The 57044-nt window shown below is 70.8% G+C and carries 51 protein-coding genes and 1 pseudogene (2 of these 52 running past the window's edge); 21 read left to right on the top strand and 31 right to left on the bottom strand.

The genetic code is table 11. The annotated features are described in order from the left end of the window. On the top strand, positions 1 to 930 hold the 3' portion of the coding sequence (locus J8M50_RS09300; RefSeq protein WP_010350147.1) for a Cmx/CmrA family chloramphenicol efflux MFS transporter. It extends 273 nt beyond the left edge of the window; only the last 930 of its 1203 coding nucleotides appear in the window; its start codon lies off the left edge, out of view; the stop codon is at positions 928 to 930. A gap of 656 nt (positions 931 to 1586) precedes the next feature. Here J8M50_RS09300 and J8M50_RS09295 read toward each other — a convergent pair. Together J8M50_RS09295 and J8M50_RS50040 are read right to left on the bottom strand one after the other, a co-directional pair. Next, complete coding sequence (locus J8M50_RS09295) at positions 1587 to 2120, bottom strand: RBBP9/YdeN family alpha/beta hydrolase (protein ID WP_050987103.1); 534 nt, start codon at positions 2118 to 2120, stop codon at positions 1587 to 1589. 96 nt (positions 2121 to 2216) lie between these two features. Next, a pseudogene (locus tag J8M50_RS50040) lies at positions 2217 to 2393 on the bottom strand (alpha/beta hydrolase); the annotation flags it as partial. Positions 2394 to 2539: 146 nt separating this feature from the next. Here J8M50_RS50040 and J8M50_RS09290 point away from each other — a divergent pair. Further along, on the top strand, positions 2540 to 2932 hold the full coding sequence (locus J8M50_RS09290) for a DUF6281 family protein (protein WP_010350149.1): 393 nt from the start codon (positions 2540 to 2542) through the stop codon (positions 2930 to 2932). On the opposite strand, the gene J8M50_RS09285 is transcribed toward J8M50_RS09290, so the two are convergent. The 3 genes from J8M50_RS09285 to J8M50_RS09275 form a co-directional block, all read right to left on the bottom strand. After that, a complete protein-coding gene (locus J8M50_RS09285) occupies positions 2907 to 3554 on the bottom strand; it encodes a GNAT family N-acetyltransferase (RefSeq protein ID WP_010350150.1) in 648 nt (215 codons plus the stop codon). The genes J8M50_RS09290 and J8M50_RS09285 overlap by 26 nt on opposite strands. After that, complete coding sequence (aroA, locus tag J8M50_RS09280; RefSeq protein ID WP_010350151.1) at positions 3551 to 4822, bottom strand: 3-phosphoshikimate 1-carboxyvinyltransferase; 1272 nt, start codon at positions 4820 to 4822, stop codon at positions 3551 to 3553. Before aroA ends, J8M50_RS09285 begins: the two co-directional genes overlap by 4 nt. A 119-nt stretch (positions 4823 to 4941) precedes the next feature. Next, on the bottom strand, positions 4942 to 5952 hold the full coding sequence (locus tag J8M50_RS09275; RefSeq protein ID WP_010350152.1) for an EamA family transporter: 1011 nt from the start codon (positions 5950 to 5952) through the stop codon (positions 4942 to 4944). A 90-nt stretch (positions 5953 to 6042) separates the two neighbouring features. Here J8M50_RS09275 and J8M50_RS09270 point away from each other — a divergent pair, with 90 nt between their 5' ends. The 8 genes from J8M50_RS09270 (at position 6043) to J8M50_RS09240 (ending at position 14296) form a co-directional block, all read left to right on the top strand. Then, positions 6043 to 6951: a LysR family transcriptional regulator gene (locus J8M50_RS09270; RefSeq protein WP_010350153.1), complete on the top strand. Its 909-nt coding sequence runs from the start codon at positions 6043 to 6045 to the stop codon at positions 6949 to 6951. Between the two features lie 303 nt (positions 6952 to 7254). Next, positions 7255 to 8256, top strand: a complete 1002-nt coding sequence (locus J8M50_RS09265) for a LacI family DNA-binding transcriptional regulator (RefSeq protein ID WP_010350154.1) — start codon at positions 7255 to 7257, stop codon at positions 8254 to 8256. Positions 8257 to 8415: 159 nt separating this feature from the next. Continuing rightward, positions 8416 to 9834: a S28 family serine protease gene (locus tag J8M50_RS09260; protein WP_010350155.1), complete on the top strand. Its 1419-nt coding sequence runs from the start codon at positions 8416 to 8418 to the stop codon at positions 9832 to 9834. A gap of 100 nt (positions 9835 to 9934) precedes the next feature. Then, a complete protein-coding gene (locus tag J8M50_RS50035) occupies positions 9935 to 10012 on the top strand; it encodes a putative leader peptide (protein ID WP_368431508.1) in 78 nt (25 codons plus the stop codon). A 138-nt stretch (positions 10013 to 10150) separates the two neighbouring features. Then, on the top strand, positions 10151 to 11242 hold the full coding sequence (locus J8M50_RS09255; RefSeq protein ID WP_010350156.1) for an LLM class flavin-dependent oxidoreductase: 1092 nt from the start codon (positions 10151 to 10153) through the stop codon (positions 11240 to 11242). A 75-nt stretch (positions 11243 to 11317) separates the two neighbouring features. Next, complete coding sequence (locus J8M50_RS09250) at positions 11318 to 12619, top strand: ABC transporter substrate-binding protein (RefSeq protein WP_010350157.1); 1302 nt, start codon at positions 11318 to 11320, stop codon at positions 12617 to 12619. Further along, the gene (locus J8M50_RS09245; protein WP_050987102.1) at positions 12594 to 13487 is read left to right on the top strand and encodes a carbohydrate ABC transporter permease; all 894 of its coding nucleotides are present in this window, start codon (positions 12594 to 12596) and stop codon (positions 13485 to 13487) included. Before J8M50_RS09250 ends, J8M50_RS09245 begins: the two co-directional genes overlap by 26 nt. Then, positions 13484 to 14296: a carbohydrate ABC transporter permease gene (locus J8M50_RS09240; RefSeq protein WP_010350159.1), complete on the top strand. Its 813-nt coding sequence runs from the start codon at positions 13484 to 13486 to the stop codon at positions 14294 to 14296. The genes J8M50_RS09245 and J8M50_RS09240 overlap by 4 nt, the downstream gene beginning before the upstream one ends. A gap of 24 nt (positions 14297 to 14320) precedes the next feature. Here the strand turns inward: J8M50_RS09240 and J8M50_RS09235 are convergent, their stop codons facing one another. Continuing rightward, entirely contained in the window at positions 14321 to 15529 is a 1209-nt protein-coding gene (locus J8M50_RS09235) for a HEAT repeat domain-containing protein (protein WP_010350160.1), read from the bottom strand. Between the two features lie 115 nt (positions 15530 to 15644). Here J8M50_RS09235 and J8M50_RS09230 point away from each other — a divergent pair, with 115 nt between their 5' ends. Continuing rightward, complete coding sequence (locus J8M50_RS09230) at positions 15645 to 16067, top strand: hypothetical protein (protein ID WP_010350161.1); 423 nt, start codon at positions 15645 to 15647, stop codon at positions 16065 to 16067. A gap of 131 nt (positions 16068 to 16198) precedes the next feature. Here J8M50_RS09230 and J8M50_RS09225 read toward each other — a convergent pair whose 3' ends face one another. The 16 genes from J8M50_RS09225 to J8M50_RS09150 form a co-directional block, all read right to left on the bottom strand. After that, on the bottom strand, positions 16199 to 16993 hold the full coding sequence (locus tag J8M50_RS09225) for a helix-turn-helix domain-containing protein (protein ID WP_010350162.1): 795 nt from the start codon (positions 16991 to 16993) through the stop codon (positions 16199 to 16201). Then, positions 16990 to 17793 carry a helix-turn-helix domain-containing protein gene (locus J8M50_RS09220; RefSeq protein ID WP_010350164.1) on the bottom strand — a complete coding sequence of 268 codons (804 nt, stop codon included), beginning with the start codon at positions 17791 to 17793 and terminating at the stop codon, positions 16990 to 16992. The genes J8M50_RS09225 and J8M50_RS09220 overlap by 4 nt, the downstream gene beginning before the upstream one ends. A 286-nt stretch (positions 17794 to 18079) precedes the next feature. Further along, positions 18080 to 18511, bottom strand: coding sequence for a hypothetical protein (locus J8M50_RS09215; RefSeq protein WP_040835153.1), 432 nt, complete (start codon positions 18509 to 18511; stop codon positions 18080 to 18082). 77 nt (positions 18512 to 18588) lie between these two features. Then, the gene (locus J8M50_RS09210) at positions 18589 to 22296 is read right to left on the bottom strand and encodes an ABC transporter ATP-binding protein (RefSeq protein WP_010350166.1); all 3708 of its coding nucleotides are present in this window, start codon (positions 22294 to 22296) and stop codon (positions 18589 to 18591) included. A 63-nt stretch (positions 22297 to 22359) separates the two neighbouring features. Then, positions 22360 to 23628, bottom strand: coding sequence for an MFS transporter (locus J8M50_RS09205; RefSeq protein ID WP_010350167.1), 1269 nt, complete (start codon positions 23626 to 23628; stop codon positions 22360 to 22362). Continuing rightward, positions 23625 to 24959, bottom strand: a complete 1335-nt coding sequence (locus J8M50_RS09200; protein WP_010350168.1) for an amidohydrolase family protein — start codon at positions 24957 to 24959, stop codon at positions 23625 to 23627. Before J8M50_RS09200 ends, J8M50_RS09205 begins: the two co-directional genes overlap by 4 nt. After that, positions 24956 to 26233 carry an ATP-grasp domain-containing protein gene (locus J8M50_RS09195; protein ID WP_010350169.1) on the bottom strand — a complete coding sequence of 426 codons (1278 nt, stop codon included), beginning with the start codon at positions 26231 to 26233 and terminating at the stop codon, positions 24956 to 24958. The genes J8M50_RS09200 and J8M50_RS09195 overlap by 4 nt, the downstream gene beginning before the upstream one ends. Beyond that, the gene (locus J8M50_RS09190) at positions 26221 to 27192 is read right to left on the bottom strand and encodes a transketolase family protein (RefSeq protein ID WP_010350170.1); all 972 of its coding nucleotides are present in this window, start codon (positions 27190 to 27192) and stop codon (positions 26221 to 26223) included. Before J8M50_RS09190 ends, J8M50_RS09195 begins: the two co-directional genes overlap by 13 nt. Beyond that, a complete protein-coding gene (locus J8M50_RS09185; protein WP_010350171.1) occupies positions 27189 to 28022 on the bottom strand; it encodes a thiamine pyrophosphate-binding protein in 834 nt (277 codons plus the stop codon). The genes J8M50_RS09190 and J8M50_RS09185 overlap by 4 nt, the downstream gene beginning before the upstream one ends. Beyond that, the gene (locus J8M50_RS09180; protein ID WP_010350172.1) at positions 28019 to 29944 is read right to left on the bottom strand and encodes a M20/M25/M40 family metallo-hydrolase; all 1926 of its coding nucleotides are present in this window, start codon (positions 29942 to 29944) and stop codon (positions 28019 to 28021) included. The genes J8M50_RS09185 and J8M50_RS09180 overlap by 4 nt, the downstream gene beginning before the upstream one ends. Next, a complete protein-coding gene (gene argC / locus J8M50_RS09175) occupies positions 29941 to 30984 on the bottom strand; it encodes an N-acetyl-gamma-glutamyl-phosphate reductase (RefSeq protein ID WP_010350173.1) in 1044 nt (347 codons plus the stop codon). Before argC ends, J8M50_RS09180 begins: the two co-directional genes overlap by 4 nt. Then, entirely contained in the window at positions 30977 to 32296 is a 1320-nt protein-coding gene (locus J8M50_RS09170) for a DegT/DnrJ/EryC1/StrS family aminotransferase (protein ID WP_010350174.1), read from the bottom strand. Before J8M50_RS09170 ends, argC begins: the two co-directional genes overlap by 8 nt. Further along, positions 32293 to 32919, bottom strand: coding sequence for an aspartate aminotransferase family protein (locus J8M50_RS09165; protein WP_010350175.1), 627 nt, complete (start codon positions 32917 to 32919; stop codon positions 32293 to 32295). Before J8M50_RS09165 ends, J8M50_RS09170 begins: the two co-directional genes overlap by 4 nt. A 19-nt stretch (positions 32920 to 32938) precedes the next feature. Then, positions 32939 to 33814, bottom strand: coding sequence for a RimK family alpha-L-glutamate ligase (locus J8M50_RS09160; protein WP_010350176.1), 876 nt, complete (start codon positions 33812 to 33814; stop codon positions 32939 to 32941). Then, positions 33811 to 33999 carry a hypothetical protein gene (locus tag J8M50_RS09155; RefSeq protein WP_010350177.1) on the bottom strand — a complete coding sequence of 63 codons (189 nt, stop codon included), beginning with the start codon at positions 33997 to 33999 and terminating at the stop codon, positions 33811 to 33813. Before J8M50_RS09155 ends, J8M50_RS09160 begins: the two co-directional genes overlap by 4 nt. Before the next feature lie 141 nt (positions 34000 to 34140). Then, positions 34141 to 34293 carry a hypothetical protein gene (locus J8M50_RS09150; RefSeq protein WP_158002768.1) on the bottom strand — a complete coding sequence of 51 codons (153 nt, stop codon included), beginning with the start codon at positions 34291 to 34293 and terminating at the stop codon, positions 34141 to 34143. Between the two features lie 143 nt (positions 34294 to 34436). On the opposite strand from J8M50_RS09150, the gene J8M50_RS09145 reads away from it, so the two are divergent. Beyond that, positions 34437 to 35444 (top strand): helix-turn-helix transcriptional regulator, encoded by a 1008-nt coding sequence (locus J8M50_RS09145; protein WP_010350178.1) that lies wholly within the window; start codon positions 34437 to 34439, stop codon positions 35442 to 35444. Between the two features lie 74 nt (positions 35445 to 35518). On the opposite strand, the gene J8M50_RS09140 is transcribed toward J8M50_RS09145, so the two are convergent. Together J8M50_RS09140 and J8M50_RS09135 are read right to left on the bottom strand one after the other, a co-directional pair. Continuing rightward, entirely contained in the window at positions 35519 to 36544 is a 1026-nt protein-coding gene (locus J8M50_RS09140; protein ID WP_029183340.1) for an esterase-like activity of phytase family protein, read from the bottom strand. 95 nt (positions 36545 to 36639) lie between these two features. Further along, complete coding sequence (locus J8M50_RS09135) at positions 36640 to 37485, bottom strand: serine hydrolase (RefSeq protein WP_029183341.1); 846 nt, start codon at positions 37483 to 37485, stop codon at positions 36640 to 36642. A 157-nt stretch (positions 37486 to 37642) separates the two neighbouring features. Here J8M50_RS09135 and J8M50_RS09130 point away from each other — a divergent pair, with 157 nt between their 5' ends. The 4 genes from J8M50_RS09130 (at position 37643) to J8M50_RS09115 (ending at position 42348) form a co-directional block, all read left to right on the top strand. Beyond that, positions 37643 to 39946, top strand: coding sequence for an ArnT family glycosyltransferase (locus tag J8M50_RS09130; protein ID WP_010350182.1), 2304 nt, complete (start codon positions 37643 to 37645; stop codon positions 39944 to 39946). Between the two features lie 196 nt (positions 39947 to 40142). Continuing rightward, positions 40143 to 40949 (top strand): endonuclease I family protein, encoded by an 807-nt coding sequence (locus tag J8M50_RS09125; RefSeq protein WP_010350183.1) that lies wholly within the window; start codon positions 40143 to 40145, stop codon positions 40947 to 40949. A gap of 223 nt (positions 40950 to 41172) precedes the next feature. Beyond that, on the top strand, positions 41173 to 41787 hold the full coding sequence (locus tag J8M50_RS09120) for a DUF7691 family protein (RefSeq protein ID WP_010350184.1): 615 nt from the start codon (positions 41173 to 41175) through the stop codon (positions 41785 to 41787). Between the two features lie 174 nt (positions 41788 to 41961). Then, a complete protein-coding gene (locus tag J8M50_RS09115; RefSeq protein WP_010350186.1) occupies positions 41962 to 42348 on the top strand; it encodes a VOC family protein in 387 nt (128 codons plus the stop codon). Position 42349: 1 nt separating this feature from the next. Here the strand turns inward: J8M50_RS09115 and J8M50_RS09110 are convergent, their stop codons facing one another. From J8M50_RS09110 to J8M50_RS09095, 4 genes are all read right to left on the bottom strand, one after another. Beyond that, positions 42350 to 43408 (bottom strand): methyltransferase, encoded by a 1059-nt coding sequence (locus J8M50_RS09110; protein WP_010350187.1) that lies wholly within the window; start codon positions 43406 to 43408, stop codon positions 42350 to 42352. 114 nt (positions 43409 to 43522) lie between these two features. Further along, a complete protein-coding gene (locus J8M50_RS09105; RefSeq protein ID WP_010350188.1) occupies positions 43523 to 45205 on the bottom strand; it encodes a thiamine pyrophosphate-binding protein in 1683 nt (560 codons plus the stop codon). Then, complete coding sequence (gene speB / locus J8M50_RS09100; RefSeq protein ID WP_010350189.1) at positions 45202 to 46173, bottom strand: agmatinase; 972 nt, start codon at positions 46171 to 46173, stop codon at positions 45202 to 45204. Before speB ends, J8M50_RS09105 begins: the two co-directional genes overlap by 4 nt. Before the next feature lie 49 nt (positions 46174 to 46222). Beyond that, complete coding sequence (locus J8M50_RS09095) at positions 46223 to 47695, bottom strand: sodium:solute symporter family protein (protein ID WP_010350190.1); 1473 nt, start codon at positions 47693 to 47695, stop codon at positions 46223 to 46225. A gap of 138 nt (positions 47696 to 47833) precedes the next feature. Between J8M50_RS09095 and J8M50_RS09090 the strand changes: the two genes are divergently transcribed. Beyond that, the gene (locus tag J8M50_RS09090) at positions 47834 to 49453 is read left to right on the top strand and encodes a PucR family transcriptional regulator (protein ID WP_223786185.1); all 1620 of its coding nucleotides are present in this window, start codon (positions 47834 to 47836) and stop codon (positions 49451 to 49453) included. A gap of 73 nt (positions 49454 to 49526) precedes the next feature. Then, complete coding sequence (locus J8M50_RS09085) at positions 49527 to 50315, top strand: phosphatase (protein WP_010350191.1); 789 nt, start codon at positions 49527 to 49529, stop codon at positions 50313 to 50315. Between the two features lie 25 nt (positions 50316 to 50340). On the opposite strand, the gene J8M50_RS09080 is transcribed toward J8M50_RS09085, so the two are convergent. The 3 genes from J8M50_RS09080 to J8M50_RS09070 all read right to left on the bottom strand — a co-directional run bounded on the left by J8M50_RS09080 (position 50341) and on the right by J8M50_RS09070 (position 53159). Continuing rightward, positions 50341 to 51213 carry an acyl-CoA thioesterase gene (locus tag J8M50_RS09080; protein WP_010350192.1) on the bottom strand — a complete coding sequence of 291 codons (873 nt, stop codon included), beginning with the start codon at positions 51211 to 51213 and terminating at the stop codon, positions 50341 to 50343. A gap of 47 nt (positions 51214 to 51260) precedes the next feature. After that, on the bottom strand, positions 51261 to 52418 hold the full coding sequence (locus J8M50_RS09075) for an acyl-CoA dehydrogenase family protein (protein WP_010350193.1): 1158 nt from the start codon (positions 52416 to 52418) through the stop codon (positions 51261 to 51263). A 141-nt stretch (positions 52419 to 52559) separates the two neighbouring features. After that, the gene (locus J8M50_RS09070; protein ID WP_223786184.1) at positions 52560 to 53159 is read right to left on the bottom strand and encodes an SACE_7040 family transcriptional regulator; all 600 of its coding nucleotides are present in this window, start codon (positions 53157 to 53159) and stop codon (positions 52560 to 52562) included. An 85-nt stretch (positions 53160 to 53244) separates the two neighbouring features. Between J8M50_RS09070 and J8M50_RS09065 the strand changes: the two genes are divergently transcribed. The 3 genes from J8M50_RS09065 to J8M50_RS09055 all read left to right on the top strand — a co-directional run. Further along, the gene (locus tag J8M50_RS09065; protein WP_010350195.1) at positions 53245 to 54861 is read left to right on the top strand and encodes a carboxyl transferase domain-containing protein; all 1617 of its coding nucleotides are present in this window, start codon (positions 53245 to 53247) and stop codon (positions 54859 to 54861) included. Positions 54862 to 54967: 106 nt separating this feature from the next. After that, positions 54968 to 56917, top strand: coding sequence for an acetyl-CoA carboxylase biotin carboxylase subunit (locus J8M50_RS09060; RefSeq protein ID WP_010350196.1), 1950 nt, complete (start codon positions 54968 to 54970; stop codon positions 56915 to 56917). Continuing rightward, a protein-coding gene (locus tag J8M50_RS09055; RefSeq protein WP_010350197.1) for a hydroxymethylglutaryl-CoA lyase crosses the window boundary here: on the top strand, positions 56910 to 57044 show its 5' end (the start). Its footprint extends 816 nt past the window's final position; the window shows 135 of its 951 coding nt (coding positions 1–135); it begins with the start codon at positions 56910 to 56912; its stop codon lies off the right edge, out of view. The genes J8M50_RS09060 and J8M50_RS09055 overlap by 8 nt, the downstream gene beginning before the upstream one ends.

Here is a 57044-nt window from a genome sequence, read left to right as displayed (position 1 = left end):
TCGGTGCTGTTCGGGACTCGGGTGGTGGCGGCTGTCGTCAACGCGGGGTTTCTGGCTGTGGCGTTGTCGACGGCTTCTTCCCTGGTCGCGCCTGAGTTGGCTGGGCGGGCTACTTCCGTGCTGCTTGCGGGGGTGACCCTGTCGTGTGCGGTGGGGGTGCCTGCGGGGGCGTTGCTCGGGGAGTGGTTCGGGTGGCGGGCCGCGTTCTGGGGTGTGGCCGGGTTGTGTCTGCCCGCGCTGGGGTGGGTTGTTCGGGTGTCCGGGGGTGAATCCCCGGGCGGGGTTGGGGAGTTCGGTGTCCGTGGCGAACTTCGTTCGCTGCGGCGGGGGTCCCTCCGGCGTGCGCTGTTCATGGGGGCCGCCGTCAACGGGGCTACTTTCGCCGGGTTCTCGTACCTCGCCGTCATCGGTACGGAAGTTGCCGGGCTGCCCGATGTCTCCGTGCCGGTGTTGCTCGCCGTGTTCGGGGTGGGGGCGTTCTTCGGGGTGACTGCCGTCGGGCGCAAGGGAGATGCGTGGCTGAGGGTGGTGCTGGGGGTACTGCCGCTGGCTTGGGGTGGGTTGGCGTTGACCGGGGAGTGGGGTGGTGTGCTCTTCGGTGGGGCGCTGGTGTTGGGCGCGTTGTCGTTCGGGGGTGGATCGGCTCTGGTGGGGCGGGTGTTGTACGTCGGGGCTGGTGAAGCGCCGGTTCTGGCGGGGGCATTCGCTACTGTCGCGCTTAACTTGGGGGCGGTTGTGGGGCCGTTGGTGGCGGGGGGTGTTACTGAGGTGACTGGGGATTATCGGGATGCGTTGTGGGTGAGTGCGGGGCTTGCGGGGTTGGTGGTAGTGGGGGGTGGGGTTGGTGGGAATAGGGGGCGTTTCGGTTGGGGCGGTTGGTTCGGCGGGGGTGGGGAGCGGTGTGGGGAGCGACGGGAGGGGGCTGTGTGAGGGGGGCTTGGTGTGAGGCGGCTTGGTGTGAGGGGCTGGGCATGAGTGGGGTCGGTGTAGGGGGGCTCGACGGGGAGAGCTCGGCATACGGAGGCCGATATGAGAGAGCCCGGGGTGAGGGGGCCCGGTTCGGGGGGAAGCTCTGCGCGAGAGGGCCCGGCACGAGAGAGCCCTGGGTAAGGGGGCCCAGCGCGAGGAGGCTGGGCGTAAGGAGGCCCGGCACAAGAGAGCCCCGCGCAGGGGGCTCGGAGCGAGTGAGCTCGGCACGAGAGGGCCCGGGGTAAGGGGGCCCGGGGTAAGGGGGCCCGGGGTAAGGGGGCCCGGGGTAAGGGGGCCCGGGGTAAGGGGGCCCGGGGTAAGGGGGCCGGGCCCGGAGGCCAGCGGCCCTCTTGCAGGACCACGGAAAACATAACGGGGGGGGAAGCTCGTCGGGAGAGGGCTCGGCGCGAGGGGGCTGGCGAGGGACCCGGTATAAGGGGGCTCGGCACGAGAGAGCCCGGGGTAAGGGGGCCCGGCACGAGAGAGTTCGGCGCGAGAGGGGCCGGGATAAGGAGGCCCAGCATCGGCGGGCCCAACTCGAGAGGACCCGGGGTAAGAGGGCTCGGCGGCGGCGAACGCCGTACGGTACGCGCTCCCCTCGCCTGACCTCCCCCGCCTCACCTCGCCGTCAGCCTCGTCTCGCCGTTCAGGCACCACTCCAGCACCGACGGCCAGGAGCCGTACCCGTCGTCCGGCGTCAAGTGGCCTGCACCGGGGAGGACTTCGGCGGTCACGCCCAGGGGGTCGCCGTAGGCCGCCTGGGCGCCCTCGGGGCAGTACGGGTCGTCGTCCCCGGCGACGATGCGCGTCGGGGACGGCGGGGTGAGGCCGGTCAGCGGAGGGAGGGCGAAGCCGGCGATCTCGGGGTAGTCGGTGACGACCGTGACCGGGGAGACGAGGAGGGTGCGGGCGACTGTGTCGAGGCCGGGGAGGTTGCGGGCGAGGGCGTGCAGCCAGGTGACGGTGGCGAGGCTGTGGGCGATGACGATTCGAGAGCGGGGCGGCGTGGTGAGGGCGAGGGTCGGCTCGGTGAGGTCGCGGAGCGGGGCGGTCGGGTGGGACGGCGGGGTCAAGTCGTCGGCCGGGGCGGACTGGTGGCTCGGCGCAGTCAAGTCGTCGGCCAGCGCGGGCTGATGACCCGACGTGGTCAAGTCGCGGTTCGGCGTGGGCTGGTGACCCGGCGCGGTGAGGTCGTGGGGCGGCGTGGGCTGGTGGTCCGGTGTGAGCGAGTCGCGGGTCGGCGCGGTCAAGTGGCGTTCGAACTCCGCCAGCCAGACGTCGAGTTCGGGGTTGTCCGGGTCCGGCAGCTGGGGGTACACGACCTCGTGTCCGAGGTCGGTGAGGCGGGCGGCCAGCCAGTGTTGCCAGTGGCCCTCGGGTCTGTGGTTCTGCCAGCCGTGGAGAATCAGGAAGGAGGAGGTCATGGGGTGATCATCCCCAGCGTCGAGATGGCGGGTCCAGTGCCGTCTTCCCTGGTGGGATCTGTTGGTGGAGGGGCGGAGGTGAACGTTCCTCGGGGGCGGGGCGTCACCGTCGTGACGAGTCGTCCGTACGGAGGAGATGTCCCGCTGTGAGAACCGTAGTAAGCCGTTTCACCGTGTTGCTGGCCATGGGCGTCGGAGCCACGCTCGCCAGTGGGTGCACCGCCGACGACAGCACGGCGTCCTGCGCGTTCGTCGCCGACTTCGACGGACGGCGGTACTCCGACCTGGCCGGAGCCGAGTTCACGCTCGGGAAGGCGGTCGGTACGGCGGTGCTGCCCACCTGTGACGACACGGGCGGGGACGACGACCCCGGGAGCGCGGCGCGGGAGGTACGCGCGTACTCCGTCGCCGGTGTGGACCCGTCGGTGGCGATCGTCGTGGACGAGTCCACGGAGACGTTGTTGGTAGCGATGAGCGTGCGGGAGCAACTGCCCGTGGAGGTAGGGAAGTTGCTTACGCGAGAGCCGTCCGCTTCGTAGGCGTGTAGCGGGCGATCCGCTCCTCCAGGCGGGTCTGGCACTCCGGCCACTCCTCGGACGTGATCGAGAAGATCGCCGAGTCACGCAACTCGCCTTCCTCGCCGGGGTACTTGGAGGGGGACCAGTTGCGCAGCACGCCCTCGAAGCCAGCGCCGACAGCGGCGATGGCCGCGCGGGAGCGGGCGTTGCGGGCGTCGGTCTTCAGGTCGACTCGGGAGACCTGCCAGACCTCGAACGCGTGCCGGAACAGGAGAAGTTTGGCCTCCGCGTTGACGCCGGTGCCCTGGGCGGACGCGGCGAGCCAGGTGTGGCCGACCTCAACCGCGTCGAGCCGGTCGGGGTCGAGCCAGGCGCGGGGTTCGCAGTAGGCCGTCACGCCGACGGCGCGGCCCGTGGACGCCGAGATCTGGGCGAACGGGGAGATCGAACCGTCGGCTGCGCGGGCGAGTTGGAGGTCGAGGTAGCGGTCCAGTTCGGCGAGCGTCGGGACCCAGGTGTACGCGTACGTCCCCCGGTCCTCCTGCGCCGCGCGCGCCAACTCGGCGGCGTGGCGCCGGTCCAATGGTTCCAGACGTACGAAGTCGCCGTACAGGAGTGGCTGTTGGCCCGCCTCGAATCTCACCCGGTGATGTCCTTCCTCAACTGCGCGAACGCTTCGTGGAAACCGGGGAAAGTCTTGCGGACGCAACCGGGGTCGTCGAACGAAATACCGGGCGTGCGCAGGCCGGTGACCGCGAAGGACATGACGATGCGGTGGTCGCCGTGGGTCGTGATCTCGGCGGGCTTCGGGGTGCCGGGGTGGATCTCGATCCAGTCGGGGCCCGTCGCAACGTCGATGCCGAGGCGGCGCAGGTTCTCCGCGCAGACGTCGAGGCGGTCGCACTCCTTGACGCGGGTGTTGGCGACGTCCTCGATGCGGACGGGGCCGGTGGCGAAGGGGGCGATCGCGGCGAGGGTGGGCATCGTGTCGGAGATGTCGCGCATGGTGACCGTCACGCCGTTCAGCGTGCCGGTTCCCCGCACCGTCGTACGGTCGGCGGCGATCTCGACGTACGCGCCCATCTTGCGCAGGACCTCCACGAAGCCCAAGTCGCCCTGAAGTGCGCCCTGTCCGAGGCCGGGGACGGTGACCTCGCCGCCGGTGAGGGCCGCTGCGGCGAAGAAGTAGCTCGCGGTGGAGGCGTCGGGTTCGATGGGGTAGGTGGTGGCGCGGTAGCCGCCGGGCGGGACGGTGTAGACGCGCTCGCCCGAGGCGCCGGGTTCGTTTGTGGAAACGGTTGCTTCCTGTTTCACCTCCACCCCGAACGCCCTCATCATCGCGATCGTGATCTCCACGTACGGCACGGAGACCAGATCGGTGACGCGGATGCGCAGGCCCGTGCGGGTGAGGGGACCAAGGAGGAGCAGCGCGGTGAGGTACTGGGAGGACTGGCCGGCGTCGAGGACAACCTCGCCGCCCTCCACCCCGGCCGCGTTGACCGTCAGGGGGTGGTGGCCCTCCGCGTCCTCGTGGCGCAGGTCCACGCCGAGGTCGCGCAGGGCGCGGGTGAGTGGGAGGAGGGGGCGGCGGCGCATCTGGGGCGAGGCGTCGAAGCGGAACGTGCCGTGGCCGGCGGCGGCGAGCGTCGGCAGGAAACGGGCGGTCGTCGCGCCGTCCCGGCAGTACACGTCCACGTCCGTGACCGCCGGGCCCTGCGGGCGGCCGTCCACCTGCCAGACGTCCGGCGCCCGCCCGACCCGATAACCGAGGCTGCTCAGCCCCTCGGCGAACCCTTCCGAGTCGTCCGAGCGCAGGGGGCGCACGAGGGTCGTGACACCGTCCGCCGCTGCCGCCAGGAAGAGGGCGCGGGCGGTGAGGGACTTGGAACCGGGGATGTCGACGAGGGGCATGCCCCTCATGATCCCGTGCCGGGGGTGATGGGAGCGGGAGCGTCCAGGGGTTGGTATGGGAGGTTCGTCAGGTTGGTGGTGGGGCCGGGGGCGTACCGTCCGGACGTTTCAGCAACCGTTTACACAACGGATGACCGCTGGGCCGACTCCGTCGGTTGTGCAACCGCTTCCACAACCGGCGTCCGCGAAGTCGTCCCCGGTGTTTGCGTAACCGGTTGCACAACTCGCGCGCCCGGGTCCGCGCCCGGCGTTTGTGCAACCGCTTCCACAACCTTCCTCCCCGGCACCAGCGACGTCAGTGCCACCCCGCCCACCAGCAGTACCGCCGCGCACCAGCGCAGTGGGCTCACCGGTTCGCCGAGGAACAGGGCCGCGGAGGACATGCCGAAGACGGGGACGAGGAGGGAGAAGGGGGCGACCGTGGAGGCGGGGTGGCGGCGCAGGAGCCAGCCCCAGGCGCCGAAGCCGAGGACGGTGGAGACCCAGGCGACGAAGAGGACCGTTCCGGCGCCGGCGAGGTCGAGGGAGCGCAGGGCGTCGAGGTCGCGGCGCGGGCCTTCGGTGAGCAACGACAGGGCGAGCAGCGGGAGTACGGGGACCGTGCTCACCCACACCATGAAGTTGAGGGCGTCGGGCGGCGCGGCCTTGCGGGTCAGGACGTTGGAGACACCCCAGCAGGCGGCACCGGCGATGACGAGTGCGAATGCCCCCAGCGGCCCGGCGGTTCCCTCGTCGACGGCGGCGACCCCGATCCCGGCGAAGGCGACAACCATCCCCAACACCCGTATGCGCGTGAGTCGTTCGCCCAGCACCGCGAACGCGATCAGCGCGGTGAACACGGCCTGGATCTGGAGGACGAGCGAGGAGAGCCCGGCCGGCATCCCCGCGTCCATCCCGACGAAGACGAACCCGAACTTCGCGACGCCGAGCGAGAGCCCCACGCCGACGATCCACTTCCACGCGACCTTCGGCCGCCCCACGAAGAACACGGCGGGCAGCGCGGCCACCAGGAAGCGCAGGGCGGAGAAGAGCAGCGGCGGAAAGTGGTCGAGACCGATTTCTATGACGGTGAAGTTGACGCCCCAGATCGCGGCGACGAGGACGGCGAGGAGGAGATGTGCTGGTCGCATGCGTCGAGGATCAACTGTACAGACCATGTAGCACCAGCGATGATTACTGCACTACAGGATGAAGCAACGCTTACCTTTGGGGAGCCCGGCATGCTCGACCTCCAGCGCCTGCGCGCCCTGCACGCGGTCTCCGTCCACGGCACGGTCGGCGCCGCCGCTGCCGCGCTCGGGTACACCTCGTCGGCGGTGTCGCAGCAGATCGCCAAGCTGGAGCGGGAGACGAGGACGGTCCTGCTCGAACGCGAGGGCAGGGGCGTGCGGTTGACCGACGAGGCATGGCAACTCGCAGAGACCGCACAGGAGTTGCTGGCGATCGTCGAGCGCGCGGAGACGGGTCTCGAAGAGCGCCGGGGGCTGCCCGCCGGGCGGCTGACGATCGCGGCGTTCGCCTCGGCGGCGCGGGGGCTGATGCCGGCCGTCCTCGCGGACCTGGCCCGCCGGCACCCCGCGCTCGACGCCCGGCTGACCGAGGTCGACCCGCATCTGTCGGTGGACCTGGCGGCCAAGGGCGCGGTCGACCTCGTCGTCGCGCACGACTGGGACATCGCCCCGCTGCCCGCCCCGGCGGGACTCGAGCAGGTACACATCGGGGACGACCTGTGCGACCTCCTCGTACCTGAGAGCCACCCGTTCGCGGGTCGTACGGCGGTCACGCGCGAGGAGTTGGGGGGTGAGCGGTGGATCTGCCAGCCGCCGGGGCGGGTGTGCCACGACTGGCTCCTGCGTACCCTGCGCTCGGCGGGGCACGAGCCCGACGTGGTCCACCAGGCCGACGAGAACCCGACGCTGGTGGCGCTGGTCGCGGCGGGGCTGGGGGTGGCGCTGATCCCGCGCCTGGGTCGCGGGCCGCTGCCGCCGGGGGTGGTGGAGGTACCGCTGGAGCCGGTACCCGTACGCAGGTTGTACGCCTTGTGGCGTACGGGGGCGGCCCGGCGTCCGGCGATCGCGGAGACGGTGCGGACGCTGCGGGAGCACTGGCCGAGGGTGACGGCCAGGTGAGGTACCCCGGCGGTACGGGGGGTACCGGGTACGTGAGCAGAGGGTCCGGGGTGGACCGTCCCCGCCGGGAACCGTTCGTACCCCGGGTACGTCGAACCTCAAACTGCCGGACGAGTCACCACGGTGCGGTGTCGGCCCTCGCGGCTGGCCGTGATCGCCGACCCACCCTCTCCGCCGTACCGCGGCCGGCAGCGTGCCGTCATCGGCGCGCCCCCCTCCAGAGCGCCGATGGCGGCCCCTCCTGGCGTGAACTCCTCGTGACAGCGCGGCGGATGGGGTGATTCCAGGCCGTAGGGTGGGCCGATGCGCGCGGGGATCGGGCTCAGGGAGGTGGCCGAGCGGGCCGGGGTGTCGATGCGGACCGTGTCGAACGTGGTCCGGGGCACGGGCCGTTTCTCGGAGGCGACGCGGGTCAAAGTCGCCCTCGCCGTCGAGGAGTTGGGGTACCGGCCGAACACCGCCGCGCGGCGGCTGCGCACCGGCCGCAGCGGGGTGCTCCTGCTGGCGGTGCCCGATCTGTCCATGCCGTACTTCGCCGAACTCGCCGGGCACGTCCTGCGGGAGGCGGCGGCGCACGGCTGCACGCTCCTCGTCGAGGCGACCGGCGGTGCCCCCGGGGCGGAGTTGGAGATCGCCCTCGGCCGGACCGACCCGATGGTGGACGGTGTCATCCTGAGTCCGCTCGCGCTGGACGACGCGGCGGCCTCAACCACCGTACGCAGCAGGCCTCTTGTCCTGCTGGGCGAGCGGTTGCACGACCTGCCGCATCCGCACGTCACCATCGACAACACGGCGGCTGCGCGGGAGGCGACGGGCCGGTTGCTGGCGCGTGGGCGGCGCCGGATCGCCGTGATCGGGCGGCAGACCGTGCCGCACGCGGCGACCTCGACGACCCGGCTGAAGGGGTATCTGGAGGCGCTGCGCGCGTTCGACGTGCCGTACGACGAGGCGCTCGCGCCGCCCGTACCCGCGTACGACCGGGCGTCGGGTGCCGACGCGCTGCGCACTCTGCTCGGGCTGTCCCAACTCCCGGACGCTGTCTTCTGTTTCGCGGACGCGCTCGCCGAGGGGGCGTTGCACGCGGCGCGGGAAGCAGGGGTGCGGGTTCCCGGGCAACTGGCAGTAATCGGTTTCGACGACATCGAGGCGGCCCGGTACACCGCTCCCCCGCTGACCACCGTCGCCCCGGACAAGCCGGGGCTGGCGCGGCTGGCGGTGCGGTCGTTGCTGACGGGGATCGAGGGGGTGGACCGGGCGCCGGTGCTGGTCGCGGGGCATCGGCTGGTGGTGCGGGAGAGCGGGTGAACAGAGGCGCGGACAGCGGCCGTAGGTAGGTCATCTCTCCTGTTTCTCCTGTGAGTTCAGGTGGCTGTGCGCTCTATGCACTCTGGCGCCAAGGCCGTTGCTCCGATACCTTCCGGCGCACACATCAACTCCACAGGTATGCAGGAAGGGTGCACGCGCATGCGCAAGGCGCTCAGATGGCTGCTCGCGCTCATGGTGCTCATCAGCACGCTGGGTACGGCGACGGCGGCGACCGCCGCCGAACCGGAGGCCACCGACATAAAAGACCAGCTGCTGGCGATACCCGGCATGAGCCTGGTGCAGGAGAAGCCGTACCCCGGTTACCGCTTCTTCGTGCTGAACTACACGCAGCCGGTCGACCACCGCCGCCCTGCCGCCGGAACGTTCGAGCAGCGCATCACGGTGCTGCACAAGGACGTGAACCGGCCGACCGTCTTTTACACAGGCGGTTACAGCGTCTCCACGACGCCGGGCCGCCGCGAGCCCACGCAGATCGTGGACGGCAACCAAGTCTCCATGGAATACCGGTACTTCACGCCGTCTCGGCCCGCCGAGCCGGCCGACTGGTCCAAGCTGACCATCTGGCAGGCCGCCAGCGACCAGCACCGTATCTTCGAGGCGTTGAAGCCGATCTACTCCAAGAAGTGGCTGTCGACGGGCGGTTCGAAGGGCGGGATGACCGCCACGTACTACGAGCGTTTCTACCCGCGCGACATGGACGGCGTCGTCGCGTACGTGGCGCCCAACGACGTGGTGAACGACGAGGATTCGGCGTACGACCGGTTCTTCGCGACGGTCGGCACCAAGGAGTGCCGCGACCGGCTGAACGGGGTGCAGCGCGAGGCGCTGGTGCGCCGGGAGCCGCTGGAGAAGCGGTACGCGGCGTACGCGGCCGACAACGGGTACACCTTCGGTACGGTCGGCAGCCTCGACAAGGCGTACGAGGCGGTCGTCCTCGACTACGTCTGGGGTTTCTGGCAGTACAGCCTGCTCGGGGACTGCGACACGATCCCGGCGGACGCGAAGAACGCGACGGACGACGAGATCTGGAACTCCGTCGACACGATCTCCGGGTTCTCCTTCTACACGGACCAGGGCCTCACCCCGTACACCCCGTACTACTTCCAGGCGGCCTCGCAGCTCGGCGCGCCGACCATCCACTTCCCGCACATCGAGCGGAAGTACGTCCGGTACGGGTACCAGCCGCCGTCGAACTTCGTGCCGGACAGCGTCCGCATCCCGCGCTTCGACCGGTACGCGATGGCCGACGTCGACAACTGGGTGCGGCACAACGCCCGCCGGATGCTCTTCGTGTACGGGCAGAACGACCCCTGGGGCGCGGAGCGGTTCCGGGTCGGCAAGGGCGCGAAGGACTCGTACGTGCTGACCGCGCCGGGGCTGAACCACGGGGCGAACGTCGCGGGGCTCGTCCCCGACGAGAAGGCGTTCGCCACCTCGCGCATCCTGGAGTGGGCGGGCGTCTCCGCCTCCGCCGTGGAGGCCGCGAAGCCGCTGGCGAGGTTCGACGCGAAGCTGGACGTGCGGGACGTCGAGAGGGAGCCGGCCCTGCGTCCGTAGTTGTACCCGGGTAGTACCTGAGAGCCACCCCGACGGCCGGCCGGACCACATTCCGGTCGGCCGTCGTCTCTTTCACCGGTGATGTGTATAGTCCCGGCCCATGGAATCCACCGGTGTCGAGCTCGTGAAGCGCGCGCACATCGACCTGCTCCGGGTCGCCACCGCGCTGTGTAGCTGACCCCGCGCGCCGCCTTCGGCGTTCTCCTTTCCATCTCTTCATCTCTTCCTTCTGCTTCGTACGCCTCCGTGCCATGTTCGCCGGGCGTTGATTCAACGTTGCATCCACCTTGGTGACCACCCTCCTCCTGGAGTCCCCATGACCGTGCGCCTGCACTGGTTCCTGCCCACCACGGGCGACGACCGTGACGTGGTCGGCGTGACCGCGCGTGACTCGCTCCAGTCCCGGACGACCACCCGCCCCCCGACCCTGGACTACCTCGCGCAGGTGGCGCGCGCCGCCGAGTCGGCCGGTTTCGAGGCCGTGCTGACCCCGACGGGCAGCGACTGCGAGGACTCCTGGCTCACCACGGCCGCGCTGCTCCCGCAGACCACCCGGCTGAAGTTCCTGGTCGCGTTCCGCCCGGGCGTGATCGCGCCGCCGCTCGCCGCGCAGATGACGGCGACCTATCAACGCCTGTCCGGCGGGCGCCTGTTGCTCAACGTGGTCACCGGCTCCGACGCCGACGAGCAGCGCGCGTACGGCGACTTCCTCTCCCACGACGAGCGCTACGGCCGTACGGCGGAGTTCCTTGACCTGCTGCGGACCGCGTGGTCGGGCGAGTCGTACGACCACGAGGGCGCCCATTACCGGGTCGCGGGCGGACAGTTGCGCAAGCCTCCGGCCGAGCTGCCCCCGGTGTTCTTCGGCGGCTCGTCGCAGGCGGCGCTCCCGGTGGCCGCCAAGTACGCGGACACGTACCTGACTTGGGGTGAGCCCCCGGCCGCCGTCGCCCAGAAGATCGGCCGCGTACGGGAGTTGGCCGAGGCCGAGGGGCGTGAGCTGTCGTACGGCATCCGGCTGCACGTGATCAGCCGGGACACCGCCGCCGAGGCGTGGGCGGAGGCCGACCGGATCCTCGACAGTCTCGACCCGGCCGCCGTCAAGGCCGCGCACGAGCGGTTCAGGACCTCGGAGTCGGCCGGTCAGCGGGCGATGGCCGCGCTGTCCGGGGGGCGTACGGACCGGCTGGAGATCCACCCCAACCTCTGGGCCGGGTTCGGGCTGGTCCGGCCCGGCGCGGGCACCGCGCTGGTCGGCAGTCACGAGCAAGTCGCCGAGCGCATCGAGGAGTTCGCCGCGCTCGGCATCGAGCACTTCATCCTCTCCGGGCAGCCGCACCTGGAGGAGGCGATCCGCTTCGGCGAGTGCGTCCGGCCGCTGCTGGCCCGCCAACTCGCCGCTGCCTGACCCGACTTCCCCGGCTTCACCCACTTCACCGGTTCCGCCAACTTCGCCGACTCCGCCAGAAGAGAGATCCGCGCCATGTCCTCCACGCTCGACAGACGAGCCGCCCTCCGCCTCTTCGCCGCCTCCGGTCTGGGCCTCGGCCTCGCCGCCTGCGCCGGTCCCGGCGGTGGCGGCACCTCCTCGGCGAGCAGCAACTCGCCGTCCGCTCTGGCCACTTCGGGCGCGGTGAAGGGGACCGTGTCGTTCGCGCACTGGCGGGCCGAGGACAAGGCGGTGATAGCCGAGCTGGTGAAGGCGTTCGTGAAGAAGTACCCGGACGCGAACGTCGAGCAGGACATCTCCCCGTCCGCCGACTACCAGTCGACCGCGCTGCGCCGCATCCAGGGCTCGAAGACGGGCGACCTGTTCACCGCGTTCCGGGGCGCGCAGTTCCAGCAGATCGTGAAGGCGGGCGTGTACGCGCCGCTGACCGGCACGGATGTGGTCGGCAAGTACCAGGCGAGCCTGATCACGCCGGGCGCGCAGGCGGGCCAACAGTACGGGCTGCCCTACCAGTTGGTGTTCAACATGCCGCTCGCCAACACCGACGCGCTCGACAAGGCGGGGCACACGAGCGCGCCGAAGGACTGGAACGGATTCCTCCAGCTCCTCGACGACCTCAAGGCGAAGGGGTACACGCCGATCGCCTGGCCGGGCGGAGACACCGCGAACGCGGGGCAGTTGCTCAACACGATGGTCATGAACAACGCGCCGAGCGACGACATGTTCACGAAAATCGAGTCGGGCGCGTACAAGGTGACCGACGACTGGTTCCTCAAGACCCTTGAGCAGTATGCCCAGTTGACGCCGTACTTCCAGGCCCGCGCGACCGGTTCGACGACCGACGCGGTGACGCAGCTGTTCGCCTCCGGGAAGGCCGGGTTGCTCGCGACGGGTTCCTTCCAGATGGCCGGGGTGCGGGCGCTGGGGGCGAAGTTCCCGTTCGACCTGGTCGCGCCGATCACGACGACGACCGGGCAGGCCAAGTACGAGGGCGTGTTCAACGCGACGTTCGTCCTCGGGGTGAACAGCGCGTCGAAGGTGCAGCCGGCGGCGTACGCGTTCCTGGAGTTCCTCAGCGACCCGGTGAACGCGGCCGTCTACGCGAACGGCACGGGGCAGCACGTCACCGTGAAGGACGTCGCGTACACCAACCCCGACCTGAAGGCCGTGTCGCCCTGGCTGACCCGTAAGACGCTGCTCGCGCCGCGCTTCCAGTTCCTGGACCTCGACATCCGCTCGGCGGTAGAGAACGCGGCCGTGGCCGTCGTCGGGGGCAAGAAGCCGGCGCAGGCGGCCGAGGAGGCCCAGCGTGTCATCGACCAGAAGCGCGCGTAACCGCCGTACGGCGCGGGCCCTTTGGCTGTTCCCGGTGCCCGCGCTGGCGCTCTACCTGTTCTTCTTCGCGTACCCGACCGTGCAGGCGGTGCAGTACGCGCTGACGGACTGGGACGGCTACAGCGCCACCTACCACAGCGTCGGGCTGGACAACTTCCGTCAACTCGCCACCGGCGACGACGTGTTCAGGAACGCGGCCGAGAACAACCTGAAGCTGATGGTGGTGGTCGTCCTCGCCCAGACGGCGCTGGCGCTGCTCCTCGCGCTCTACCTGGTCCGCACGACGCGCGCCTCCACGTTCCTGCGCGCGCTGTTCTTCCTGCCGACGGTCCTGTCCTCGGTGGCCGTCGCCTTCGTGTGGCGGTTCGTGTACGACCCGGACGGCGGGCTGCTCAACTCGGGCCTGCGCGCTGTGGGGTTGGGGAGTCTCCAGTCGGTGTACCTCGGCAACCCGGACACGGCCGTGTACTGGCTGGCGCTCACGCAGGTGTGGTTCCACGTGGGCCAGATGATGGTCGTGTTCATCGCCGGACTCCAGGCGATCCCACGGGAGTTGTACGAGGCGGCCGAACTGGACGGCGCCGGGCGGTGGGCTCGATTCCGGTACGTCACCTGGCCGTTGGTGGCTCCGGCGACCGGGATCGTCGTCGCCTACACGACCGTGCAGTCCTTCAAGGCGTTCGACCTGGTCCTCGGGCTCGGCGGCAACCCCCCTGGCCCGGCACTGGACTTGCTCTCCACGCGGGTCTACACCACCTTCTCCAACAACCAGTTCGGCTACGCCGCCGCCCAGTCCCTGTTGTTCATGGCGCTCATCGCGCTGCTCACCTGGGTCCAGCGGCGGGCGATCCGGAGGGCGACGCGATGACGAAGACCCTGCGACCCCTGGTCCTGACGCTGGGCGCGGCGACCGTCGTACTCCCTTTGCTGGTCGTGGTGTTCGGCACGTTCAAGACGCTGCCGCAGCTCTTCGACTCGCCGCTGGCGCCGCCGTCCTCGCCGACGCTGGACAACTACCGGCGCGCGGTCGACGAGGGCGGGCTCGGGGCCGCGTTCGGCAACAGCGTGATCGTGACGGCGGGCGCGGTGACGCTGACGCTGGCCGTCGCGAGTCTCGCCGCGTTCTTCTGCGCGCGGATCCCGGGGCGGGTCGGGTGGATCGTGTTCGGTGTCCTCGTGGCGGGGCTCGCGGTGCCCGCGCAGGCGGCGATCGTCCCGCAGTACGTGCTGTTCGACCGGCTCGGGCTCACCGACAGTCTGCTCGGGCTGATCCTCGTGGACACGACGATGACGCTGCCGACGGCCGTGTTCATCCTCGGCGGGTTCCTGCGCACGATCCCCGAAGAGCTGTACGAGGCCGCCGAGTTGGACGGGGCCGGGCCGCTGCGGTCGTTCGTGTCCATCGCGCTGCCCCTGACCCGGCCCGCGCTCGCGACGACCGGGATCTTCCTGTTCGTGATGGACTGGAACGACCTGCTGTATCCCCTGCTGTTCATCCGCTCCCACGAGCAACGGACGCTGCCACTCGCCCTGTTGGACTTCCAGGGCGAGTTCCTCACGCAATATCCCTTGCTGTTCGCGGGAGTTGTGATCGCTTCGGTACCGGTGGTGGTCGTGTACGTGCTGTTGCAGAAGCACTTCGTGTCGGGGCTGACGGCGGGGGCGGTGCGCGGCTGAGGCTCGTGGCTGAGTTTTCGGCCTTCAGATGCCGTAAGCCCCTGTCCTCGGCGGGTCGTTGTGGCGGGCGTGCGGGGTGAGGGCGACCATGCCCTCACCCCGCACCGGGGTGTCGGCGTCCAGGTCGAGAGGGCTCACGCCCCACTCCGGGTCGAGCGTGACCGAGGGGTCCCGCCAGTCGTCGGGGTCGTCATCGTCGTCCTCCCAGGAGGGGAGGTAGCGTCGTACGACCTTCCCGTCGGCGGCGGCCAGCCAGCCCGAGGGGCCGCCCTCGTCGCTCTCGTAGTGCGCCTCGGCGCGGCCGTAGCGGGCGCTCAACTCCTCGACCAGGCGCTGGACTTCGACGGCGCGCTCGGGGTCGCCGGGGTTGCCCCAGGGGCCGAGGACCAGGGTCCATCCGTCCACCTCTGGAGTGACGTACACCCTGCCGTACTCGGCGACGTCGTGGCTGTCGTGCGAGACGACGTGGTGGCCCAGTTCGAAGGTCGCCGGGCGGCCGTTCCACAGGCCCAGCACCTCGGCGATGCCGTCGCGGTCACCGCCGGGGACGGCCATCCAGGCGTTGAAGCAGACGTCGAGGAGCTTCGGGCGGTCGTCCGGGAGTTTGACGCGGACGAGGCGTTCGACGGCCGCGCGGTCGCGGTCCGACAGTGCCTCCTCGCCGCCGACCGTCGCGAGCACCGACAGCGCGTCCGCCCTCAACTCCCCCGGCCCGTAACGCCGTACGTGACGCAGCGGTTCCAGGATCTCGGGGCCCAGCATCGACAGGACGACCGCCGCCCGCCAGGCGACCTCGCCGTCCGGGTCGGCCATGAGGGGGATCAGCGCGTCGATCACCGGGGCGATGTCGATCGCGGGGTCGCGCCGGCGGCCGTACGCGACCGAGCAGACGTTCTGGATGCCGATCGCGGCGGACTCGCGGACGTTCGCGGAGGGGTGGGTGAGCGAGGCGACGTAGCGGTCCAGTGTCCCGAACCGGCTCAACACCACGCTCGTGCGCCGCCGTTGCTCCTCGTCCGAGGCGGCGGCCAGGGCCTCGGCGACCTCGTCGTACGCCGTCTCCCCGAAGCCGTCGACCAGGACGTCCTCGATCCGGCCGAGCAGGTTGCGGGGCGACTTCTCGTCCAACAAGGCCTTCAGCAGCGGGCCCACGGCTGCCGGGCCCATCGCGACGAGGGTGCCCCTTGCCTCCTTCTGCCGTGTCTCGTCCGTGAGTTGGGCGATGACGTCCATATGCTGCTCCCCCGGTCAGTGGCTGGTGATCGTCATCATCGCGTACACCCGCACGACAACAACTCGTTCAACATAATGAGTTGACGCCTCTTCGTTCAACTCTCATGCTGAGGGCATGACTTCGGATCTCTTCAGCGCTCCCGACCCCGAACAGGCCCGCGCCCAGCGCGTCTATCCCTCCCTCTTCCGCATAGCCGAGCGGCACGCGGCCACCGACGCGCAGCGCGCGCGGCAGACCAACCCCGCGATCCTCGCGCCGCACGAGGCGGTACGGCTGGTGTCGTTCCTGCTCAGCGGGGCGGCGGTGAAGGAGGAGGACGAACAGGACGTCGACCGGGCCGACATCACGGCCGCGCTGACGCTGCTGCCGTTGGTGCGGGCCGAGTTGGACGAGCTGGAGATCGGGTTGCTGGAGATGGCGCGGGGGCGGGAGATGACGTGGCAGGAGATCGCGTTCGGGCTGGGGCTGGGGACTCCGCAGGCGGCCCGGCAGCGGCATGAGCGGTTGGCGAGCCGGGTGGAGGGGGATGCGGAGTAGGCGGGCGGGGAGTAGGCGGGGTGGGGAGCGCGGTTGCCGCCCGCTCCCCTCACGCCGTACGCCTCAAGTACCCCCACACGCCGTACGCCTCAGGTCGTACCCCTCAGGTCGTACCCCTCACGCCGTTGCCATCACGCCCCGAAGCACTCCCGGCCACCCACCCCTGTCCCCGCCCCCGGCACGAAGCACACCCGCAACCCCGCCCGATCCGGCTCACCGATCATCGCGGTGAACCGATAGACAGCGGTGTCAGCAACGTTCCTGACCACGGCCCGCCGCACCCCCGCCCCCGGCGCCGAGATCTCCACCGCGTCCCCGACCCGCGCATGCCAGATCCGCCCCCACGCCGCCCCGCACACCGCGCTGTACCGCGTCTCGACGCTCGCCCCGGTGCGCGTCCGGTGCTGCGGGCCGAGCGAGTCGACGCGCCCGGGCAGTCCGCAGGACATCGCGTCGGGGTCCTGCCCGTCGCAGGTCCGGCCCTGGCAGCCGGGGGTGGGGTCGAGCACGGGCGTGGCCACCGTGGTGTGTTCGGGACCCGACCCTCGTACGGAGAGCGCGGCGATCGCGACGGCGGCGAGCACGGCGCCGACGGGGAGCAGATAGCGAGGCCTGCGCCTCAACGGCGTTGGTGCGGAGGCCAGTTCGACCGACGCACTCACACCGGCACGCCCGCGTCCGCTCCACTCGACGTCCGCAAGTTCCCACAGCGCGAGGAGCCGCGCGGGAGGTTCCCCGGCGAGTGCGCAGAGCGCCTCGACGGCCTGCCGGGGTGCCGGTTTCTTGCCGTTGAGATAGCGCTCCCAGGACGACTTGCTGTACGGCGTCCGCTCGGCAAGTCCCGCCAGGCTGAGGCCCGTTCGGGCCCGCACGGCGCGCAGCCCCTCGGCGAGGGCCGCGCACTCCGGCGCCGTACCGGTGGTCATCCGCGCAGCACCTGCCAGGTGTGGGGCCCGACGACGCCGTCCGCGGGCAGCCCGGCGCCCTGCTGGAGCCGTACGACGGCCGCGATGGTCTGCTGTCCGTAGACGCCGTCGACCGGGCCGGGGTCCAACTTGCGGCGGCGCAGCAGGCATTGGGCCTCGACGACGTCCCAGCCGGGTCCGGCGAGGACGGCGGTACGGGTCGTGCTGTACCCGGCGCCGAAGCCGACCGCCTCGCGCTGACGGACCTCGCAGGGGTAGGCCTTGCCGACCTGGAAGACGTAACGCCCCGGTCCGCCCTGGGTGGTTGAGGGGCTCGGGCTCAGGCGGGTGCCGGTGACGGCCTGAACCTTGTCGTTGCCGCCGCCGTCGTTGTCCCCGTACCAGGGGACCGCGATCAGCAGTCCCGCGCCGATGCCGAGGAGGGCCGCGATCACGACTGCGGCGAGGGCGTGGAGGCGGGGGACTCCGACAGAGCCTGCGGGCCCGTCGTCTCCGGTCGGGGCCAACTCGGCGTCCGGCACGGCCTGTTCGCCCGCCTGCCACGCGTCCGCCGCCACCTCGTGCAGGACGAGCAGCCGGGTCGGTTCCGTGCCGGCGACCCGCGCGAGTTCCTCCACCGCCCGCCGGGGCGGGAGCGCCTTGCCGTTGAGGTAGCGCTCCCACGACGAGCGGCTGTACCCGGTCTTGGCGGCGAGCGAGACCAGGCTCAGCCCGGAGCGGTCCTTCAACCTCCGTAGCTGCACGACGAGTTGCCGGACCCTCTGGTCCAGTGAGTCCGGCAGTTCCTGCCAGCGCGACATGCCTCACCCCGCACGCGTCAGGGAACCATCGACTCTGTAGTACACCCCCGCGCGGGGTTCCGGGTTCCGGCCGGGACGCCGCACCGGTCGTCTTTCGGCCGCGTTCGACGGGGGTTCCGCGTCCCACCGGCGCCTCGTCGCCGTACCTGTCCGCGCAGGTCAGCGGGTGGGACGTCCCACGATGTCCCGGAGGGGCGGGTTTCACTGGCCCGGAGCCAAGTTGGCCAGCAATCTCAGTGGTGCGGGCCGGAAGGGACGGGGGTCCATCCGGCCCGTCAAAGGACCGTCAGCACAGGATCCACCCCGACTTGACCTCCCCGCGCCCCACTTGGCCCTCCACGCGCACGCACCGGTGCCCCGCGTGGACCGTGACGGCCGGGGAGGTCCGGGCATGGGACCAGCCCCGCTTCACGGGGGCGTTGCCGCGCGCCTGGACGGTGACGGAGATGGCCTGCCGCCCGCCGGGCCGCTTGGCGAGGGTGACGGCGCAGACGTACCCGGGACGCTTGTAGACGACGACCGTGCCGGTGGCGAAGGGGAAGGTGCGGACCGCGCGGCCGGCGCAACTCATGGGAGCCGGCGCCCTGTTGGACGGCGGCGGCGTCGCCTCCGCGACGGCCGGGGTCGCCAGGGCGAGCACCCCGGACACCGCCAGTCCGGCCGTCACCAGCGCCAGCCGCCGTCTCGTCCCGCGTTTCCCCGTCCCGCGTTTCCCCATGGCCCCCACCCGCGCGCGTAGTCCGCCCCCGTACTGTTGTACGGACGCACGGCGTGTGTCGTACGGTTGCACGACCGTCACGAGGACACGGCGTCCGCGGGCTCCCCGATGAACGTCCGCCACAGCAGGGCGTACCGGCCGCCCCGCGCGAGCAGTTCGTCGTGGGTGCCGTCCTCCGCGACCCGGCCGTCGGCCATGACGACGACCCGGTCGGCGCGCGCGGCGGTCGTCAGCCGGTGGGCGACGACGAGGGTGGTACGACGTCCGGCGAGCCGCTGCGTGGCCTGGTTGACCTGCGCTTCCGTCGCCAGGTCGAGGGCGGCCGTCGCCTCGTCGAGGAGCAGGACGTCCGGGTCGACGAGTTCGGCGCGGGCCAGCGCGATCAACTGCCGTTGCCCGGCGGAGAGGTTGCGTCCGCGTTCGGCGACCTCGTGCAGGTAGCCGTTCTCCAGGGTGGCGATCATCTCGTGCGCGCCGACGGCCCGCGCCGCCGCCTCGACCTCGGCGTCGGTCGCGTCGGGGCGGCCGTACGAGATGGCGTCGCGGATCGTCCCCTGGAAGAGGTAAGCCTCCTGGGGTACTACTCCGAGGTGATGGCGGTACGACGTGAGGTCGAGGTCGCGCAGGTCGGTGCCGTCGGCCAGGACCCGCCCCGAGGTGGGGTCGTAGAACCGGGCGACGAGCTTCACCAGGGTCGACTTTCCGGCGCCGGTCTCGCCGACGAAGGCGACGGTCTGTCCGGCGGGGATCGTCAACGAGACGCCGCCCAGGGCCTCTTCGCCGTCGGTGTAGGAGAAGTGAACGTCCTCGAAGGTGATGTCGCCGCGCAGGGAGAGCACGTCGAGGGGTTCGTCGGCGGACTTCGTGGACGTCGGTTCCTGGAGCAACTCCTGTATGCGGCCCAGGGATACGGACGCCTGCTGGTAGCCGTCGAAGACCTGTGAGAGCTGCTGGACGGGGGCGAAGAACAGGTCGATGTAGAGCAGGTAGGCGACGAGCGCGCCGGTCGTCAGGGTCGCCGCCTCCACCCGGCCCGCGCCCGCGATCAGGACGGCCGCGGCGGCGACGGACGACAGGAGCTGCACGAACGGGAAGTAGACCGAGATGAGCCACTGGCCGCGTACCCGGGCCTCGCGGTAGGCGGTGGAGCCCGCCGCGAACCGTACGCCGCCGTCGCGTTCGCGGCCGAAGGCCTGGACGATCCTGAGTCCGGCCACGGCCTCCTGGAGGTCGGCGTTGACGGTGGAGATCCGCTCGCGGGCCAGTTCGTAGGCGCGCACGCTCGCCCGCCGGAAGTAGTACGTCGCCAGTACCAGCGGGGGAAGCGTCGCGAAGACGACCAGCGCGAGCTGCACGTCGATGACGACGAGGGCGACCATGATCCCGAAGAAGGTGACGACGGAGACGAACGCGGTGACCAGACCGGTCTGGAGGAACGTCGACAGCGCGTCGACGTCGGTGGTCATCCGGGTCATGATCCGGCCGGTCAACTCCCGTTCGTAGTAGTCGAGTCCGAGCCGCTGGAGCTGGGCGAAGATCTTCAGCCGCAGGGTGTAGAGGACGCGTTCGCCGGTCCGGCCGGTCATCCGGGTCTCGCCGATCTGCGCGGCCCACTGCACGAGGACGGCGAGGAGCGCGAGCAGCGAGGCCGCCCACACCGCGCCGAGGGCGGCCTCGGTGACGCCGCTGTCGATGCCGTGCCGGATGAGGACGGGCAGCAGCAGGCCGACGCCCGCGTCGACGGCGACGAGTCCGAGGCTGATCAGCAGCGGCGTACGGAATCCGCGCAGCAACCGCCGTAGCCCGTACGACTCTTCGGGGGTGACCGCGCGCGCCTCGTCGATGCCGGGGGTGTCCGTCGCCGGGGGCAACGCCTCGACCTGGGCGAGGAGTTCGGGGGTCGAGGGGGTGCCGGAGAGGGCCGTGTCGCGGGCCGGGCGCTCCCCCGCCCAGAGCCTCGGGGTGATGCCGTGTTCGGCGTCGAACTCGGCGTCCAGCTCGTCGCGTACGGTCGTGTCCTCGGCGGGCTGGACGGGCCGGGCGTGGCCGGGGCTGACGCCGCCGAGGCCGTCGGGGTCGGTCAACAGGCGCCGGTAGAGCGGGGATCGGCGTTCCAGCTCGTCGTGGGTGCCGATGTCGGCGAGGCGTCCGGCGTCCAGGACGGCGATGCGGTCGGCGAGGTTGAGGGTCGAGCGGCGGTGCGCGATCAGGAGGGTCGTACGGCCGTTCATGACCGTCTTGAGGGCCTCGTGGATCTCGTGCTCGACGCGGGCGTCGACGGCCGATGTGGCGTCGTCGAGGATGAGGAGGCGGGGGTCGGTGAGGATGGCGCGGGCGAGGGCGACGCGCTGGCGCTGGCCGCCGGAGAGGGTGAGGCCGTGTTCGCCGACCTTCGTGTCGTACCCGAGAGGGAGGCCGGTGATGAAGCCGTGGGCCTGGGCGGCGCGGGCGGCGGCCTCGATCTCGGCGTCGGTGGCGTCGGGGCGGCCGTAGGCGATGTTGTAGCGGACGGTCTCCGAGAAGAGGAAGGAGTCCTCGGGTACTAGTCCTATGGCGGTACGCAGGGAGTCGTACGTCAGCTCGCGGACGTCGTGGCCGCCGACCAGGACGGCGCCGTGGGTGACGTCGTAGAACCGGGGCATCAGCAGCGACAGGGTGGACTTCCCGGAGCCGGAGGAGCCGACGACGGCGAGGGTTTCGCCGGGGTGGATCTCGAAGCTGAGGCCGGACAGGACGGGGCGGTCGTCGTCGTAGCCGAAGGAGACGTCGTCGAACTCGACGGTGGCCGGGGCGTCGGCGGGCAGCTGCTTGGTGCCCTCGCGCATCGTCGGCTCGGTGTCGATGAGTTCGAGGACGCGTTCGGTGCCCGCGCGGGCCTGCTGGCCGACGGTGAGGACCATCGCCAGCATCCTGACGGGGCCCACGAGTTGGGCGAGGTAGGTGGAGAACGCGACGAACGTGCCGAGGGTGATGCTGCCGCGTACGGCGAGCCAGCCGCCGAGGGCCAGCATCGCGACCTGGCCGAGCGCGGGGACGGCCTGGAGGGCGGGCGTGTAGAGGGAGTTGAGGCGTACCGTGCGCAGCCGCCCGGCGAACAGGCGGCGGCCGACCTCGCGGAGCTTGCCGGTCTCCTGGTCCTCCTGCCCGAACCCCTTCACCACGCGTACGCCGCTCACGGCGCCGTCGACGACTCCGGCGACGGCGGCGGCCTGCGCCTGCGCGTACCAGGTCGCCGGGTGGAGCCGGTGACGGCTCAGGTTGGCTATCCAGATCAGCGCGGGGCCCACCGCGAGAGCTACGAGGGTGAGCGGGACCGACAGCCAGGCCATGACGGCGAGGGAGATCACGAACAGGGCGATGTTGCCGATCGTCATCGGCAGCATGAAGAGCAGGCCCTGGATGAGCTGGAGGTCGCTGGTGGCGCGGCCGACGACCTGCCCGGTGGACAGCTCGTCCTGGCGGCGGCCGTCCAGCCTGGTGATCGTCCCGTACATCTCGGTACGGAGGTCGTGCTGGACGTCGAGGGCGAGGCGGCCCCCGTAGTACCTGCGTATGTACGTCATCACGTACACCACGAGAGCTGCCCCGATGAGGGCGCCCGCCCAGGGCGCCATCGAGCGGGAGCGGTCACCGATGACGTCGTCGATGATCACCTTCGTGATCAGGGGTACGACGGCCATGACCGCCATACCTCCGAGGGAGGAGCCGAGGGCCAGGACCGTGTCCTTCGGATACCGCCAGGCGTACCCCGCCAGCCGTCGTGCCCATCCCCGTTGCGCTGCCACGCGGTGCCCTCCTGCAGAAACCGATGCTTACCCGGAAGGCACCAACGCGAACAGCACCGGATTTCATCCCTCCGCAACAATTCCGGCGGCGATCTTCTCCTCCTTCACACTTTCCTCCGCCGTCCGGCCGGACAGGCAGACCACCGCGCAGCCTGCGGCGATCACGGCGGCGACGTACCAGTTCAGTCCCGGCAGGTCCAGCGAACCCGACAGGTCGAACAGCACGCCGGCCAGCAGCGAACCAGCCATGTTCCCGGCGCTGCGGAAGAAGTGCATGGCCCCCATCGCCTTCGCGAGCCGGTCCTCGGGAACCCGCCGCGCGACCCACATATCGAACGAAGGTACGAAAAGAATGTCACCGAGTACGACGACGAGGCACCCCGCGAACACCCACCCCGGCCCCCGGCCGGCGCCGAACGCGAGGAAGGCCAGCGTCATGCCCACGAGCCCGATCGCCATCACCGTGCCGGGTTCCAGGCGCTTGATGAGGGCCTTGAACAGGGGGTACTGGAGTACTAGTACCACCAGACCGGTGATCCAGAAGGGGGACGAGGGAGCCCACCCCGAGGCGTACCTCTCCATGTGGAGGGGGATGCCGACGATGAAGCCGATCGACAGGAACCAGAAGACGGCCGAGAGCAGGAAGTAGCGGGTCGCACCCCGTACCTCGATGCCCTTGAAGACGGCGGTGCTGAAGAGAGGCGGCTTCGGCGTAATACCCGTAGACCCCGTAGTACCCGTAGTACCCGTAGCACTTCCGTCGCTCTGCGTGGCGGCCGTGAAGCCGTCGCGCGGGATGAACGCCGACGACGCCAGGCAGAAGCCGATGAAGATCGCGAAGACGACGGAGAAGAGGGTGCGCAGGTTCAGGTCGACGAAGAGGCCGCCGATCAGCGCGCCGCCGAGGAGGCCGACCTGCGCGGCCATCTGGAACGTGGAGAACGCCTTGGGCCGCTCGTCGTCCGGGTAGGAGACGAGGATGTTCTTCAGGCCGGGGAAGGCGGTCCCCGAGCCGAGGCCGATGAACAGGGCCAGCGCGCTGTAGGCGGCGACCCCGCCGACGAATCCCATCGCGCCGAGCGCCGTCGCCTCCAGCGCCGTACCGGCGAAGACCGCGCCGCGTACGCCGATCCGGGCCGCGACCCCCTCGTAGAAGAAGGTCGCGGCGAGCCGGCCGACGTACGTCATGCACATCACGACACCGGCCCAGAAGCCGCTGTCGGTGCCGCCGAGGGAGGCGACGAAGACCGGGAACCAGATGTAGTTACCGATGTGGGCGAGGAAGATGCCGGCGTTGACGCCGATCAGCGCCCGCCTGCGTTCGGAGGTCACAGGGCTGCCTTTCTGCTGGTCTCCGCGTCGGAGCGGAGTTCGGAGCGGAGTTCGGTGATCGCCCTGGCGAGGGCGGGGCGGTCGACGGGAATGCCGTGCACAACCGTTTTCTGCGGGATTGCTGTCAGGGGTGCCGCGGGGTCGATCAGGTTGTACGTCGCCGGCGCGCCGACGCTCAGCGGGTGCGCGCCGGCGGTGTCGCCGCGCAGCTCGTCGAAGTACCGGCGTCCGCCGACCGTCGCCCGGTGGCGCAGCGGTTCGTCCAGCGAGGCGTCCTCGCCGCGCAGCAGACCGAGTTCACCGAGGAGTGAATAGCCGTGGTACGCACCGGTGTTGCCCGCATCGGTGCCGATCAGGAGGCTGCCGTCGGCGAGCGCGGCGAGCGCGTTGCGGCGCATGTCGCCGAGAGCGGCCGTACGGATCTCCTGGACGCCGAACTTGACGCCGTACGGCTGCTCGATCCCCCGGACGAGGTCGAGGTTGCGGACGTCCTGGGTCTCGGCGAACCCCTCGCGGGAGTACTCGGCGAGGAACTCGTCGCCGGTCATGACCATCGGCCGCAGTCCGGCGAGCGTCGAGATGAACCGCGCTCCCTCGAACTCCTTCCGGTCGGCGGCGTCGAGCGTGCGGTCCCGGACGGTGTGCGCGAAGAGGCGGAAGCCGCACGCGTAGGCCCAGCGGGTCTCCTGGAGCGTGTTGCAGTCGATGACGGCGGTCACCCCCCGCTCGGCCGCCAACCGGGCGGTGAAGCGCAGGACTTGTTCGGAGATACGGCTGAACTTGACGGGACTGTCCGGCTGTTCGGTGCCGTCGGTGAACATCACCTTCAGGAACGTGCCGCCCCGCGCGGAGTTGGCGCTCAGCGCGTGGTCGAGGTCGGACTCCACGGACAGCATGTGCACCGGCGCCGGGAACTCGACGCCGTGTCCGGTGCGGCCGGCCGTGTCGGTCGTCGCGGTGACCGCGTACCCGCAGTGGACGAGGTCGGGGTACGGCCAGGGGGAGGCCGTACGGCCTCGCTCCCAGGCGTCGGCGACGAGGGGGAAGCCGAACATGTCCACGACGTGGGTGACCCCGTGGTACAGGTACTGGAGAGCTACCACTTCCGGGGGATCGGCGGTGTCGTCCCAGTTCGCGGGGAGGGAGACGTGCGCGTGGGTCTCGGTGTAGCCGGGCCACAGTTCGGCCTCGCCGCCCCGGCGGGGTCCGGTCTCGTGGAAGGCGGTGAAGACGCCGTCCTCGGTGGTGACGTCGTAGACGCTGCCGGGGTCGAGGCTCGGGACCGCGACACGGGTGACACTCGTACGGCGTACCTCTGCGGTACGGGTCACCGCGCGACCTCCACCTTCAGGCGCAGGTCGATGTGGTCGAGGCCCTCCTCGCAGCGCTTGTTGACCTCGTCGCGGCCGGTGCCGGTGAAGATGACGTGGCCGATCCAGTCGAAGTTGCTGCGGGAGAGGCGGGTGACCGCGACGCCGGGCTTCTTGTAGGCGAGGGCGCTGTGGAAGCCGGGGAGCTGAGCGAGTCCGTCGAAGCCGATCCCCTCGACGACACCCTCGACCGGGGAGCCGAACCAGTGGCCGCCTGCGGTGACTTCGCCGGGGAACGGCAGCTCGGGACGCTCGCCGAGAGCCTGCCGGATGACCTCCAGGTAGGCGTCCACGCCGGAGCTGAGCTGCATCAGGCTCGGCACGATCCCGCCGATGAGACGGCCGTTGACCTCGCACAGCACCGGTCCGTCGGGACCGAGCAGGAACTCGGTGTGGATGAACCCGAAGTCGACGCCCAGCTCTTCGAGGACGCGGGTCGTCATCGCGAACAGCTCGTCCTGGAGCGGGTGTCCGGAGAAATACGTCGCACCCATCTCGATGAAGTGCGGGAAACCGCTGAGCGGCCGGTCGGTGAGGCCCAGGTTGACGATCTCGGCGCCGCCGTCGGCCGTGCGCAGCACGCAGGACTCCACCGAGATCAGCTCCCCGGTGACGAACTCCTCGATGAGCACGTCCGGTACCCGCACGACGCCGCGTCCGTAGTCCGTGACGTCCGCCAACTCCGCGAGGTACGACCGGAGATCGTCCTCGTCCTTGAGGTGCAGGACGTGCAGGCTGGCGGTGCCGTCGGACGGCTTCACGACGCAGGGGAAGCCGATCTCGCGTACGGCGGCCTCGACGGCGGCCGGGTCGTCCGCGTCGGCGACGTGCGCGAAACGCGGCTGGCCGACACCGGACTTGCCGTCCAGGGTGAGCCGGGTGCGGTGCTTGTGGCGGGCGTTGCGGGCGCCGTCCACGCTCATGCCGGGAAGTCCCAGCGCCTCGGCGACGGCGGCGGTGTGGACGGTGTGGTACTCGCTGTACGTCGTCACGCCGTGGACCGGGTTCGCCGCGTGCAGCTCGCGGGCCAGGGCGATCAACTCATCGACCACGAAGGCTCGTTCGCTCTTCACGACGGTGCAGCGCGGGTGGGCGTACGCGGCCTCGGTGAGCGGGGAGACGGCGAGGTAGAAGTCGGGGTCGGCGGAGACCAGGGTGACGTCATGGCCCAGGTCGAGCGCGTTGGCGATGCCGGCCATGCCGTTCGGGTTGCATTCGATCATCAGGACGTGCATGAGAGGCTCCTTGGCTGGGACGGGGTGGCGGTGGGGTTCTGCGTGGCGTGGTGCAACGCCTTGAGGACGGCGGGGAGTTCGAGGCCGAGCGCGGCCATCACCTCCGCGTGGTCGCCGCCCTGCGACGGCCAACTCCGGTCGGCGGCAACGGAGGTGACCTCGCAGCGGGGCAGGAGGAGGGCCAGTGCCTCGGCGGCTCCGCCCTGGGTCCGGTGCTCCTCGACGACCACGAACTTGCGGTGTCTGCGCGCGAGTTCGGGAGCCACTCGGGCGAGGTGCTCGTGGTCGACGTGCACGAGGTGTGCGTGCGCGGTGCCGGGCCGCTGCTCGCGGGCCTCGACGGCGAGGCGGGTGCCTTCCTCGCCGACCGACACGAGACAGACGTCGCCGTCCGCCGACTCCCAGTTCACCAGGGGGAGTTGGTCAGCGCCCGCGAGCGACGCGTACCGCGCGTTGCGTCCGGTCCGGATGTAGTACGGCCGTCCCGAGCGGGCCGCCTCGCGGATCACCGCCCTCATCTCGGCCTCGCCGTACGGCGCGGCGATCGTCACGCCGGGGACCGCGCGCAGGACGGCGAGGTCCTCCAGGCAGTGGTGGGTCGTACCGAACCAGGCGCCGGAGACCCCGGCGTACGGCGCGACGACCGTGACACCCGCGTTCAGGTATCCCAGCGTCAGCTTCAGGCTCTCGGCGGCCCGCAGGGCGGCGAAGGGGGCGAACGTGCTGACGAACGGCTTGTGTCCGCCGGCCGCGAGTCCCGCCGCCATGTCGACCATCGCTCCCTCTGCGATGCCGAGGTTGAAGAAGCGGTCCGGATAGGCGAGTTGGAAGGGGTGGCCCTTGCCGCCGAGGTCGGCTTCCAGGCAGAGGATGCGGTCGTCGGTGGCGGCGAGGCCGGTGAGTTCGGCGCGGTAGGCGTCGCGGCCGGAGAGGGGTTGGGCGTCCGCGGCCGTGGTCATCGTACGACTCGCTTCCACTTGGCGGCCCGCGCCGCGTCGATGCTCACGTAGTGCGAGGCCGCCTTGCCTTCGACCGGCGGAACTCCCTTGCCCTTGACGGTCGTTGCGAGGACCGCGAGAGGGCGGCCGACCATGGGCCGGTCGGCGGCGAAGAGTTCGGTGAGGGCGGTGAGGTCGTGGCCGTCCACCTCCACCGCGTCGAAGCCGAACGACCGGAAGCGGTCGGCGAGTTGGGGCAGCGGGGAGATGTCCGCGACGAGGCCGTCGTTCTGGCCGCCGTTCACGTCGACGACCAGCACGAACCGGCCCAGCTCCTGCGCCGCGGCGACCTGGCAGGTCTCCCAGACCAGCCCCTCCTGGAGTTCGCCGTCCCCGGCGACGGCGATCCCGAGGCCGGGGGCGGCGTCGAGGCGCCGGGAGAGCGCCCACCCCGCGGCGTACGGGACGCCGTGGCCGAGGCTGCCGGTGGGGAAGCGGACGCCGGGGACCTTCGGGCCGGGGTGTCCGGTGAAGGGTTCCCCGGCCAGGCCGTAGCGGGGTGCCGGGTTCTCCGGCAGGACGCCGCTGACGTACAGGGCCGCGTACAGTCCGGCCGCCGCGTGCCCCTTGCTGAGCACGACCTCCGTACCGTCCCCGGCCGCCGCCCGGTGCAGGGCGGCGATCAGGATGTCCAGCACGGAGAGGCTGCCGCCGAGGTGGCAGCCGCGCGGGCTCGCGGCCATGTCGATCACGAGGCGGCGGGCGGCGAGGGCGCGTTGTGCAAGCGTTTCCACAACGAGCGCATGTCGTGGGGTCTCTTCCACGACACCCTGGTCCAGAGCGACGCTCATCCCCGGCCTCCTTCCGGCAGCGCCAGCCACCGGTTCACCGCGTCCGCCAGCAGCGACCGCGCCGTCCGGTACTCCATCGCTCCGATGCGCTCCTCGTCGGTGTGGTCGAGGGAGGAGTCACCGGGTCCGTAGGCGACCATCGGCACGTCGCGCCAGGTCGTGGCGAGCGTGTTCATGTCCGAGGTGCCTTTCTTGACGACGAACCGGGGACGCACCCCGACGTCCGCGAACGCCCTGGTGAAGGACTTGACGAGGGGTCCCGTACGGCCTCCGGCGTACCCCGGGGTAGCTCTCAGGACGGAGATCTCCACCCTGTCCCCCGCGAGAGCCACGGCCGCCGTACGCAGCGCGTCGAGGTCGGCCCCGGGAGGGACCCGGAAGTTGAGGATCCCGGTGGCACTCCCCTGTTCACGTCCGGTCGCGCAGGAGACGTCGATGACGGCGCTGAGCGCGTCGGGTGCCTGCGCGAGGACCCCGGCACGGATCGCCGCGAGCACCTCGATGAGCCGGTCCGGCGCGGACACCGCGTCCATGCCCGCCGAGTGTCCGGTCGGCACGGAGACGGTGACGCGCAGCTTGAACAGGCCGAAGTAACCGAGTGTAAGCGTTTGCGCACCGCTGGGTTCCCCGATGACGACGGCGTCGGCCGGGTAGTGGTCGCGCGCGTGGAAGGCGCCTTTGGAGGACGAGATCTCCTCCTCGACGGCGCCGACGACCATGACCTGTCCGTCGTCCGGGATGTCGGCGTGCGCGAGGACTTCGAGGAACGCGGCGAGGCACCCCTTCGCGTCGACGCTCCCCCGGCCCCACAGCTCGCCGCCGCGCCATTCGGTGGGCCAGACGTGCGGCACCGTGTCCAAGTGGCCCATCAGCAGCAGCCGTCGAGGTCCGTGGCCCCGGCTCGCGACGAGGTTGCCGGCCGCGTCGACGTGCGCGTCCATGCCGCGTTCACGGCACCATTCGGCGAGGTAGGCGGCGAGTTCGGCCTCGTCCCCGGAGACCGAGGGGACGCCGACGACGCGGGTGAGCAGGGTGAGGTCGGCGGCGGGTTCGCGGGTGCGCCAGAAGCGGGTCCAGCCGGTCGGCTCGTCCATGGTGTGCGGGCCGGTGATCGCGACGTCCGCGCTTGATTCCAGGGCGAGTTCGGCCGCGCGCACCTTCTGCCGCATCCGTCCGCCGGCGTAGCGCGCGGCGTCGCCGGGGTAGGCGTCGGTGAGCGTGGACCCCGGGTCGGCGGGGTCGGTGAGCAGACCCCGGGTGCCGGTCACGAGGCGTACGTGGTCGGCGTGCAGGGCTTTGGCGAGGGCCGCGGCGAGGACGTCCGCGTCCACGTTGAGCGGCGCCCCGCCGGCCGTGTCGGCGACCGGCGGGGAGAGGCACACGACGTCGTACGCGTCGAGCAGCGCGGCGAGGCGGACGGTGTCCACGTCGGTGGGGACGCCGGCCCGGTGGTCGCGGACGACGAGGGTGCGGCCCTCCGCCGAGACCGCCTTGAGCGGACGGTTGGCGCGTCCCGCGACGAGTGCGCCGCGTGCGGCGACCGCCGTGAAGACACTCAACTCGTGGAGGTTCAGGCCCTCTTCGACGGCGGGCAGGGTGACCCGTTCGTAGGCGTCGACGAGGTGCGTCATCTCCTCGGGCGGGCAGTACCGCACCGAGTCCCCGTTGGCGAGCCGAAGTTGAGGCATCGGCCGACCGATCGCCTTGTAGTGGCGCTCGATTCCGGTGGCGCCACCCGCGACGAGCAGGACGCGGGCACCCCGGCCGACGAGGTCGGCGATCTCCTTGAACACCGTCTCGCGGTCGAGGGTGGCGCTGCCGACCTTGACGACGTACAGGGCACGGCGTGAAGTCGTGGCGGCCTTACGGGAGTTACCGGTGACGGAACCAACAGCCGTGCCGGATACGAGAGTTGCGCTCACGGTGACACCGCCGTACTCGGCAGTCCGGCCGCCTCGTCGAACCCGGCGATCAGGTTCATCGCCTGGATCGCCTGTCCCGCCGCGCCCTTGACGAGGTTGTCGAGAGCGGCGACGGTGACGCACTGTCCGTCGCGGACGGCGACGGCGACCTCGGCGACGTTCGAGCCGACGACGGCCTTCAGCATCGGGAAGTCCTGCGGCGCCTTCGGCGCGGGGCGCACCCGCACGAACGGCTTGCCGACGTACGCCTTCGCGTAGGCCCGCTTGACGTCCAACGGCGTGACGCCGTCGCGGAGTTCGGAGTACGCGGTGACGAGGATCCCCCGCGACACGTCGAGGCTGTGCGTGGAGAACCGCAGTTCGACGGCCGCGCCGGTGAAGTCGGCGAGGGCCTGGCGGATCTCCGGCGCGTGCCGGTGGCCGTACAGCTTGTGCACCCGGAAGTTCCCCGAGCGCTCGGCCGGCGGCTCGCCGCTGCCCCGGCCGCCGCCGGTGGAGCCGGTCTTGGCGTCGACGATGACCCGGTCGGCCACCAACTGCCCCTGGGAGAACAGCGGGTAGAGGGCGTAGATGGTGGTGACGGCCATGCAGCCGGGCAGGTTGACGAACCGGCCCTCCGGCACGGACGTGCTCAACTCGGGTACGTAGTACGCGAATTCGTCCAGCGGCGGATGCTCGGCGGTCTTCGGGTAGTGGCTGCGGATCTCGGCCTCGTCGCGGAGCCGGAAGTCGCCGCCCAGGTTCAGGATCCGCTTGGCGTGTTCGGCGATCAGCGGCAGCCGCTCGGGCAGCGCGCCGGTCGGCAGGCAGGTGAACGCGACGTCCACCGGCCCGAGTTCGGCGAGCGGCCGGAACTTGAGGGAGGCCGCGCGGGGATGGTTGCGCAGCCAGGGGTGGACGGCGCCGACGGAGGCTCCGGCGGCGCGCTCGGCGGAGAGGAACGCCAGCTCCACGCCCGGGTGCTCGAGCAGGAGGCGGATCACCTCGCCGCCGGTGTAGCCGCTCGCGCCGATCACAGCGACGCGCAGGGTGTCAGCCAAGGCGGGCCGCCTTCTCGTACGGCCGCCGGTAGTCGCGCTCCTCGACGAGCTTGCGGATGGCGTCGGGGCGGCGGGCGACCTTGCGGAACGCGTCGGCGTACCTGAGGATCCGCTCGTACTCGACGGGCGAGCGCAGTTCGCGGCAGAGGACCAGCGTCGAGTCGAGCATCCCGAGGGTGACCGGGAAGTCCTCGGGCCGGTGGTCGCGTACCGCGCCGGGGTTGAGGGTGAACGGGTAGCCGTTGCCGAAGCCGTCGCGGTGCGTGAACGGCAGGTGGCAGGGGATCGGCGTGTTCTGCCACTCGCGCGCGGGAACCCCTTCGGCGACGAGGAGTTCGTGCACGGCCTCCTTCACCGCGAACACGGGAAGGTCGTCGAGGCCAACTGCCTCCGGGTGCAGGGTGGTCCGGTACATGTTGTACGCGTGGACGTGTCCCTCGGGGACCCGCGGCGGCGTGAACAGCCCGGTGCCGTCGAGGACTTCGCCGAGCAGGGCGGCGTTTCGTGCGCGGATCTCGTCGTAGTACGGCAGCCGCTTGAGCTGGCTCGCGCCGAACGCGGCGGCCACCCACGACATGCCGTAGTCGATGCCGTGCTCGGCGAGATACGCCAAGGCGCGCTCGTACGACTCCTGTTGGGCGAAGAAGGCGATGCCTCCCTCGCCGCCGAGCGGGAAGTTCTTGTCGGCCATCAGGCTCTGGCCGGCCGCGTCACCGAACGAACCGGCGACCCGGCCGTCGACGCGCGCGGAGTGCGCGTGGGAGGCGTCCTCGACGAGAGCGAGGCCGCGCGTGTCGGCGAGTGCGCGCAACTCCCGTACGTCGGCGGGGAGTCCGTGGACGTGGACCGGCATGAGCGCGCGGGTGCGGCCGGTGATCGCGGCGGCTGCGGCGGCCGGGTCCATGCAGTACGTCACGGGGTCGATGTCGACGAACACGGGGATGGCGTGCGCGGCGACGACGGCCTGTGCGGTGGCGATGAACGTGAAGGCAGGGACGATGACTTCGTCACCCGGTCGCACCCCCGCGCCGACCAGAGCGAGGTGGAGACTGGAGGTGCCGCTCGCCGTGGGGAGCGCGAACTCGGCGCCCACGTAGGCCCGGTAGGACTCGGCGAAGTCGGCGACGACCTTCTCCGGTGCCTGGCGCTGGGCCAGCATCAGGTTGAAGACGTCCTCCTTGGTGATGACCGGGAAGAGCGTGCGGCGCAGCGCCTTCGGGATCATCTCCGCGCCGCCGAGCGCGGCGAGTTCGGCGTCGACGTCGGCCGGATCGGGCAGCGGCAGCGGTGCCGCCGGGAAGTCGGTGATCACTGGTTCGCTCCCGAGGTGGCGGCGGGCCGGGCCGCCTGGGTCAGGGCCATCCGCACGCAGGCGGCAACCAGCGGACTGAGCCGGTAGTTGAACTGCACGCCGGGGACCGGCTGTTCGCCGTCCTCCTCCTGCGTCCACATGGTCCGCAGGTCGTGCGCGCCGAAGATCTTCAGCCGTTCGGCGCGCGACCAGAGGGCGGTGTCGTCGGTGAGGACGGCGGCGGCGGGACCGAAGCCGATGCCGGTGAGGTCGACGACGAGAGCGGGTGCGGTGGACGTGAACTCGCCCAGCAGGTGGGTGTTTTCGGCGTCGAGGGCGAGGAAGTCGTACGGCGCGGGGGCGCCGTCGCCGGTGACGGTGACGCCGAGCCACTTGAGGAAGCGGACGGTCTCGGGGGTCGCGCCGGGCAGGCTGACGGTGTCGCCGTGGCCGATTCCCTGGCCGGCGAGTGCGGCGTGCAGGGCGCCGGTGCGGCTGTTGAGGAGGACGGCTTTCGCGCGGCCGGTCCGCTTGGTCAACAGGCGTTCCAGACCGGGGAGTTCCCGGTCGCTCTTCTCGATGCTCATGACGACGCCCGAGGTGAGGACGCGGGTGAGCACCGTGGCGGTGTCGAACGGTTCCATGACGTCGGTGTTCTCCGGTTCAGGCGGCTACGGGGGTCTGCGCGAGCTGCTGGGTGACGTGCTCGGCGAGCAACCCCGCGACGTCCACGCCGTGTTGGGCGGACGACTTGGCGAACTCCGGGTTGGCGTTGACCTCCAGGACGAGGAGTTCGCCGCTCGCGCGGTCCTCGACGAGGTCGACGCCGTAGAAGCCGGGTCCGAGGACGTCGACGACGAGGCCACACAACTTCTCGATCTCGGCGGTGAGTTCGATCCGGCGGACGGTGGCTCCGAGGTGCGTGTTGGTGCGGAAGTCCGTGGAGGCGCGCTCGATGGCGACGACGGGGGTGGTGCCGACGACGACCACGCGCAGGTCGTGGCCGGGCTTGTCGACGTACTCCTGGACGACGACGGGGAACAACTTGCCTGCCGCGTCGGCGGATTCGCGTCCGCCGGCCCACGCCTCGACGCACTCCGGGTTGACCATCCGGGTCACGCCGCGGCCCCAGGAGCCGCTGACCGGCTTGACGACGGCGGGCAGGCCGAGTTCGGCGACGGTCGCGCGGACCTGGTCGTAGCTGAAGGCGTGCCGGGTCAGCGGGTGCGGGATGCCGTGCCGGGCGAACAACAGGGCTTGCAGACCCTTGTCGTTGCAGGTCTCGATGACGGCCGCGCGGTTGAGGGTGGTGATGCCGGCGTGTTCGAGGCGCCGGGAGACGCCGATGGCGTCGCGGTGGGAGAGGTTGCGGATCAGCGCGAGGGCGGGTGGCGCGGTACGACCCGCGACCACCCCGGCGAGATCCTCCATGAGCAGCGGGTCGGCGGTGAGTCCTCGGTCACGCAACGCCCCGAGGAGGAGTTTCTCCTCGGGACGCAGCATGGTGACCGAGAGCAGGACCCGGTCGGTGGTGGTCACTCGCCCCAGTCCTCCTCGACCTCGGGCGCGAGGTCGAGCCGGACCACGGCGTCGCTCTTCTCCAGCACCTCGTGCTCCTGGCCGCAGGCCGCGCACTCGGTGATCTCGCCCTTTTCCCAGTCGGCCTGGACCTCGAATTCGGTGTCGCAGACGAGGCACTTGGGAGCCGCCACGGCAAGGGACATCGACAACACTCCTTATTTTTCCGTAAAACTTGTGTACGGGCATGCGGAAATCACCGTGCGGCGGTTATCACGCGCAGGAATTTCCTGAAGCAGGCGACGGGCGGCGGACGATGACGGAACGTCACGGTCCACCGGGCGGGATCATCCCCAGCGGTCGTCGCCCGGGACCGACGCGGCGGCGGCCGACGTCGTGGGGTGAGCGGTGGCGGCGGAAACGCCGGTGAAAGCGATTGCCGTGACGGCGAGAGCGCCGAACAGGCCGGCGAGTCTGCGGATCAGGACGGCACGCTTCATTTCAATCCCCCTGGTGATATTCGGGCGGCTATCCGTGGTACGCCGCCCGCACACCGAAAGAGTGCCTCCGGAGGCATGGTTGCCGAAAGAGTCGGCAGGGTTCATGATCATGCGTTGCAGAAGTCAGAAGGGGGAGCGACGAGATGTGCGGCAAAACAGACATAAGCGAAGCAGGGTTTCATACAGAGCTCTGTTCCGCGGGAATCACGTTCTACCGCAACGCCGTACGGCGGGGCCGGGCCGTCCGCGACGGAGCCCCGGACTGTCTGGAGTCGCTCGGACTGCTGACGCCGGCCGTGGACGACCCGGACGCCGTCATACCCGTACCCCCTGAGATGGCCACGGTGGCACTGACCCGTCCGCTGGAGGAGGAGATCCTGCGGCAGCAGCGGGAGATGGCCGCCGTACGGACGACGATGTCGCAGGTGGAGAGCGTCTACCGGGACCTCCAGGGGCGCGACGGCAAAGCCGTGCAGCCGCTCGCCGGGGAGTCGGTGATCGCCGCCGCGATCGACGAGGCGGTGCGCTGCACACGGATCGAGGCGCTCTCCGCGCACCCCGGTGGCGGCCGGCCGCAGCGCGCGCTCGTCCAGGCGCTGCCGCTCGCGCTGGAGGCCCGCGAGCGCGGCATACAGCAGCGCAGGCTGTACCAGCACACCGTCCGCACGCACGGGCCGACCCTCGACTACATCAAGGCCGTCACCGAGGTCGGCGTCGAAGTCCGCACCGTGAACGAGGTGTTCGACCGGCTGCTCGTGTACGACCGGACGGTCGCGTTCATCCCCGACGTCGAGAAGTCGCACCGCGACCACGCGCTGCGCGTCACCGATCCCGGGATCGTGCACTTCCTGGTCTCGGTGTTCGAGCACGCCTGGGAGCGGGCGCAGGCCATCGTCTACACGGACGACCATCACCGGCCGCGCCTGCTCACTGATGAAACACGTCTACGCGTGTTGCGTCTGATGGTCGACGGCTACACGGACGCGGCGATCGCGACGCGGCTGGGGATGAGTACGCGGAGTGTGGCGAGCCATCTGAAGAAGGTGTCGGACATGCTCGGGAGCAAGAGCCGGGCTCAGCTGGCGTACCTGACGGCGCAGAGCGGACTGCTGGACGAGCCGGTGGGGGACCGGGTCGAAGCGGCTCCGTAGCGCTCAGGTACTACCCGGGTAGTACCACGGGAGGGGTCGTACCGGACGGTTCGTCCCCTCCCCCCGGACCTGGGTCAGTGCGTCCGCACCCGCAGGAAGTAGAACCGGGTCGTCTGTACGGCGTTCTGGTTGTCGTCGCTGACCAGCGTCACGCGCAGCCGGTCGCCGGAGCGGCCGGTGACCGTCATGCCCTCGATGTTGTCGAGCAGGGGGTTGGGCTGGGGCTGCTTCGCGGTGGCGCCGAGGGTCGGGCAGTCGGCGATGTCGGCGAGGAGCGTCTTGCGGATGACGCGCACCTCGGGCTGCCCGGTCAGGTACTCGACGTCCCGCGTGTCCGTCGCGTGGCGCGGGTCGGCGAGGTAGAGGCGGACCGTGTTGCCGACGCCCGCGGTGAACCCCCGCTCCAGGACGAGGAGTTGCCCGCCGGGCAGCGCCTGCACCTCGGGGACGCCGAGCCCGGTGTCCGTCCGGTAGGCGTACTGCGCGCCGAGCGCGAACCCCTTCCCGTGCCGCTTCCAGGTCTGGAACCGGACGGTCCCGGCGGTGTCCCCGGCCAGCGCGTACTCCATGGACGCCAGCAGCGTACGGCCGCCGTCCGCCCAACTCAGACCCTCGAAGGTGCCGTTGGACACGGCTCGCCCGGCCGGCGCGACCTGGAGCGAGGCGGGGACGGGGAGCCGGTCGAGGACACGGCCGTCCCGGTCGTAGCGGCGTACCGACGGCTCGGTCTCGGAGGTGATCAGCCGGGTGCCGTCCCGGTCGATGACGAGCCCCTCCGAGTCGAGGGCGGCGCCCTTCTCGTCCGCGAGCTGAACGGCCTTGCGAGGCTGGAGAGTTCGCCGGTCCAGCGAGAACAGGGCCGACCGGTCGGAGAGCGCGGCGAGGGTGCCGTCCGGGTCGAGGGCGAGGGCGGAGAAGTTGCCGGCGAAGGTCCCGTCGTACGACGTCTTGTCGAGGGAGTCGGAGAAGCCGTCGATGGCCACGGCGGGCGAACAGGCGTGGTTCGCGGGCGTGTTGGCCACGGCAGGCCCTGCGGCGGTGAGGGTGGTGGCCGCCGCCAGGCCGGCGGTGAGGGTGGCGAGTACGGTTCTCAGGCGCATGGACGGCACCGTAGGACGCGCGGGTGTCCACGAGAAGAACGCCGCGCCACGAACCCCGGGAAGCCCGGCCGCGGGGAGGCCGGGTACCGGTTCGTTCAGGACGCCTTGAGGTCCGCGTGGACGACCTTCGCCACGCCCTGGATCGTCGCGATCCCGTAGTTCATGGTGCTGTTGCCGTGCGTGAGCACGGTGATCGTGTAGTCGTGCCCGCCACCGGTGAACGTGCCGACGCTGTGCACGCGCCAGCCGTTGGTGGCCCGCTGGAGCCAGCCGTTCTTGACACGGACGGCGACACCGGCCGGAGCACCGTAGGGAGTTCCCCAGCGCTGGGACGAAATCACCTTGCTCATCAGGCCGTTGGCGTACGAACGGGAGCCGTCGGTGAGGACGGTGTTCTTCGCGTGCAGCAGCTTGAGCAGCTTCTGCTCGTCGGTGACCGTGATCTGCGTGAGGCCCCAGTAGCCGTTCGCGCCCGGCTTCGTCTGGGTCATCGCGGCGGCCTTGAGGAAGTTGTTCACCTTGGTGACGCCGAGCTGCTTCCACAGGGTGCTCGTGGAGGCGTTGTCCGACTTGGTGATCATCGCGGTCGCGAGGGACTTCTCGCGGGCGGTGAGGGAGCGCTTCGCCTTCTGCGCGTCCCAGAGAAGGGTCGAGAGAACGGTTACTTTGACGACGCTGGCCGAGTCGTACGCCGAGGACGCCCGCAGCGTGCAGTTCGTGTTGGTCGTACGGTCGTAGACGCCGACGGCGACCGTGCCCTTGCGGGAGGCGACCGCCGCGGTGATGTCCTTCTTGAGTTTGGTCGCGAGGGCCGCCTTGGACGACGTGCAGCTCACGGCGGGTGCGGCTGCCGAGGCCGGGACGGCGGCGGTTATGAGAAGGCCGGTGCCGAGGGCGGCGACCGTGGCCGCTCTAGCACGTCTCGAAGTAGACGGAGTCATACCTCAGTTGACTCATGAGTTCGAGCGAATGGTTGTACGAGCCGTCAGCACGGTTGGGTAAAGGTTGCACAACGCGTTACTGCGCCCCGTGCGCATTCACAGGCGGCGGCCAGCTTCGGCACAGCGGTCGCCAACGTGGGGTTCGCACCATGCTCGGGTGACCTCTGCCACCGATCCCCAGCACCGTACGACCGAGTCCGTGTCCCCCGACCGGCCACCGCCCGAGCCCGCGGCGGGCGCCGTACCGGGGAAGGCGCCGCGCTGGTCGCTGCCCGCGCTGCTCTCGATCCTGGCCCTGGCAGCGGTCCTCTACTCCTGGAACCTCTCCGGTTCGAACCTCAACAGCTTCTACAGCGCCGCCGTGTTGAGCGGTACGGAGAGCTGGAAGGCCTGGTTCTTCGGCTCGTTGGACGCCGGGAACTTCCTGACCGTCGACAAGCCGCCGTTCGCGCTGATGGTGATGGGCCTGTCCTGCCGGGTCTTCGGCTTCGGCACCTGGCAGATGATGCTGCCGATGGTCCTGGTCGCGCTCGGCACGATCTGGATCGTGCACGCGTCCGTGAAGCGGGTGTGGGGGCACGGCGCGGCGGCCGTCGCCGCGCTGGTCCTGGCGCTGACCCCGATCACCGTCGCCATCAACCGCGACAACAACCCCGACACGCTGCTGGTGTTCCTGATGGCGGGCGGCGCGGCCCTCGCGCTGCGCGCCGTGTACAACGGCAGGCTGCTGCCGCTGCTCGGGTCGGCCGCGTGCTTCGGGCTCGCCTTCAACACCAAGATGCTCCAGGGCTACATCGCGCTGCCGGCCGTCTTCGCGGTCTACCTGTACGCGGCGAGGCCGAAGCTGGTGAAGCGGATCGTCAACCTGCTGCTCGCGGGTGTAGTACTCGCGGTTTCCTCCTTCTGGTGGGCCGCCGCCGTGTCCGTAGTACCTGCGGACGAGCGGCCCTACATCGGAGGTTCGACGGACGGTTCCGCCTGGAACCTGATCATGGGCTACAACGGCCTCGGCCGGGTCTTCGGCGGCGACGGCAACATGGGCGGCGGAGGCGGGGACGGTGGTGGAGGCGGCGGCTTCTCCGGCGCCGCCGGTCTCGGCCGGATGTTCAACGACATCCTCGGCGGGCAGATCTCCTGGCTGCTGCCCTTTGCAGCAATCGCTTTCATCGGCGCCGTCATTCTGTGCGGCCGTGCTCCGCGCACCGACCTCACCCGCGCCGCCGTCCTGGTCTGGGGCGGCTGGCTCGGCCTGCACTTCCTCACGTTCAGCATGGCCGAGGGCACGATGCACCCGTACTACACGACCGCCATGGCGCCCGGGATCGCGGCGCTGTGCGGGGGCGGCGGCGCGATGCTGCTGCGCGCGTTCCGTACGGACAAGCGGTGGGTGTGGGTGCTGCCGGTGGCTCTTGCAGCAACCGCTCTCTGGTCCGTTGTGCTGCTGCGGCGCGCGTCCGGGTGGAACACCTGGCTGTGGCCGTCGGTCGGTGTGGTGATGGCCGCGGCCGTCGTCGGGCTGATCGTCTTCCGGTCCGGGAACCGGGTACGGCTGCTGGCGGCTTCCGTCGCGGCGGCGGTCGTGGCCTCGGTGGCGGGGCCTGCGGCGTATGCGTGGTCGGTGCCGTCGGGGTCCGGCGGAGGTATGGGGGGTACTAATCCCACGGCCGGTCCGACCACGGGGAACGGTGGCTTCGGCGGGGGGCTTGGTAGGGGTGGGGGTGGACAGGGTGGCTTCCCTGGTGGCCAGGGTGGTCGAGACGGCCAGGGTCAGGGGGGTCAGGGGCAGGACGGTCAGGGCGGCGGTCAGATGACGCCCGGCGGCGGGTACGGGGAGCTGCCCGGCGGCGTCCAGGGCGGTACGGGGCAGAACGGGACCGGCCAGACCGGTCGACTCCCCGGCGGGAACGGCGAGATGGGCGGTACGCCGCCCGGCGGCACCGGCTCCACCGAGGGGAACGCCGGGTCCGGCACCGAGGCCGACGGCACCCAGGGCGACCCCGGCGGCATGACCGGCGGCGTACCCGGCGGTGGCGGCATGCGCGGCGGCATGGGCATGGGCGCCGCGAACACCGAGCTGATCGCCTACCTGAAGAAGCACCAGGACGGCGCCAAGTGGCTGCTCGCGGTGTCGAGTTCACAGAGCGCGGCCCAGCTGATCCTCAGCAGCGGCGAGCCGGTGATCTCCATGTGGGGCTGGTCCGGCAGCGACAAGGCGATGACCCTCGCCAAGCTGAAGGAACTGGTCGAGAAGGGCGAGCTGCACTACATCCAGATCGGCGGCAGCGGCATGGGCGGCGGCCCCGGCGGCGGCTCGAACGTCAGCTCCGAGGTCACGGAGTGGGTCCAGAAGAACGCGACGGCGGTGAAGGAGAGCGACTACAGCAAGAGCGCGTCCACATCGACGAGTTCGACGACGACCCAGTCGACGGTCTACCGGCTGGACCCCTCGGACGTGAGCTGACCCTCACCAAGCGGCCCTCGACCCACCCGGGTTGAGGGCCGCTTCACTTCTCCGTGAAGTCAACTCGCGTAGATCGCCACCGATTTGCCGTTTCTTGACACCGAACAGACATGTCACATTCATTTACATGACCTCATGTCCATGTCACCCTCGCCGTGTTGCCCCCCACTCAACACGCGTAGACAGGACACTCCTTATGCTGGCGACACGCATACGCCGCCGCTGGAAGCCGGTGGCGCTGACGACCGCAGCGGTCCTGATGGGCCTCGCCGCACCCGCGGTGACGGCGACCCCGGCCTCCGCCACGACCACGGCGTACGACTCGACGTACTACAAGAACGCGGTCGGCAAGACGGGTGCGAGCCTCAAGTCCTCGCTGCACACGATCATCAGCAGCCAGTCGAAGATCTCGTACTCCGCCGTGTGGGACGCGCTCAAGGCGACCGACCAGGACCCGAACAACAGCGCCAACGTGATCCTGCTCTACAGCGGCGTCTCGCGCAGCAAGTCGCTCAACGGCGGGGACGTCGGCGACTGGAACCGTGAGCACGTGTGGGCCAAGTCGCACGGCGACTTCGGCGAGGCGACCGGGCCCGGCACCGACCTGCACCACCTGCGCCCGGCGGACGTCCAGGTCAACAGCACCCGGGGGAACCTGGACTTCGACAATGGCGGCAGCTCGGTCACCAACGGCGGGGGCAGCAAGGTCGATTCGGACTCCTTCGAACCGCGTGCCGCGGACAAGGGCGATGTCGCCCGCATGATCCTCTACATGGCCGTGCGGTACGACGGCGGCGACGGCTTCGCCGACCTGGAGCCGAACGAGCAGGTCAACAACGGCAGCAACCCGTACATCGGCAAGCTCTCCGTGCTGAAGGCCTGGAACGAGCAGGACCCGCCGAGCGCCTTCGAGGAGCGCCGCAACCAGGTCATCTACGACACGTACCAGCACAACCGCAACCCGTTCATCGACCACCCGGAGTGGGTCGAGGCGATCTGGTAGCAACCGGTTTCAGCAACGCGGACCCTTCTCCTGGCCGGGGAAGGGTCCGCGTCGTCTTTCCAGGTCGGCCGAGGCCGTCCACACAGCTCGGACACAATGATCGGCAAGCGCACACAAGCCCGCCGGGAAAACCCCGACTCCCTTTTCCTGTAAGGGAGTTGGCCTTCCGCAGTCGCGCAGCCGATCATGGGACGAGCGGTCGAGCGGGAGGGGAAGGACGACGGTGAGCTACGCCCTGGAGATGAGTACGGGGGACATGCGGCAGGTGGTCCGGCTACTGACGACGGTGGAGCGGACGCCCGCGCAGGAGGAGCACCTCGGCAGGGTGCGGGAGCACTGCAAGGCACTGGACGTCAGACTTGAGAGCCAGGGGGTGCACTACGACGTACCGGTGATCCGGGCGCTGGAGGAGCTGATCGACGGCGCCCCGTCGAGGACCGTGTCCCCCGCGTACGCGCACGCCTTCCACGAGGTCGTGACGTCCTGCTTCTCGTACACCACGGACCTGGGCAGCTGGCGCCGGATGTCCTGGTTCCAGACGGTCTCCAACGACCTGGCCCGCAACGGCATCCCGCCGACGCTCCTCCCCGAGGCGTTCCTCTTCTCCGGCCCGCCGCTCCCTCTCCCCCACCCGGGCGACGTCCACCCCCGCATCGGCACCCTCTCCCTCCAGCGCGCCGCCGAGGCGGCAACGGCGTACACCGCCGTCCTGGACCGCGTCCACCCCGACTGCCAGGACACGGTCCGCCGCTTCACGGAAGCATTCCGCTTCGAGTTGAACGACTGGCGCCCCAACTCACCGGCGGACACGCTCTTCTTCTGGTTCGACCGACCCTAGAGCCTGGGTCACATCCCCGGCCGGATCAGCGCACGTCGTCTGGTGCGTGCGATCGCAAGGCGCCGGAGCGTCCTCGTGGCGGAGCCACGTGGGCGTTTCGGCAACGCGGCGAGCGGGCGTGCCAGGCGGCGGGCGCCCGGCCGGGGATGTGACCCAGGCTCTTAGACTCCCCGCATGATCGCCGACCTCCAGTGCGTGGTCCTGGACTGCCCAGCCCCCGCCGAACTGGCCGCCTTCTACCACGAGTTGCTGGGCGGCAGGATCGACCACCCGGACCCCCGCTGGTCCCTCGACGAAAACTGGTCCACCCTTCACACCCCCTCCGGCCTGGTCCTCTGCTTCCAGGCGGTCCCGGACCACCGCCCCCCGACCTGGCCGGACCCCACCCGCCCCCAGCAGTTCCATCTGGACCTCGGCGTACGGGACTTGGACGAGGCCCAGACCCAAGTCCTGGCCCTGGGCGCCAAACTCCTCGACGCAGGCTCCCCGAACCACAGTTGGCGAGTCTTCGCGGACCCGGCGGGCCATCCCCTGTGCCTGGTCCGGCACCACGGCGACTGAGTCACCCCTCCACCGCCACCGCCTCCACCACCGACAGCACCGACTCCGTAGGAATCACCCGGCTCAGCCTCAGCCCCGCCGTCTCGAACAGCGTCGCGAAGTCGGAGGCCGTGCGCTCTCGGCCGCCGAAGGAGGTCATCATCATGATGTCGAGGGTCTTGGACTGGTGGGGTGCGTTGCCGGGTGGGACGACGGCGTCGAGGACGAGGACTCGGCCGCCGGGGTGGAGGGAGTCGCGGCAGTGGCGCAGGAGGGTTGCGCAGCGGTCGTCGTCCCAGTCGTGGGTGATGCGTTTCATCATGATGACGTCGCCAGGGGGGACGGATGCGAAGAAGTCGCCGTCCGCCAGGGTCCAGCGGTCGGCGATGGTCTTGTCGCCGGTCAGGCGGTGGCCCGCGAGGACGTGGGCGCGGTCGTACAACACGCCTTCCAGGCCGGGGTTCTGGCGCAACGTCTCCTGGAGGAGGCCGCCGTGGCCGCCGCCGACGTCGACGACCGTACCGCTCGCCGGGAAGTCGTACGCCGCGGCGATGACCGCGTTCTCGGGATCGGACATCGCGGCCATCCCGACGTGGAAGACGGCGGCCGTACGCTCGTCCTGCGCGAAGTAGTCGAAGAACGGCATCCCGAACATCGCGTCGAACGCGGTGACTTGGCCGGTGAGGCAGCGGGACAGCTCCCCGGCGGGCTGCCACATGCTCTGGTCGGTGATCATGAGTACGGCGTCCCGCACGGAACCCGGCACGCCGCCGCGCAGCGCCTGCCCGGCCTCGGTGAGGGTGAACGCCCCGCGCGCGTCCTCCTCGACGATGCCGCGGGTCGCGAGGAGCCGTAGGACGCGGTAGAGCCCGCGCTCGTCCACGCCGGTGGCGACGGCGAGTTGGGCCGGGGTGCGGGGACCGTCGGCGAGGTGGTCGGCGACGCCGGTCTCGGCCGCCGCGCGCAGGGCCGCGGGTTGGAGGAAGCCGAGCGCCTCGTCGACGAGGAACGCGCCGGAACGCCGCAGGCGTTCGCTCTCCGGCTCCGGAACACCCGCCGCACCGGCCTCACCCTGCGCCATGCCGTTCTCCTCACCACGAAGCCAAAAGTAACCCTCTGTTCACCTAGAGTGACATACCGCACCGGCAGAGCGGAACACCCGAAAGAGCCAACCTCCCTCGGGAGTACCCCCCTGCTACAGATGCGTCGGCGCGAACATCCGCAGCACCGCCGGCAGTACCACCACCGAAGGCCCGGGCTCCGCAAGGGACTTGGCCAGATCCTCGGCCAGCGTCTCCACCGAGGTCAGCACCCCCGGCACCCCGAACGACTCGGCCAGCGCCACGAAGTCGGGCCGGACCAGCTCGGTCCCGGCGGCCTCGCCGAACGCGTCGGTCATGTACTCCCGCAGAATCCCGTACCCCCCGTCGTCGACGACGAGCCAGGTCACGTCGAACCCGTACTGCCGGGCCGTGGCCAGCTCGGCGATGGAGTACAGCGCGCCCCCGTCCCCGGACACCGCGAGGACGGGCCGCGTCGGATCGGCGGCGGCAGCCCCCAGCGCCGCGGGGAACGCGTACCCCAACCCCCCGGCCCCCTGGGCGGATTGCATGAGGTTGGGCGCCCCGGCGTCGAACCCGGCCCATGCCCAGTACCCCAGGATGGTCATGTCCCAGAACGACGCGGCCCCCTTGGGCAGTGCACGCCGCACAGCCGCCAACACCCCTTGCTCCAGATCGAGTTGCTGACCGGCGAGCCGCTCCCCCACCTTCGCCAGCAACTCCCGCACCCGCACCGGCGCTTGCTCGTCGACCCGATCGGCCACCGTCTCCAGCAGCGCCTGCACCGCGAGCCGCGCGTCCGCGTGGATGCCGAGCGCGGGATGGTTGGACTCCAACTTGCCCAGATCCGCCTCGACCTGGATCACCCGGCCGCGCGGCCTGAACGTGTGGTAGTTGGAGGACAGTTCACCGAGCCCGGAGCCGAGGACGAGCAACACGTCGGCGTCTTCGAGGAGTTCGGTGGTGTGCCGGTCCTCCATCCACGACTGCAACGACAGCGGGTGCTTCCAGGGGAACGCCCCCTTCCCGCCGTACGTCGTCACGACGGGCGCGGAGAGCCGCTCGGCGAGCTTCCGCAGCTTGCCGGAGGCGTCGGCGCGGACCACCCCACCGCCCGCGACGATCACCGGGCGCTCGGCGCGGGAGAGCAAGTCGGCGGCCACGGCGGTGAGTTCGGGCCGGGGCGCCAGCTCCTCGGGGGTCGCGTCGACGCCGGTCACGACGGGGATCGCGGTCGGCGCGAGGAGCACGTCCTGCGGGATCTCCACCCACACCGGCCCGTGCGGCGCGGACAGCGCGGAGCGCCACGCGTCCGCGATCGCCGAGGGGATCTGCGACTGCGTACGGACGGTGTGGACGGACTTCACGACACCCCTGAACGAGGCCGCCTGGTCCGGGAGTTCGTGGAGGTGGCCGTGGCGTCCGCCGCCGAGCCCGGCGGTCGGGACCTGGCTGCAGATCGCGAGCACCGGAGCCGAGGCGGCAGCCGCCTCCTGGAGCGCGGCGAGCGAGGTCAGCGCGCCGGGCCCGGTGGACAGCAGCAGCGGCGCCGCCTCCCCCGTGACCCGGCCGTACGCGTCGGCCGCGAAGCCCGCATTGTTCTCCACCCTGAGACCGACATACCTGAGAGTGGACCGGCGCAGCGCGTCGAACATGCCGAGCGCGTGCTGGCCGGGCAGTCCGAAGACGGTCGTAGCTCCCAGGCTGTACAGGGTTTCCACGACCAGGTCCCCGCCGATCCGCCCGGCGGGCGGGTTCAGCGCGGCCTCGGTCTGGGCCGCCGTCGGACGGAGGACGAGGTCATGGTCGTGAGTCACTGTGCGCGGGCCTCGGCAATCTGGCGGGACATGAGGGTGACCAGCTCGTACGCCGTGTGGGAGGCGGCGACGGAGGTGATCTCGGCGTGGTCGTAGGCCGGAGCAACCTCTACCACATCGGCGGAAACGAGGTTGCACCCGGACAGGCCACGCAGAATCTCCAGCAGCTCGCGGGACGTCATACCTCCGGCCTCGGGGGTACCCGTACCAGGGGCGTACGCGGGGTCGAGGCAGTCGATGTCGATCGAGATGTACAGCGGCCGGTTCCCGACCCGCTGCCTGAGCTGGTCGGCGACCTCGTCGACGCCGCGCCGCATGACGTCGGCGGAGGTGACGATCCCGAAGCCCATCTTCTCGTCGTCGGTGAGGTCCTGCTTGCCGTAGAGGGGGCCGCGGGTGCCGACGTGCGAGAGCGCCGAGGTGTCGAGGATGCCCTCCTCGACCGCGCGCCGGAACGGGGTGCCGTGCGTGTACTCGGCCCCGAAGTACGTGTCCCAGGTGTCGAGATGGGCGTCGAAGTGCAGCAGGGCGACCGGCCCGTGCTGCTTGGCGACCGACCGCAACAGCGGCAGCGCGATGGTGTGGTCGCCGCCGAGAGTCATCAACCGGGCGCCGCCGTACAGGAGTTGGTCGGCGGCGGCCTCGACCGTCTCGACGGCCTCGTTGATGTCGAACGGGTTCACGGCGATGTCCCCGGCGTCCGCGACCTGCGCGAGCGCGAACGGCGAGGTGTCCTGCGCGGGGTTGTACGGCCGCAGCAGCCGCGAGGCCTCCCGGATCGCGTTCCCGCCGAACCGCGCCCCCGGCCGGTACGAGACGCCGGAGTCGAACGGCACGCCCACGACGGCGACTTCGGCCCGCCCGCCGACCTCGTCGATCCTCGGCAGCCGCGCGAACGTCGCGGGTCCGGCGTAGCGGGGGATCCGGGAGGAGTCGACGGGGCCACGGGGCGTCTCGTACTCAGCCATGCTCAACTGCCTTCTTTCTCACGCCTGTTGGCGTGTTCTGCACTGTCTCCTACGACGAGGTCGTCGCCGTACGGAGCTGATGTTCCGTCAGTTCGGGTGTGTGTCCGGCGAGTCGCTCGCGCCAGGCGGCGAGGACGGCCGCGTCGGTCGGCGGGGTCGCCAGCGAGACGGCGACGTACGCCACGAGAGAGGCCGAAAGGCCGTAGTACACGGGCTCGTTGGCGAGGATGCCGTACGTCGCCATCAGCCCGATGACCGAGCCGCCGCCGACCACGACCGAGGCGAGCGCGCCGTGCACCGTGCCCCGCTTCCACAGCAGGCCGCCGAGGATGGGGACGAGGAGGCCGCCGACGAGGAGGTTGTAGGCGACGGTGAGCGCTTCGACGACGTTGTTCAGCGCGACGGCCGTGCCGATCACCGCGATGCCCATGACCAGGATGAACCGCCGGTTGTCCCGGACCTCGTCGCCGCCGCTCCCGGCGCCGGCCACCTTGCCCCGCAGCCGCGCCCAGATGTCGTTGTTCGCGACCGTCGCGCAGGCGATGAGCGCGCCGGACGACGTCGACATCACCGCCGCGAGCGCCGCCGCCAGCACCAACCCGCGTACCCCGACGGGGAGTTCGTCCTTCACGATCGTCGCGAAGGCGTCGTCCGCCGAACTCAGGTTCGGGTAGAGGACTTTGGCCGCCGTACCGATGACGGCGCCCGCGAGGGCGTACGCGAGGCAGTACGAACCCGCCACCGTGCCGCCCCACTTGGCGGTGCGGTCGCTGCGGGACGTGAACACGCGCTGCCAGATGTCCTGGCCGATGAGCATGCCGAACGTATAGATCAGGACGTAGGTGAAGATCGTCTCGCCGCCGATGCCCAGCGGGTCGAAGTACGAGGTCGGCAACTCGTCGCGCATGGCGCCGAATCCGCCCGCCTTGACGACCGCGATCGGCAGCAGCAGGAGCAGGACGCCGATGGTCTTGACGACGAACTGCACCATGTCCGTCAGGGTGATCGACCACATCCCGCCGAGGGTGGAGTAGGCGACGACGATCGAGCCGCCGAGGACGATCGCGAGGGTGCGGTTCATGTCGAAGAGGACGTCGAAGATCGTGGCGTACGCGATGGTCGAGGTCACCGCCAGCATCAGGGTGTAGGCCCACATGACCACCCCGGAGATCACCCCGGCCCTGCCACCCCCGTACCTGAGGTCGAGCATCTCGGAGACGGTGTACACCTTGAGGCGGGCGATCCGCGCGGAGAAGAAGACGCTCAGGGCGAGCAGACCGAGGCCGATGGTGAAGACCATCCAGGCGCCGGAGAGGCCGTACTGATACCCGAGACCTACCCCGCCGATGGTGGACGCGCCGCCGAGGACGATCGCGGCCATCGTCCCGGAGTACATCGCGGGACCGAGCCGGCGGCCCGCCACCAGGAACTCGCTCTTCGAGCGGGCGCGGCGCATGCCCCACCAGCCCATGGCCAGCATCCCGGCCAGGTAGACGACGATCACGGTGTAGTCGACGGCCATGGAATCCCTCACTGTGGCTGCGCGCGGGGGCGCTCGTTGTCGCCGTGCGGGTGACGGACTCCGACATTAGGTGGCCGGAAAGCGACTGCGAAGTGTACGTTTCCCACACCCTCGCGGTCCGGGATGGAGGAAACGCACATGCATGGCGAACCGCCGGTCACATCGCCGCCTCCGCCCGCCGTCCCTCCCACCCCGCCCGTCCCCCTCTCCGCCCTCCTCGCCCGCGAGGATCTCGCCCTGCGGCAGATCGCCGGTCCCTCGGACCCGGCCACCGTCCTGTACGGCGCCCTCACCTCCGAGATGGCCGACCCCTACCCGTACCTCCTGGGAGGGGAGTTGCTCCTCACGGCGGGCGTCCACATCCCGGAGGCCACCGGTTCGGGGACGTACTTCGACGACTACGTCTCCAGGGTGATCGCCGCGGGCGGCGTGGCTCTCGGGTTCGGGGTCGCCCCCGTCCACGACACCGTCCCCCGCGCCCTGGTCGCCGCCTGCGAGTCGTACGGGTTGCCGCTGATCGAGGTACCCGAGGAGACGACGTTCGCGGCGGTCGCCCGTGCGATGTGGCAGTTGATGGAGCGGGCTCGTACCTCGGAGTTACGCCGGGTGACGGAGGCCCAGCAGAGCCTCGCGGCGGCGGCGTCGCGTCCGGACCCGGTCCCGGCGGTGCTGCGGCAGCTGGCCCAGCGGACCGGGGGGCGGGCGGTGCTGTTCGGGCCGGAGGGGGTGGAGGTCGCGGCGGCGGGGACGGTGGGCGGGGCTTCCCTGGCGGGCGCAGCTTCCGGGACGGGCGCGGCCTCCGGAGCAGGCGTGGACGCCTCTCTCGCCGCGCTGGCCCACCTCGTCACGACCCGCGCCTCGGTGACGGCCACCGACACGGATCCCGCCACGGGGGTACACCTCGCGGCGTACGCCTTGGGTACTACGGGGGCTACGACGCCCCCTCGCACCCCGAGTACCACCCCCACCCCCCGCCGCCCCTTCGCCCTCGCCGTAGCCTCCCCCCACCGCACCCCCGCCGACCACACCATCACCTCGGTCGCCGCCGTCCTCCTCACCCTCCTCACCGACGAACGCCAGAGCGCCCCGGAGACGACCCGCACGACCTCCCTCGTACGCCTCCTCCTGGGCGCGCCCCCGGCGGAGGTCGCCCCCCTCCTCGGCGCCGACCGCTGGATCGTCGTCCACGCCCGCCGGACGAACCGCCCCTCCCCCACCCCCCTCGACCCCCACCCCGCCCTCACCCTCGCCTCATCCCTGGGTACCCCCCTCGTAGACCTCACCCCCGACCTGATCCGCCTCCTCCTCCCCGCAGACCAGGACCCGTACCCCACCCCGCACCCCCCACCCGGCTGGTCCCTGGGTATGAGCGCCCCCGTCACCCCCGCCGACTGGCCGGCGGCCGACGCACAAGCCGCCCGAGCGCTCGCCCGGGCCCTGGCCACCCGCATCCCCCTCGTCCAGCACACCGCCCGCACCGCGCTCACCGCGCTGATCTCCCCCCAGGACGCCGAGGCGCACGCGCGGGTGCTGCTCGCGCCGGTCGCCGAGAACCCGGCGCTGACCGAGACGCTGCGCACCTGGCTGTCCCTGCACGGGAGTTGGGACCGTACGGCGGTGGCGCTCGGCGTGCACCGCAACACCGTCCGCCAACGCATCGCGCGCTGCGCGGGGTTGCTGGGTACGGACCTGGACGATCCGGACGTACGGATGGAGTTGTGGTTCGCGCTGCGGCAACGGCCGGGCGGCGAGGCATGATCGCCGACGTGACCCACGTCCCAGCGGCCACAACCGCGCTGACGCGCACAGGCGTCCGGTCCAGAATGGGGGTATGCCGATACCCCGGATCCCCACCCGCAGCGAGCTCGTCGACCACTTGGTGAAGACCCGCATCGCGGGCCAGGTGGCCACACCGCGCGAGAACAACCTCTCTCACTACCGTCAACTCGCCAATGGGGTGCGGAACTTCTGGCTCGGCCTCGAACTGGGCGACCGGTGGGCGGACGAGCAGGACGTGCTCGCGGTGATGGCGGAGCGGGTCGGGGTGAACGACGATCCGGAGTACCGGTACGGGCAGGACACGATCGACCCGGAGCTGACGGTCGACGCGCTGGACCGGATGGCGGCGCGGCTGCGCAAGGCGGCGGACGGGCACCAGCGGGTACTGTTCGCGACGGGCCACCCCGGCGGGCTGCTGGACGTGCACCGCACGGTCGCCGCCGCCCTGCACACCGCGGGCTGCGACATCGTGGTGATCCCGGACGGCCTCCAGACGGAGGAGGGGTACGTCATGCAGTTCGCCGACGTCGCGGTCCTCGAACACGGCGCGACCCTCTGGCACACGCACTCCGGCGAGCCCATGCGGCAGATCCTCACGGCCCTCGAACGCACCGCCCGCGACCTGCCCGACCTCGTCGTCGCCGACCACGGCTGGGCCGGGTACGCGGGCCAGCACGGCATCGACTCCGTGGGGTACGCCGACTGCAACGACCCCGCCCTGTTCCTCGCGGAGTCGGAGGGGACGGTACAGGTGGCGGTGCCGCTGGACGATCACGTCGTCAGCCCCAGGTACTACGACCCGATGGTGACGTACCTGCTGGCGGAAGCGGGGCTGAGATGACCCGTAGCCCTCAGGACGTACCCGGCTAACTCTCGCGGGGGACCCGGACCACACCCTCCTGGATCACCGAGATCGCCAGCTGCCCGTCCTGCGTATAGATCCGTGCCTGCCCCAGCCCCCGCCCCCCGTGCGCCGACGGCGACTCCTGGTCGTACAGGAGCCATTCGTCGGCCCGGAAAGGCCGGTGGAACCACATCGCGTGGTCCAGGGAGGCCCCGACGACGTCCCCGACGGCCCAGCCCCCGCGCCCGTGCGCGAGCAGGACCGAGTCGAGGAGCGTCATATCGGAGACGTACGTCGCGAGGACTACGTGGAGCAGCGGGTCGTCGGCCAGCTTGCCGTTCGTGCGGAACCAGACCTGGGAGTGCGGCTCGCGGGGTTCGCCGTACTTGCCGTACGGGGGCTCCTCGACGTACCGCAGGTCGATCGCCTCGCGGGATGCGAGGAAGCGCTCGACGACGTCCGGCGCCAAGTGGCCGTACCCGCGCAGCCGTTCGTGGCTGGTCGGGAGGGTCTCGGGGTCGGGCGCGGGCGGTATCGGGGTCTGGTGGTCGAGACCGTCCTCGTACGTCTGGAAGGACGCCGACAGGGCGAAGATCGGCCGGCCGTGCTGGACGGCGACCGCGCGGCGGGTCGTGAAGGAGCGGCCGTCGCGCAGGCGCTCGACCGTGTAGACGATCGGCGCGCCGGGGTCGCCGGGGCGCAGGAAGTAGGCGTGCAGGGAGTGCGCGAGCCGGTCCGGCGGGACCGTGCGCCCCGCCGCGACCAGCGCCTGAGCCGCGACCTGCCCGCCGAAGACCCGGGGGACGACGGCGGAGCGGGACTGGCCGCGGAAGATGTTCTCCTCGATCTGCTCAAGGTCGAGCAGATCGAGAAGATCGTGCAGTGCCTCGGTCATGGCCCCTATTTCTACTGACTTGTCGTTACAGGGGCCCTTCCCGCTGCTTACAGGCCCATGTTCTTCGCGATGATCGACTTCATGATCTCGCTGGTGCCGCCGTAGATGCGGTTGACGCGGTTGTCCGCGTACAGGCGGGCGATCGGGTACTCGTTCATGAAGCCGTAGCCGCCGTGCAGCTGGAGGCAGCGGTCGATGACGCGGTGCGCGACCTCGGTGGTGAAGAGCTTCGCGGAGGCGGCCTCGGCGGGGGTCAGCTCGCCCGCGTCGAGCGCCTCGGTGGCACGGTCGACGACGGCCTCGGCGGCGTCCACCTCGGCCTGGCAGGCGGCGAGTTCGAACTTGGTGTTCTGGAACGCGGCGACCGGCTGGCCGAAGACGACGCGGTCCTTGACGTACTGCGTGGCGAACCGGATCGCGGCCTTCGCCTGCGCGTACGCGCCGTAGGCGATGCCCCAGCGCTCGGAGGCGAGGTTGTGGCCGAGGTAGTAGAAGCCCTTGTTCTCCTCGCCGAGGAGGTCCTCGACGGGGACCTTGACGTCGACGAACGCCAGCTCGGCGGTGTCGGAGGTCTTCAGGCCGAGCTTGTCGAGCTTGCGGCCGACGGAGTAGCCCTCGGCCTTCGTGTCGACGACGAAGAGCGAGATGCCGTGACGGCGGTCCTCGGCACTCTGCGGGGAGGTGCGGGCGCAGACGATCATGCGGTCGGCGTGGACGCCGCCGGTGATGAAGGTCTTGGCGCCGTTGAGGACGTAGTGCGTGCCGTCGTCGCTCAGCTTGGCGGTCGTCTTCATGCCGGCGAGGTCGGAGCCGGTGCCCGGCTCGGTCATCGCGATGGCCCACATCTCCTCGCCGGAGACGAACTTCGGGAGGTAGCGCTTCTTCTGCTCGTCGGTGGCGAGCAGCTTCACGTACGGCAGGCCCAGCAGCGTGTGCACGCCGGAGCCGCCGAACGTCACGCCCGCGCGCGCGGTCTCCTCGTAGATGATCGCCTCGAACTTGTACGAGTCGATGCCGGCGCCGCCGTACTCCTCGGCGACCTGGATCCCGAACACGCCCAGCTCGGCGAGCTTGAGATAGAACTCCCGCGGCGCCTGGCCGGCGGCGAACCACTCGTCGTACACCGGCACGACCTCGGCCTCGATGAACGCCCGAAGGGTCTCCCGGAACGCCTCGTGATCCTCGTTGAACACCGTACGGCGCACGCCGCCACCTCCCACTACATGTCTAAGCGCTTGCTCATACCCCAAGATACCGGTGGGTAGCGAGCAGCGTCCAGAGATGCAGGTCACTTCGGGGGAACCGGCGCGCGTACGCGTGAATCCCCACCCCTACGCGCGCGTACGTCACTCCCCCTCCGCCGCCGCCCCGAACGCCCCCCGAGCCATCCGGTGCAGCAACCGCGCCGTGTCCCCGCGCCCCGGCAGCGACCCCGCGCGCCCGAGGTGCGGCGTCGAGTTCAGCAGGCCGAAGACCGAGTGGACGGCGGAACGCGCGGCGGGTTCGGCGAGGTCCGGGTACACCTCGCGCACGACCCCCACCCACAGCTCGACGTACTGCCGCTGGAGCTGGCGGACGAGCTTGCGGTCGCTGTCGCACAGGCGGTCCAGTTCGCGGTCGTGGAGGGTGATGAGGGGCCGGTCGTCGAGGGCGAAGTCGATGTGGCCCTCGACGAGGGAGTCCAGCACGCGCGCGGGAGGCTCGGCGGCGGACTCCTGGAGGCGGCGGCGCGCGCCCGTGAGGAGCTGGCCGCTGATGCCGACGAGGAGTTCCGCGAGCATCGCGTCCTTGCCGGCGAAGTGCCGGTAGAGCCCGGGTCCACTGATGCCGACGGCCGCGCCTATCTCGTCGACGCCGACGCCGTGGAACCCGCGCTCGGCGAAGAGCCGCGCGGCCTCTCGGAGGATCTGGTCGCGCCGGGTGGGAGCGTCGGTTCGGGTGCCCATGAAATCAATTCTAGACAGGCTTGTTAGCGGTCGTTAACATGGAGGACATGGGTTAACGCTCATTAACTTCGGAGGGGAGCGCGACATGGCGCAGGAACCCGTGCTGACCAGCGCGGCAGACCCCGCGTCGGAGACGTGGCGGGCGAACGAGGCGGCGCACCGGGCCCTCGTCGAGGAGCTGCGCGGCAAGCTCGCGGCGGCCAGCCTCGGCGGCGGCGAGAGGGCCCGCGCCCGGCACACCGCGCGCGGCAAGCTCCTCCCGCGCGACCGCGTGGACACCCTCCTGGACCCCGGTTCCCCGTTCCTGGAGCTGGCCCCGCTCGCGGCCGAGGGGATGTACGACGGCCAGGCCCCGGCGGCCGGCGTCATCGCGGGCATCGGCCGCGTGAGCGGGCGCGAGTGCGTGATCGTCGCGAACGACGCCACGGTCAAGGGCGGGACGTACTACCCGATGACCGTGAAGAAGCACCTGCGCGCGCAGGAGGTCGCCCTCGACAACCGCCTCCCCTGCGTGTATCTGGTGGACTCGGGCGGCGCCTTCCTCCCGATGCAGGACGAGGTCTTCCCGGACCGCGACCACTTCGGCCGCATCTTCTACAACCAGGCCCGCATGTCCGGCGCGGGCATCCCGCAGATCGCCGCCGTCATGGGCTCGTGCACGGCGGGCGGCGCGTACGTCCCCGCGATGAGCGACGAAGCGGTGATCGTCCGGAACCAGGGCACGATCTTCCTGGGCGGCCCCCCGCTGGTGAAGGCGGCCACGGGCGAGGTCGTCACGGCGGAGGAGCTGGGCGGCGGCGAGGTCCACGCGCGTGTGTCGGGCGTGACGGACCACCTCGCGGAGGACGACGCGCACGCGCTGCGCATCGTCAGGAACATCGTCGCCACCCTCCCCGCGCGCGGGACGCTCCCCTGGGAGGTGCGGCAGGCGGCGGAGCCGAAGGTCGACCCGTACGGCCTGTACGGCGCGGTCCCGGTGGACCCGCGCACCCCGTACGACGTCCGCGAGGTCATCGCGCGCATCGCGGACGGCTCGCGGTTCGCGGAGTTCAAGGCGGAGTTCGGCCAGACCCTGGTCACCGGCTTCGCGCACATCCACGGCCACCCCGTCGGCATCGTCGCCAACAACGGCATCCTGTTCTCCGAGTCGGCCCAGAAGGGCGCCCACTTCATCGAGCTGTGCGACCAGCGCGGCGTCCCGCTGCTGTTCCTCCAGAACATCTCGGGCTTCATGGTCGGCAAGGACTACGAGGCGGGCGGCATCGCGAAGCACGGCGCGAAGATGGTCACCGCCGTCGCGTGCACGCGCGTACCGAAGCTGACGGTCGTGATCGGCGGCTCGTACGGCGCGGGCAACTACTCGATGTGCGGCCGGGCCTACTCCCCCCGCTTCCTGTGGATGTGGCCCGGCGCGAAGATCTCCGTCATGGGCGGCGAACAGGCCGCCTCGGTCCTGGCGACCGTCAAGCGCGACCAGCTGGAGGCGCGCGGCGAGGAGTGGCCGGCCACCGACGAGGACGCCTTCAAGGCGCCGATCCGCGCACAGTACGACCAGCAGGGCAGCGCCTACTACGCGACGGCGCGCCTGTGGGACGACGGCGTGATCGACCCCCTGGAGACCCGCCAGGTCCTCGGACTCGCCCTGACCGCCTGCGCCAACGCGCCGCTGGGTGACCCCCAGTTCGGCGTCTTCCGGATGTGAGGGCTGCCTTTGCGGCTAAACCGCCGCCGCTCTCGCGGACCTGGTTGCTCGCCGTCGTGGTTCCTCAATTAATGGTTGCGGTGATCTCGTGGAAAGAGAGTTCTTCATGATTGGGACCGTTCTGGTCGCCAACCGGGGCGAGATCGCCGTCCGCGTAATCCGTACGCTCCGTGCGCTGGGCGTCCGCTCCGTCGCCGTCTTCTCGGACGCCGACGCGGACGCGCGGCACGTCCGCGAGGCCGACACGGCCGTACGGATCGGCCCGGCGCCCGCGTCGGAGAGCTACCTGTCGGCGGAGCGCATCCTGGAGACCGCCGCCCGCACGGGCGCGCAGGCGGTCCACCCCGGGTACGGCTTCCTCGCGGAGAACGCCTCCTTCGCGCGCGCCTGCGCCGAGGCGGGGCTCGTCTTCATCGGCCCGCCTCCCGAGGCGATCGCGCTGATGGGCGACAAGATCCGCGCCAAGGAGACGGTGGAGGCGGCCGGTGTCCCCGTCGTCCCGGGCGGGCGTGACCCCGAACTCGCCGAGGCGGCCCGTGCGTTGGGCGCCCCCGTCCTGCTCAAGCCCAGCGCGGGCGGCGGCGGCAAGGGCATGCGCCTGGTGCGCGACATGGCCGCGCTGGACGACGAGATCGCCGCCGCGCGCCGCGAGGCCCGCGCCTCCTTCGGCGACGACACGCTCCTGGTCGAGCGCTGGATCGACCGCCCCCGGCACATCGAGATCCAGGTGCTGGCCGACAGCCACGGCAACGTCGTCCACCTGGGCGAGCGCGAGTGCTCCCTCCAGCGGCGCCACCAGAAGGTGATCGAGGAGGCCCCCTCGGTCTTCCTCGACGCGTCCGCGCGCGCGGCGATGGGCGAGGCGGCGGTGCAGGCGGCGCGCTCGTGCGGGTACGTCGGCGCGGGGACGGTCGAGTTCATCGTCCCCGGGAGCGACCCGGCGCAGTACTGCTTCATGGAGATGAACACCCGCCTCCAGGTGGAGCACCCGGTCACCGAACTCGTCACCGGCGTCGACCTGGTGGAGTGGCAACTGAGGGTCGCCGCCGGGGAGAAGCTCCCCTTCACGCAGGACGACGTCACTCTCAAGGGCCACGCGGTGGAGGCCCGCCTCTGCGCCGAGGACCCCGCGCGCGGGTTCCTCCCGACCGGCGGGACGGTCCTGCGGCTCCGCGAGCCCCAGGGCGACGGCATCCGCACCGACTCCGGGCTCAGCGAGGGCACCGAGGTCGGCAGCCTGTACGACCCGATGCTCGCGAAGGTCATCGCGTACGGGCCGGACCGCGAGACGGCCCTGCGCAGGCTCCGGGGCGCCCTCGGGGAGACGGTCACCCTGGGGGTGCAGACCAACGCGGGGTTCCTGCGCGCGCTCCTGGCCCATCCGGCGGTCGTCGCGGGCGAGCTGGACACCGGGCTCGTCGAGCGCGTCGCGGAGGACCTGGTCTCCGACGCGGTGCCGGAGGAGGTGTACGAGGCGGCGGCGGCCGTACGGCTGGAGGCGCTCCGGCCGGCCCGGCAGGGGTGGGTGGACCCCTTCTCCGTACCGAGCGGCTGGCGGCTGGGCGGCGAGCCGAAGCGCACGGCCTTCCACCTGAAGGTGCGCGACCCGCTGGAGTACACCCCGCGCGGGACGCACACCGTCACCCCCGACCAGGTCTCCGTCACGCTGGACGGCCTGCGTCACACGTTCCACCGGGCGGACGACTGGCTGGGCCGCGACGGCGACGCCTGGCAGGTCCGCGACCACGACCCGGTCGCCGCCTCCCTGACGGCCACCACGCGCGCGGGCGCCGACGCCCTCACCGCCCCGATGCCCGGCACGGTCACGGTCGTCAAGGTCGCGACCGGCGACGAAGTCACCGCGGGCCAGAGCCTGTTGGTCGTCGAGGCGATGAAGATGGAGCACGTCATCACGGCCCCGCACGCGGGCACGGTCACCGAACTCGACGTCACCCCGGGCACGACGGTCGCCATGGACCAGGTCCTGGCCGTCGTCACCCCGAACGAACCGAACGACCCGACCGGCGCCCCTCCCCAGGAGGCCCCCGATGCCTGAACTCCCCATGACCGTCCCGGCCGACGGCCTCCCCGCACGCGTACGCATCCACGAAGTCGGCGCCAGGGACGGCCTCCAGAACGAGAAGACGACCGTCCCCACGGAGATCAAGGCGGAGTTCATCCGC

It is taken from the genome of Streptomyces acidiscabies (assembly GCF_020010905.1).
Taxonomy (GTDB): domain Bacteria; phylum Actinomycetota; class Actinomycetes; order Streptomycetales; family Streptomycetaceae; genus Streptomyces; species Streptomyces acidiscabies.
This window is presented reverse-complemented; position numbering and strand designations above follow the sequence as displayed.

Coding starts and splice junctions, on each gene's coding strand:
- aroA (WP_010350151.1), bottom strand. CDS start 4,822: ATGCCCCTCGTCGACATCCCCGGTTCCAAGTCCCTCACCGCCCGCGCC.
- J8M50_RS09275 (WP_010350152.1), bottom strand. CDS start 5,952: ATGCGACCAGCACATCTCCTCCTCGCCGTCCTCGTCGCCGCGATCTGG.
- J8M50_RS09270 (WP_010350153.1), top strand. CDS start 6,043: ATGCTCGACCTCCAGCGCCTGCGCGCCCTGCACGCGGTCTCCGTCCAC.
- J8M50_RS09265 (WP_010350154.1), top strand. CDS start 7,255: ATGCGCGCGGGGATCGGGCTCAGGGAGGTGGCCGAGCGGGCCGGGGTG.
- J8M50_RS09260 (WP_010350155.1), top strand. CDS start 8,416: ATGCGCAAGGCGCTCAGATGGCTGCTCGCGCTCATGGTGCTCATCAGC.
- J8M50_RS50035 (WP_368431508.1), top strand. CDS start 9,935: ATGGAATCCACCGGTGTCGAGCTCGTGAAGCGCGCGCACATCGACCTG.
- J8M50_RS09255 (WP_010350156.1), top strand. CDS start 10,151: ATGACCGTGCGCCTGCACTGGTTCCTGCCCACCACGGGCGACGACCGT.
- J8M50_RS09250 (WP_010350157.1), top strand. CDS start 11,318: ATGTCCTCCACGCTCGACAGACGAGCCGCCCTCCGCCTCTTCGCCGCC.
- J8M50_RS09240 (WP_010350159.1), top strand. CDS start 13,484: ATGACGAAGACCCTGCGACCCCTGGTCCTGACGCTGGGCGCGGCGACC.
- J8M50_RS09235 (WP_010350160.1), bottom strand. CDS start 15,529: ATGGACGTCATCGCCCAACTCACGGACGAGACACGGCAGAAGGAGGCA.
- J8M50_RS09230 (WP_010350161.1), top strand. CDS start 15,645: ATGACTTCGGATCTCTTCAGCGCTCCCGACCCCGAACAGGCCCGCGCC.
- J8M50_RS09225 (WP_010350162.1), bottom strand. CDS start 16,993: ATGACCACCGGTACGGCGCCGGAGTGCGCGGCCCTCGCCGAGGGGCTG.
- J8M50_RS09220 (WP_010350164.1), bottom strand. CDS start 17,793: ATGTCGCGCTGGCAGGAACTGCCGGACTCACTGGACCAGAGGGTCCGG.
- J8M50_RS09215 (WP_040835153.1), bottom strand. CDS start 18,511: ATGGGGAAACGCGGGACGGGGAAACGCGGGACGAGACGGCGGCTGGCG.
- J8M50_RS09195 (WP_010350169.1), bottom strand. CDS start 26,233: ATGCACGTCCTGATGATCGAATGCAACCCGAACGGCATGGCCGGCATC.
- J8M50_RS09190 (WP_010350170.1), bottom strand. CDS start 27,192: ATGACCACGGCCGCGGACGCCCAACCCCTCTCCGGCCGCGACGCCTAC.
- J8M50_RS09185 (WP_010350171.1), bottom strand. CDS start 28,022: ATGAGCGTCGCTCTGGACCAGGGTGTCGTGGAAGAGACCCCACGACAT.
- J8M50_RS09165 (WP_010350175.1), bottom strand. CDS start 32,919: ATGGAACCGTTCGACACCGCCACGGTGCTCACCCGCGTCCTCACCTCG.
- J8M50_RS09155 (WP_010350177.1), bottom strand. CDS start 33,999: ATGTCCCTTGCCGTGGCGGCTCCCAAGTGCCTCGTCTGCGACACCGAA.
- J8M50_RS09150 (WP_158002768.1), bottom strand. CDS start 34,293: ATGAAGCGTGCCGTCCTGATCCGCAGACTCGCCGGCCTGTTCGGCGCT.
- J8M50_RS09145 (WP_010350178.1), top strand. CDS start 34,437: ATGTGCGGCAAAACAGACATAAGCGAAGCAGGGTTTCATACAGAGCTC.
- J8M50_RS09140 (WP_029183340.1), bottom strand. CDS start 36,544: ATGCGCCTGAGAACCGTACTCGCCACCCTCACCGCCGGCCTGGCGGCG.
- J8M50_RS09135 (WP_029183341.1), bottom strand. CDS start 37,485: ATGACTCCGTCTACTTCGAGACGTGCTAGAGCGGCCACGGTCGCCGCC.
- J8M50_RS09125 (WP_010350183.1), top strand. CDS start 40,143: ATGCTGGCGACACGCATACGCCGCCGCTGGAAGCCGGTGGCGCTGACG.
- J8M50_RS09115 (WP_010350186.1), top strand. CDS start 41,962: ATGATCGCCGACCTCCAGTGCGTGGTCCTGGACTGCCCAGCCCCCGCC.
- J8M50_RS09110 (WP_010350187.1), bottom strand. CDS start 43,408: ATGGCGCAGGGTGAGGCCGGTGCGGCGGGTGTTCCGGAGCCGGAGAGC.
- speB (WP_010350189.1), bottom strand. CDS start 46,173: ATGGCTGAGTACGAGACGCCCCGTGGCCCCGTCGACTCCTCCCGGATC.
- J8M50_RS09095 (WP_010350190.1), bottom strand. CDS start 47,695: ATGGCCGTCGACTACACCGTGATCGTCGTCTACCTGGCCGGGATGCTG.
- J8M50_RS09090 (WP_223786185.1), top strand. CDS start 47,834: ATGCATGGCGAACCGCCGGTCACATCGCCGCCTCCGCCCGCCGTCCCT.
- J8M50_RS09085 (WP_010350191.1), top strand. CDS start 49,527: ATGCCGATACCCCGGATCCCCACCCGCAGCGAGCTCGTCGACCACTTG.
- J8M50_RS09080 (WP_010350192.1), bottom strand. CDS start 51,213: ATGACCGAGGCACTGCACGATCTTCTCGATCTGCTCGACCTTGAGCAG.
- J8M50_RS09070 (WP_223786184.1), bottom strand. CDS start 53,159: ATGGGCACCCGAACCGACGCTCCCACCCGGCGCGACCAGATCCTCCGA.
- J8M50_RS09065 (WP_010350195.1), top strand. CDS start 53,245: ATGGCGCAGGAACCCGTGCTGACCAGCGCGGCAGACCCCGCGTCGGAG.
- J8M50_RS09060 (WP_010350196.1), top strand. CDS start 54,968: ATGATTGGGACCGTTCTGGTCGCCAACCGGGGCGAGATCGCCGTCCGC.